General features: G+C 65.0%; 52 protein-coding genes and 1 tRNA gene (1 of these 53 cut by a window edge). 23 read left to right on the top strand and 30 right to left on the bottom strand.

Annotated elements, in window-relative coordinates; translation table 11 throughout:
* The 10 genes from FOY53_RS12930 to FOY53_RS12885 all read right to left on the bottom strand — a co-directional run.
* Positions 1–1044, bottom strand: the 5' portion of a protein-coding gene (locus FOY53_RS12930) for an ABC transporter permease family protein (protein WP_246107384.1). The gene continues 282 nt to the left of window position 1, outside the view; only the first 1044 of its 1326 coding nucleotides appear in the window; its start codon is at positions 1042–1044; its stop codon lies off the left edge, out of view.
* The gene (locus FOY53_RS12925) at positions 1034–1717 is read right to left on the bottom strand and encodes an ABC transporter ATP-binding protein (RefSeq protein WP_146589475.1); all 684 of its coding nucleotides are present in this window, start codon (positions 1715–1717) and stop codon (positions 1034–1036) included. Before FOY53_RS12925 ends, FOY53_RS12930 begins: the two co-directional genes overlap by 11 nt.
* A gap of 4 nt (positions 1718–1721) precedes the next feature.
* Positions 1722–2132, bottom strand: coding sequence for a hypothetical protein (locus tag FOY53_RS12920; RefSeq protein WP_342784263.1), 411 nt, complete (start codon positions 2130–2132; stop codon positions 1722–1724).
* A gap of 123 nt (positions 2133–2255) precedes the next feature.
* On the bottom strand, positions 2256–3758 hold the full coding sequence (locus FOY53_RS12915; RefSeq protein ID WP_146589471.1) for an alkaline phosphatase: 1503 nt from the start codon (positions 3756–3758) through the stop codon (positions 2256–2258).
* A gap of 202 nt (positions 3759–3960) precedes the next feature.
* Positions 3961–5019 carry a TRAP transporter substrate-binding protein gene (locus FOY53_RS12910; protein ID WP_146589469.1) on the bottom strand — a complete coding sequence of 353 codons (1059 nt, stop codon included), beginning with the start codon at positions 5017–5019 and terminating at the stop codon, positions 3961–3963.
* Between the two features lie 51 nt (positions 5020–5070).
* A complete protein-coding gene (locus FOY53_RS12905) occupies positions 5071–6360 on the bottom strand; it encodes a TRAP transporter large permease (RefSeq protein ID WP_146589467.1) in 1290 nt (429 codons plus the stop codon).
* The gene (locus FOY53_RS12900; protein WP_146589465.1) at positions 6361–6945 is read right to left on the bottom strand and encodes a TRAP transporter small permease; all 585 of its coding nucleotides are present in this window, start codon (positions 6943–6945) and stop codon (positions 6361–6363) included.
* A 49-nt stretch (positions 6946–6994) separates the two neighbouring features.
* Entirely contained in the window at positions 6995–7501 is a 507-nt protein-coding gene (locus tag FOY53_RS12895) for a flavin reductase family protein (protein ID WP_146589463.1), read from the bottom strand.
* Positions 7502–8392, bottom strand: coding sequence for an aldo/keto reductase (locus FOY53_RS12890; RefSeq protein ID WP_146589461.1), 891 nt, complete (start codon positions 8390–8392; stop codon positions 7502–7504).
* Entirely contained in the window at positions 8392–9546 is a 1155-nt protein-coding gene (locus tag FOY53_RS12885; RefSeq protein ID WP_146589459.1) for an LLM class flavin-dependent oxidoreductase, read from the bottom strand. The genes FOY53_RS12890 and FOY53_RS12885 overlap by 1 nt, the downstream gene beginning before the upstream one ends.
* An 84-nt stretch (positions 9547–9630) precedes the next feature.
* On the opposite strand from FOY53_RS12885, the gene FOY53_RS12880 reads away from it, so the two are divergent.
* From FOY53_RS12880 to FOY53_RS12830, 11 genes are all read left to right on the top strand, one after another.
* The gene (locus FOY53_RS12880) at positions 9631–10347 is read left to right on the top strand and encodes a GntR family transcriptional regulator (RefSeq protein ID WP_146589621.1); all 717 of its coding nucleotides are present in this window, start codon (positions 9631–9633) and stop codon (positions 10345–10347) included.
* Positions 10348–10357: 10 nt separating this feature from the next.
* A complete protein-coding gene (locus FOY53_RS12875) occupies positions 10358–11458 on the top strand; it encodes a Gfo/Idh/MocA family protein (protein WP_146589457.1) in 1101 nt (366 codons plus the stop codon).
* Between the two features lie 162 nt (positions 11459–11620).
* Entirely contained in the window at positions 11621–16468 is a 4848-nt protein-coding gene (locus FOY53_RS12870) for an Ig-like domain-containing protein (RefSeq protein WP_146589455.1), read from the top strand.
* 81 nt (positions 16469–16549) lie between these two features.
* Positions 16550–17887 (top strand): TolC family protein, encoded by a 1338-nt coding sequence (locus FOY53_RS12865; protein WP_146589453.1) that lies wholly within the window; start codon positions 16550–16552, stop codon positions 17885–17887.
* 56 nt (positions 17888–17943) lie between these two features.
* Entirely contained in the window at positions 17944–20097 is a 2154-nt protein-coding gene (locus FOY53_RS12860) for an ATP-binding cassette domain-containing protein (protein ID WP_439332541.1), read from the top strand.
* Positions 20094–21278 carry a beta-barrel domain-containing protein gene (locus FOY53_RS12855; protein ID WP_146589449.1) on the top strand — a complete coding sequence of 395 codons (1185 nt, stop codon included), beginning with the start codon at positions 20094–20096 and terminating at the stop codon, positions 21276–21278. Before FOY53_RS12860 ends, FOY53_RS12855 begins: the two co-directional genes overlap by 4 nt.
* A gap of 788 nt (positions 21279–22066) precedes the next feature.
* A complete protein-coding gene (locus FOY53_RS12850) occupies positions 22067–22567 on the top strand; it encodes a type III secretion system chaperone family protein (RefSeq protein WP_146589447.1) in 501 nt (166 codons plus the stop codon).
* An 82-nt stretch (positions 22568–22649) separates the two neighbouring features.
* A complete protein-coding gene (proC, locus tag FOY53_RS12845; RefSeq protein WP_146589445.1) occupies positions 22650–23462 on the top strand; it encodes a pyrroline-5-carboxylate reductase in 813 nt (270 codons plus the stop codon).
* Complete coding sequence (locus FOY53_RS12840) at positions 23455–23793, top strand: tRNA-binding protein (RefSeq protein ID WP_146589443.1); 339 nt, start codon at positions 23455–23457, stop codon at positions 23791–23793. Before proC ends, FOY53_RS12840 begins: the two co-directional genes overlap by 8 nt.
* 142 nt (positions 23794–23935) lie before the next feature.
* Positions 23936–25066: a beta-ketoacyl-ACP synthase III gene (locus tag FOY53_RS12835; RefSeq protein WP_146589441.1), complete on the top strand. Its 1131-nt coding sequence runs from the start codon at positions 23936–23938 to the stop codon at positions 25064–25066.
* On the top strand, positions 25063–25455 hold the full coding sequence (locus FOY53_RS12830) for a rhodanese-like domain-containing protein (RefSeq protein WP_146589438.1): 393 nt from the start codon (positions 25063–25065) through the stop codon (positions 25453–25455). Before FOY53_RS12835 ends, FOY53_RS12830 begins: the two co-directional genes overlap by 4 nt.
* A 28-nt stretch (positions 25456–25483) precedes the next feature.
* Here the strand turns inward: FOY53_RS12830 and FOY53_RS12825 are convergent, their stop codons facing one another.
* The gene (locus FOY53_RS12825; protein ID WP_146589436.1) at positions 25484–26080 is read right to left on the bottom strand and encodes a thymidine kinase; all 597 of its coding nucleotides are present in this window, start codon (positions 26078–26080) and stop codon (positions 25484–25486) included.
* A 314-nt stretch (positions 26081–26394) separates the two neighbouring features.
* On the opposite strand from FOY53_RS12825, the gene FOY53_RS12820 reads away from it, so the two are divergent.
* Positions 26395–27162: a helix-turn-helix transcriptional regulator gene (locus FOY53_RS12820; RefSeq protein ID WP_146589434.1), complete on the top strand. Its 768-nt coding sequence runs from the start codon at positions 26395–26397 to the stop codon at positions 27160–27162.
* A 105-nt stretch (positions 27163–27267) separates the two neighbouring features.
* Positions 27268–27825, top strand: a complete 558-nt coding sequence (locus FOY53_RS12815; protein WP_146589433.1) for a hypothetical protein — start codon at positions 27268–27270, stop codon at positions 27823–27825.
* 421 nt (positions 27826–28246) lie between these two features.
* Here FOY53_RS12815 and rimO read toward each other — a convergent pair whose 3' ends face one another.
* From rimO to FOY53_RS12800, 3 genes are all read right to left on the bottom strand, one after another.
* Positions 28247–29608, bottom strand: a complete 1362-nt coding sequence (gene rimO / locus FOY53_RS12810; RefSeq protein ID WP_146589431.1) for a 30S ribosomal protein S12 methylthiotransferase RimO — start codon at positions 29606–29608, stop codon at positions 28247–28249.
* Between the two features lie 134 nt (positions 29609–29742).
* Positions 29743–30507 carry a class I SAM-dependent methyltransferase gene (locus FOY53_RS12805; RefSeq protein WP_186766597.1) on the bottom strand — a complete coding sequence of 255 codons (765 nt, stop codon included), beginning with the start codon at positions 30505–30507 and terminating at the stop codon, positions 29743–29745.
* A gap of 360 nt (positions 30508–30867) precedes the next feature.
* Complete coding sequence (locus FOY53_RS12800) at positions 30868–31488, bottom strand: GcrA family cell cycle regulator (protein ID WP_146589427.1); 621 nt, start codon at positions 31486–31488, stop codon at positions 30868–30870.
* A 121-nt stretch (positions 31489–31609) separates the two neighbouring features.
* On the opposite strand from FOY53_RS12800, the gene FOY53_RS12795 reads away from it, so the two are divergent.
* A complete protein-coding gene (locus FOY53_RS12795) occupies positions 31610–32419 on the top strand; it encodes an ABC transporter permease (protein WP_146589424.1) in 810 nt (269 codons plus the stop codon).
* 45 nt (positions 32420–32464) lie between these two features.
* Here the strand turns inward: FOY53_RS12795 and FOY53_RS12790 are convergent, their stop codons facing one another.
* The 4 genes from FOY53_RS12790 to dapF all read right to left on the bottom strand — a co-directional run bounded on the left by FOY53_RS12790 (position 32465) and on the right by dapF (position 35732).
* Positions 32465–32734 carry a helix-turn-helix domain-containing protein gene (locus FOY53_RS12790; RefSeq protein ID WP_146589422.1) on the bottom strand — a complete coding sequence of 90 codons (270 nt, stop codon included), beginning with the start codon at positions 32732–32734 and terminating at the stop codon, positions 32465–32467.
* Positions 32735–32837: 103 nt separating this feature from the next.
* The gene (locus FOY53_RS12785) at positions 32838–33530 is read right to left on the bottom strand and encodes a CDP-alcohol phosphatidyltransferase family protein (RefSeq protein ID WP_146589420.1); all 693 of its coding nucleotides are present in this window, start codon (positions 33528–33530) and stop codon (positions 32838–32840) included.
* 109 nt (positions 33531–33639) lie between these two features.
* Complete coding sequence (mtaB, locus tag FOY53_RS12780; protein WP_146589417.1) at positions 33640–34893, bottom strand: tRNA (N(6)-L-threonylcarbamoyladenosine(37)-C(2))-methylthiotransferase MtaB; 1254 nt, start codon at positions 34891–34893, stop codon at positions 33640–33642.
* A complete protein-coding gene (gene dapF / locus FOY53_RS12775) occupies positions 34890–35732 on the bottom strand; it encodes a diaminopimelate epimerase (protein WP_146589415.1) in 843 nt (280 codons plus the stop codon). The genes mtaB and dapF overlap by 4 nt, the downstream gene beginning before the upstream one ends.
* A gap of 128 nt (positions 35733–35860) precedes the next feature.
* Here dapF and FOY53_RS12770 point away from each other — a divergent pair.
* The 8 genes from FOY53_RS12770 (at position 35861) to ggt (ending at position 43022) form a co-directional block, all read left to right on the top strand.
* A tRNA-Lys gene (locus FOY53_RS12770) sits at positions 35861–35936 on the top strand.
* A 234-nt stretch (positions 35937–36170) separates the two neighbouring features.
* Positions 36171–36497, top strand: a complete 327-nt coding sequence (locus tag FOY53_RS12765; protein ID WP_146589413.1) for a hypothetical protein — start codon at positions 36171–36173, stop codon at positions 36495–36497.
* Between the two features lie 86 nt (positions 36498–36583).
* Complete coding sequence (locus FOY53_RS12760) at positions 36584–37015, top strand: c-type cytochrome (RefSeq protein ID WP_146589411.1); 432 nt, start codon at positions 36584–36586, stop codon at positions 37013–37015.
* Position 37016: 1 nt separating this feature from the next.
* Entirely contained in the window at positions 37017–38408 is a 1392-nt protein-coding gene (locus tag FOY53_RS12755; protein ID WP_146589409.1) for a multicopper oxidase family protein, read from the top strand.
* A 38-nt stretch (positions 38409–38446) separates the two neighbouring features.
* On the top strand, positions 38447–38866 hold the full coding sequence (locus FOY53_RS12750; protein WP_246107383.1) for a c-type cytochrome: 420 nt from the start codon (positions 38447–38449) through the stop codon (positions 38864–38866).
* A complete protein-coding gene (locus FOY53_RS12745) occupies positions 38863–39312 on the top strand; it encodes a c-type cytochrome (protein WP_146589405.1) in 450 nt (149 codons plus the stop codon). The genes FOY53_RS12750 and FOY53_RS12745 overlap by 4 nt, the downstream gene beginning before the upstream one ends.
* A gap of 280 nt (positions 39313–39592) precedes the next feature.
* Positions 39593–40984, top strand: coding sequence for a phosphomannomutase (locus tag FOY53_RS12740; protein WP_146589403.1), 1392 nt, complete (start codon positions 39593–39595; stop codon positions 40982–40984).
* Between the two features lie 370 nt (positions 40985–41354).
* Positions 41355–43022: a gamma-glutamyltransferase gene (ggt, locus tag FOY53_RS12735; protein ID WP_146589401.1), complete on the top strand. Its 1668-nt coding sequence runs from the start codon at positions 41355–41357 to the stop codon at positions 43020–43022.
* A gap of 16 nt (positions 43023–43038) precedes the next feature.
* Here the strand turns inward: ggt and FOY53_RS12730 are convergent, their stop codons facing one another.
* The gene (locus FOY53_RS12730) at positions 43039–43971 is read right to left on the bottom strand and encodes a 2-hydroxyacid dehydrogenase (protein ID WP_146589399.1); all 933 of its coding nucleotides are present in this window, start codon (positions 43969–43971) and stop codon (positions 43039–43041) included.
* 38 nt (positions 43972–44009) lie between these two features.
* On the opposite strand from FOY53_RS12730, the gene FOY53_RS12725 reads away from it, so the two are divergent.
* Positions 44010–44924 (top strand): LysR family transcriptional regulator, encoded by a 915-nt coding sequence (locus tag FOY53_RS12725; protein ID WP_146589396.1) that lies wholly within the window; start codon positions 44010–44012, stop codon positions 44922–44924.
* Between the two features lie 9 nt (positions 44925–44933).
* Here FOY53_RS12725 and FOY53_RS12720 read toward each other — a convergent pair whose 3' ends face one another.
* The 11 genes from FOY53_RS12720 to FOY53_RS12670 form a co-directional block, all read right to left on the bottom strand.
* The gene (locus FOY53_RS12720) at positions 44934–45611 is read right to left on the bottom strand and encodes an RraA family protein (RefSeq protein WP_146589395.1); all 678 of its coding nucleotides are present in this window, start codon (positions 45609–45611) and stop codon (positions 44934–44936) included.
* A 9-nt stretch (positions 45612–45620) separates the two neighbouring features.
* Complete coding sequence (locus FOY53_RS12715; RefSeq protein WP_146589393.1) at positions 45621–46904, bottom strand: TRAP transporter large permease; 1284 nt, start codon at positions 46902–46904, stop codon at positions 45621–45623.
* Positions 46905–46907: 3 nt separating this feature from the next.
* Complete coding sequence (locus FOY53_RS12710; RefSeq protein WP_146589391.1) at positions 46908–47471, bottom strand: TRAP transporter small permease subunit; 564 nt, start codon at positions 47469–47471, stop codon at positions 46908–46910.
* Positions 47468–48469, bottom strand: coding sequence for a TRAP transporter substrate-binding protein (locus tag FOY53_RS12705; RefSeq protein WP_146589388.1), 1002 nt, complete (start codon positions 48467–48469; stop codon positions 47468–47470). Before FOY53_RS12705 ends, FOY53_RS12710 begins: the two co-directional genes overlap by 4 nt.
* 54 nt (positions 48470–48523) lie before the next feature.
* Positions 48524–49333 (bottom strand): creatininase family protein, encoded by an 810-nt coding sequence (locus tag FOY53_RS12700; protein ID WP_146589386.1) that lies wholly within the window; start codon positions 49331–49333, stop codon positions 48524–48526.
* Positions 49334–49466: 133 nt separating this feature from the next.
* Positions 49467–50804, bottom strand: coding sequence for an NAD(P)/FAD-dependent oxidoreductase (locus FOY53_RS12695; RefSeq protein WP_146589384.1), 1338 nt, complete (start codon positions 50802–50804; stop codon positions 49467–49469).
* Positions 50801–51520, bottom strand: coding sequence for an SDR family NAD(P)-dependent oxidoreductase (locus FOY53_RS12690; protein ID WP_146589382.1), 720 nt, complete (start codon positions 51518–51520; stop codon positions 50801–50803). The genes FOY53_RS12695 and FOY53_RS12690 overlap by 4 nt, the downstream gene beginning before the upstream one ends.
* Positions 51517–52518, bottom strand: a complete 1002-nt coding sequence (locus FOY53_RS12685; protein ID WP_146589381.1) for an ABC transporter ATP-binding protein — start codon at positions 52516–52518, stop codon at positions 51517–51519. Before FOY53_RS12685 ends, FOY53_RS12690 begins: the two co-directional genes overlap by 4 nt.
* The gene (locus FOY53_RS12680) at positions 52518–54392 is read right to left on the bottom strand and encodes a dipeptide/oligopeptide/nickel ABC transporter permease/ATP-binding protein (protein ID WP_146589379.1); all 1875 of its coding nucleotides are present in this window, start codon (positions 54390–54392) and stop codon (positions 52518–52520) included. Before FOY53_RS12680 ends, FOY53_RS12685 begins: the two co-directional genes overlap by 1 nt.
* Positions 54389–55348 (bottom strand): ABC transporter permease, encoded by a 960-nt coding sequence (locus FOY53_RS12675; protein WP_146589377.1) that lies wholly within the window; start codon positions 55346–55348, stop codon positions 54389–54391. The genes FOY53_RS12680 and FOY53_RS12675 overlap by 4 nt, the downstream gene beginning before the upstream one ends.
* 9 nt (positions 55349–55357) lie before the next feature.
* Positions 55358–56890 (bottom strand): ABC transporter substrate-binding protein, encoded by a 1533-nt coding sequence (locus FOY53_RS12670; protein ID WP_146589375.1) that lies wholly within the window; start codon positions 56888–56890, stop codon positions 55358–55360.
* Positions 56891–56916 lie beyond the last annotated feature (26 nt).

Genomic DNA, 56916 nt, shown 5'->3' with positions numbered 1-56916 from the left:
CAGCACGGCCAGGTTGCGGGCAAACAGCCGGGTGATCAGGATCAGCCCGGCCAGGATCGCCACCGCGACAAGGATCTGGCTGACCAATGTGAGCAGCGACATCGCCTGGCGCACGTCACCGGCCAGACCGTGCAGGCGGCTGAGAACGGCACCGGGAAAGAAGGCCATCATGTCGCCGCGCGAGAACTGCGTGCGCAGGGCATAGGCCTGAAACAGCTGTTCCGGCTTGACCAGAATGGCGGGAGTGCCGGGAAAGGCTTCGGGCGCGAACGGCCCCCCGATCTGTTGGGCGGTCTCTGCGGTGTGACCGTTGGCCAGACCATGCAGTTCCCAGACGGTTTCCACCGGAACCAGGATGGCGCGGTCCCAGGGGCTGCCGGTCGCGGGCAGCTTGCCGGTGACCCGGTAGCGCAGATCGTGGTGGTTGTGCGCCGCCTCTTCTGCGTCCGCCAGGTCGGCCATCCCGTGGCCCGGCACGGCCGCGTCACCGATGCCGAGCGGTACAAGTGCGCCGACGACAGCTTCTTCGTGGGCAGCGAACATGCGTCCGGTCATGTTTCCGCCTGCCAGATGGGTGATGAATTCGGCGGTGGTGCCGACCACGGGGTGGCCTTGCCAGCTGTCGCCAAAGGCCAGTGGCGCTGCAAAGTCCACCCCTTCGGCCTGCGCGATTTCGGCATATTGCGCGCCGCCGAGCAGCGGCATGTCATTGGGCTGCAGATAGACCGCCGTCAGCATCGCGGTCACTTCGGAGCCCGGGGCGGTCACGATCAGGTCGAACCGGTCGGCGGCCCGGGCGCTGCCCTGACGCAAGCCGCGCTCTTGTGCGATCAGCCCGACCCCCAGCGCCACCGACAGCGTGACAAGCCCGGTAAAGACCAGATTGACCGGCAGGTAGCGCCGCAGCATCGACCGGGTCAGCGCGCCGGGCGCAATGCCGTGCAGGTTCCAGACCGCGATCAGGACACCGGGCAGCAGCAGCATCGCCAGAACGCCTGCGTCCTGCGCGTCATTGGGCAGGGAAGACCAGAGGTCAGGCAGCATGGGACATCTCCGGTGCGCCGTGAGCCAGACGCAGGGTCCGGTCCAGCCGGGTGGCCAGAGCGGGGTCATGGGTGACGCAGATCAGGCTGAGTCCGGTGCGTTGCGCCGCCGCCAGCAGGTCGTCGGTCAGACGCTCGGCACTGGTGCGGTCGAGACTGGCGGTGGGTTCGTCCGCCAGCAACACATCCGGCCCCTGCGCCAGGGCGCGGGCGACGGCGATGCGCTGGCGTTCGCCGCCGGAATATGTCGTGGCGCGGCGGGTCTCTTGCGGATCCAGACCAAGCGAGGTCAGGCTCTGTACCGCACGTCGCAGGATTTCCGCGCGCTCGGGACCGGGGGCGAACTGGCGGGCGACGGCGGCGTTTTCCAGCGCGCTCATCTCGTCAAACAGCAGGAAGTCCTGAAAGATCTGGCCGATGTGGCGACGGCGAAAGGCGCTCAGCCGGGTTTCGGTCAGTGTGGCAAGGTCCGTAGCGCCCCAGTGCACGCTGCCCGTGGATACGCGCCGCAGGCCGGACAGCACATGCAGCAGGGTGGACTTGCCCGCGCCGGAAGGCCCGAGGATGGCGAGGCTCTGGCCCGCAGGCAATGTGTAGTCCGGGATGTTCAGCAACCCGCGTCCCGACGCGGCGGTGACCGTGACGTTGCGCAGGGCAAGAGGCAGAGCGGCCATCGGATCAGGCCCGCGCATAGGTCGCGGCGCGGATGCGCACGGCCGAGTAGAAGCCCAGTTCGGGATCGGTGTAATCCCCCAGCTCCAATGTGCCGGTGACGTGGATCGACAGGTTGAACGGGATCACATCCACCGTGCGGCGGGCATAGATCGCCAGGATGTCGCGCGGCCAGGTGGTGCCGGGTTCACAGAACGGACAGACCGCCATCGGGCGTTTGGTCAGCACGAAAAACGACGACTCGGCCTTGAGCGGCGGCGCCATGAAGCCGGAAACGGTGATCCGCTGGCCCGCGTGGCCAAGGGCGAGGTCGGAGAAGGAAAAGTCCTTGTTGTAGAGGTCGCGCATTCTGACAACGTCGGATTGCGCCGCCAGCGGTCCATGGGGGAACAGGGTCGTGGCGGCGAGCGTGGTCAAGAGCGTGCGGCGGTGCATGGCAGCGGTCTCCAACGGGGTGGTCCGGGATCGGGACCTGGCAGAGGGGGGCGATAGGTGAAACCGGGCCGACGGGCGGCCCGGTTTGCGGAATGTCCGCCGGGATTATTCGGCGGTGACGGCGTGGTTCATCACGTGAAAGATCACGTTCTGCTCGATCACGCCATTGAACAGATGCGCCCAGGGGCCCTGTGCGAACAGCGCCACGTCTTCGCCCGAGTGGGTTTCGGATGACATCGGGATCAGCGCCTGCTGCAGGTAGTCCGGGTCAACCGCTTCGGCGTCCGTCACATCGGGGCGGGCCCCGGAATAGGTGCCGTCGGCCTGTTCGATCAGCACCGAGCCGGCGCCGTTGAGATAGCCGGCAACCGTATAGGGTTTGCCGTCATCGCCCAGCAAAGGTTCGCCCGTGTGCATCATGCCGTTGTCATTGATGTCCATGCACAGGCCGGTGATCGACGATCCGCGGCCGCAATAGCCGTTGAAGGCGATCGCGTGTTCGTGGTCTGCGGTCACGATGATCAGCGTGTCCTCGCCATCGGTCATCTCGATCGCCTTGCGGATCGCTTCGTTGAAGGCGACGCCGTCCATCAGGACGCGGTGCAGGTTGCCGTCGTGGTTGGCGTGGTCGATACGCCCGGCTTCGATCGAGAGATAGAAGCCTTCGTCATTGGACGACAGCGTGTTGATCGCCGCTTCAGTCATCTGTGCCAGTGACGGCTCGCCGGTGCGGTCGAATTCGTAGAGCATGTGCGACGGCTCGAACAGGCCGAGGATCGGGGCGTTGCTGCCCGCCGTGCTGAGGGCGAGGAACTCTTCTTCGGTCTGGGCGTACTGGGCGCCGAGTTCCTGGGCTTCGGCCACGAGGTTGCGACCATCGGTGCGCTTGCCGGGCTTGCCCTCGGCATCGGTTACGTCCTCACCGATAAAGTGACGGCGTCCGCCACCCATGGCGAAATCAATGGTGCCGGTCTTCATGGCGGCGATCAACTGCGCCGCGATGTCTTCCTGATTGGTGCAGTCCTCGGGGACGGCGGTGTTGTCCTCCCAGTTGCGGTTCACGGTCTTGGCGTAGACGGCGGCCGGGGTGGCATGGGTCAGGCGCGCGGTGGAAATCACGCCGACCGACTTGCCCATGTCCGAGACGATCTCGGCAAAGGTGGTCAGTTCGTGACCCTTCATGTTGGCGCAGTCATTCACCGCGACGGCGTCAGAGACGTTGATCATGGTGTTCTTGGACTTGACGCCGGAGTTCATCGCCGAGGCGGTGGGGGCAGAGTCCGGTGTCTGGCCGTTGGTGGTATAGGTCTTGACCAGCGCCGAGTTGGGAAAGGCTTCGTGCGGCTGGACAAAGTCGTCACCAGTGCCGCCCTGCATCTGCCCTTCGAACAGGCGGATGGCGTAATTGGTGCCCACACCGTTGCCGTCGCCGGTGAACAGGATGACGTTCTTGGCACGCCGGGTGTTGGGCTGGTTGGCCAGATGCGCAGCAATCGTGTCCTGCGCGGCGGTGAACCAGGGATCATCGACCTGGGCAATGGTGGTCTGGGCGAATGCCGGGACGGCGAGGGCGATGCTGGCAACGCCGGCCAAAAGAATGCGTGTCATCTGAGACTCCTGAGGACTTCGGTGTCGCCGGGGTAGTCGGAGTGTGTGACGATTTTGTAGGGGATTTGTGACAGGTCGATGAGGTCTGCCCGACACCCGCATTTTCGGGTGCCGGTTGCGCCCCGCAGCCTCGGGCCGGGCGGACACAGGACAACAGACCGCGGCACGGATGCGGCGGTCTGGGCCAACTGTGTGGGCGGGATCAGTTCAGGTCGCTGGCATAACCTGCGTCAAGCTCTGCTTTGGCCTTGGTGACGGCAGTGGTCAGCGCCTCAAAGATCTCGGGACCGCCTTCGACGTTTTCCTGGAACCAGGCGTAGACCGGTTCAGCCGCCACGCGGAACGCCTCTTTTTCTTCTGGCGAGGGCACATAGAGATCACCGCCGCCGGCGACAAAATCCTCGTAGGCCTGGATCGACTTGCGCTTGGGGCTGGCAAAGGTTGCCTGCTGCAACTCGGCAAAGCCGTCCACCACGACGCGGCGCAGATCCTCGGGCATGCCGAGGAACTTTTCGTTGTTCATCACCCAGATCGCGCCCATGTAGGCATGTCCGTCCAGCGTCAGATACTGCAGCCCGGCTTCGGGGAACTTCATGTTCATGATGTCGGTGATGCCGTTCTTCGACCCCTCGACCACGCCGGTCTGCAACGAGGTGAACAGCTCGGGCCAGGAAATCGGCGTCGGTGAGGCCCCAAGCGCCTTGACCAGTTCCTGCGGCAGGTCGGCGACCACGGTGCGGATTTTCAGACCTTTGAGATCCTCGGGCTTGGTCACGCGGCGCTGGGTGTTGGCAAAATTGCGCCAGCCGCCGGTGTTGCCGATGGTCATGATGCGGATCGCATCCCCCGAGGACGCCAGCGCCATGTCGCGCATGGTGCGGGTGAAATCGCCGGACAGCACGTGTTCGGCGATCCGGTCGCCTGACATGAGATACGGCAGGTCCAGCACCTGAACATACGGGAATATGCCCGCCGCGCCGCCAGAGGTGGTCACGAAAACGTCGATCGACCCGTCTGCCACCCCCTGCAGGCATTCCGCGCCGCCGGAACACAGCTGCGTGCCGATGAACAGTTCCACAGCGATGGCGCCGTTCGAGGCCGCCTCGACGTAGTTCTTGAAGACGACAAGGCCGTCGTAATCCTCGTCATTCTCGTTGGAGTTTGCCGTGGCGCGGATGGTGAAGTCCTGTGCCGCGGCGCTGATCGTCGAACCGCCAAGAAGGGCGGCGGCAAGCGCTGCTTTGGTCAGATTTTTGAACATATCTCTCTCCCAGATGGATGTTGCGCATGGCGGGGTTTGCCCCGCCTGTGGTTATTGGACAAAGCCCGCAAGTCGCGGGATCGTCATCGACAGGGCCGGAACGAAGGTGATGAGGAAAATCACCACCACCTCGACGGCGAGAAAGGGCAGGATGGCGCGGGCAATCGACTCGACCCGTTCGCCCGAGACCGAGCTTGCCACGAACAACACGAGTCCCATTGGCGGTGTGGCCAAGCCCACGGTCAGGTTCACCGACATGATGATGGCAAAATGCACCGGATCAATGCCAAGGCTGACAAAGATCGGCCCCAGGATCGGCCCGAGGATGATGATCGCCGGGCCGGCATCCAGAAACATGCCGACCACAAACAGCAGCAGGTTGATCAGGAACAGCAGCACCAGCGGATTTTCCGACAGCGCCAGAATGAACGCGGCAAGCTGCTCCGGCGCGTGGCTGAGGCTCACCACCGTCTTGAACGCCATCGCCGCCCCGACCAGCAGCAGCACCACCGCCGAGGTCATCGCCGCCCGGCTCAGAACATCCGGCAGATCGCGCAGTCTCAGCGTCTTCAGAACGAACATGCCGATCAGGATCGCATAGGCGACGGCGACGGCGGCGGCCTCGGTCGGGGTGAAGACACCGCCAAGGATACCGCCCAGAATGATCACCGGGGTGAGCAGCGGAAAGAAGGCCCTGAGGCTGGCCTGCCCGCGTTCCGGCCAGCTCGCCTTGGCGCGTGAGGCGGGAAAATCGTAGCGGTCGGCCATCACCTTGACCATCGCCATCAGGCCCAGGCCGACGAGGATGCCGGGCACGATGCCGGCCAGAAACAGTGCGGCCACGGATTCGCCCATGACATAGGCGTAGATGATCATGATGCCCGAAGGCGGGATGATCGGGCCGATGACCGAGGACGCGGCGGTGATCGCGGCGGCAAAGCGGCGGGTATAGCCCTCGCGCTCCATCGCCGGGATCAGCATCGAGCCCAACGCCGAGGTATCGGCCACGGCCGAACCCGACAGCCCGGCGAACAGCATCGAGGACAGCACGTTGACGTGTGCCAGACCGCCGCGGAAATGGCCCATCATTGCCTGCGAAAACTCGACCAGCCGCATGGTGATGCCGCCACGGTTCATCAGTTCTCCGGCCAGCATGAAGAACGGGATGGCCATCAGCGGAAAGCTGTCCATGCCGTTGTAGACATTGCGGTACAGCAGCGACAGGTCCCGTTCCTGCCCGTTCAGCATCAGCAGGATGCCGGGTGCTGCGAGCATGCCGAAGAACACCGGCAGCCCGAGCATCAGGAACAGCAGGAACAGGGGAAGGAACCAGACCAGCATCTATTCGACCCTCAGTTCCGCGTCCATCATCGGACGCAGGCGGTTTTCGTGCCCCAGCATTGCGATCAGCGACCGCAGGACCAGTTCCACATTCACCGCCAGCAGCAGGATCATCCCGGTGTAGAGCGACAGGTACATCCAGGCGAGTTTGATCTTGAAGCCCTTCATGCCAATCCATTCCATCGGCACCCGCAGCGAGGACGACGCGAACAGCCAGCCCGAGGTCACATGTTTGAGGCCCAGTTGCAGCCCGAGCACCAGCACGGCGCCCGACAACAGCAACAGCGCCAGCGACAGCGCGGCGCCGAGGCCACGGGGCAGAAACGCCGCCAGCATGTCAATCGCGACAAACCCGCCGCGCCGGTAGGCCGAAGGGGCGATGAGCCCGGTCATCCAGAGCATGAGAAAGCGCGCCGCTTCTTCCGGCCAGGGCAGGGCATTGTTCAGCACGTAACGCATGAACACCTGCAGCAGGATGCAGGCCACCATCAGTGCAATCGCCACAATCGCCAGCGCGCGCCCCAGCCGGAGCACATGGTCCAGCAGCGCTTGCAGGGGGCGCAGGATCCCCAGCAGTATGGCCATCGGCCTCCTCCTCCCTTGACGCCCCCTGATTGTTTTTTGGTGGGGCGAATTATGACGCTGGTACAAACCCCCCGAAGGCGCCGCCGTAAAACAGCAGTGGGGCGCCGGGCCGCGTGGTCACGCGCGTCACACGCGCCACGATGATGGTGTGGTCGCCGCCGTCATGTTCGGCGGATTTCTCGCATTCAAAGCAGGCCAGGCAGCCGGTGAGCAACGGCACGCCGTGGACGTTTTCGCGCCATTCAAAGGCGTGAAACGCATCGCCGGTGCGGGCAAACCCCTTGCAGTGGTCGACCTGGTCGGCACCGATCACATGGATCGCAAAGTGCTCGGCGGCGGCGTAAAACGGATACCGCGACGAGGATTTGGCCGGCGCCCATAACACCAGTGGCGGGTCGAGCGACACGCTGGCAAAGCTGTTGGCGGTGATGCCCAGAGGTCCGTCGGGGGTGGCGCAGGTCACGATGGTGACACCGGTGCCGAACCGGCCCAGTGCCTCGCGAAAGGCGCGGGTGTCCCCGACCGCCGGGTCAAAACTGAGCGGCTGTGCGGTCACTCAGGGCACTTCTTCGCCAAGGGCGTGGGTGTAAAGTTCAAACCAGGTCTCCCGATCCATGTCGATCTTGGCAGCATCGCCGATGCGGGCGATGCGGTCCAGATTGTTGGTTCCGAGAACCGGCATGATGCGCGCCGGATGCGCCAGCAACCAGGCAATGGCGGCGGCGGTCTCGTCGGTGCCGTGATCGGCGCCGACCGCCTTGAGCGCACTCAGGAGCGCCGCATGCTGGGTGTCGAAGAAAAGCGATCCACCGCCAAGTGGCGACCAGGCCATCGGCGGGATCCGCCGTTCCTGCAGAAAGGCGATGTCGCCATTGGTCAGCGCACCGTGTTCCAGCAGCGAAATCTCGATCTGGTTGGTGGCAAGCGGCGTCTTCATCGCCGATTGCAGCAGGGTCCAATCCCAGGGCCGGAAGTTCGAGACCCCCACGGCGCGGACCTTGCCGGCGGCGACAAGCGCGTCCAGCGCGGCGCCGGTTTCGTCGTGGTTCATCAACGGATCGGGGCGATGGATCAGCAGCACGTCGATGTAGTCGGTTTTCATCAGCCGCAGCGACTGATCGACCGCGCCGAAGATATGTGCGCGGCTGGTGTCATAGTGTTTGACACGGGCGCCGGCGTGGCGGCCGACCGGGGCGATGATGTCACATTTGGTGACGATCTCGATCCGCTCGCGCAGGGCGGGCGTCAGTGCGTTGCCCAGGATCTCTTCGGCCATGTAGCCGCCATAGATGTCGGCCTGGTCCATCGTGGTGATGCCCTGATCAAGGCAGGCGTCGATCTTGGCGCGCACATGCTGCGGGCCGTGGTCGTCGTCATCACCGAGCCGCCACATGCCATAGATCAGGCGGCTGAGGGTGACGTCATTGCTGAGTGCTACGCGGTCCATCAGCGTCTTTCTCCTGCGCCCAGGGGCGTCATCGGCGGCGTCGCGGGCACTCGGCCATAGGCCTGGGGCAGCGAGCAGGTTTTCAACTTGGGCAGCACGCGGGTGCCGAAGTGTCGGCACTCATCAATATGCGGATAGCCCGACAGGATGAAGGCCCGGATGCCCATTTTCTGATAGTTTTCCAGTTCCGACAGCACCTGGTCGGTCGATCCGACCAGCGCGGCACCGCAACCCGACCGTGCCCGGCCGATGCCGGTCCACAAGTGCGGCTCGATAAAGCCTTCCATATCCGCCAGGTCGCGGTTGCGGGCCTGATGCGATACCCCCAGCGACGTGGCATCCAGCGCCCGGTCGCGGATTGTCTTGCCTGTGTCGTCGTCAAGCTGGCTGACCAGGTGCCGGGCGTATTCGCGTGCCTCGGCCTCGGTGTCGCGCACGATGACATGAACCCGCAGACCATAGTCCAGCGTGCGGTCGTACCGGGCGGCAACCGCGTGCACATCCTTCATACGCTGGGCCAGCGCCTCGCGGGTTTCCGGCCACATGAGATAGACATCGCAGTGCTGTCCGCACAGCTCCAGCGCATCCGGGGAATAGCCGCCGAAATACAGCAGCGGACCGCCGGACTGATAGGGTTTAGCCGGGTCGGTGGTCAGGCCCTGAAAGTTGTAGACCTCGCCCTGATAAGTGATCTCGTCCCGGTTCCATGCCTGTTTCAGGATCTCGACCACTTCGCGCGAGCGTTGGTAGCGGAAGGGCGAGGCTTCCTTCTGACCGGGGAAGTCGGACGAGATGATGTTGACGGTGAGACGCCCCTGCAGCATGTGATCCAGCGTCGCAATGGTGCGGGCCAGCATGATCGGCTGCATCTCGCCGCAACGCACCGCTGCCAGCATGTTGATCCTGTCGGTCAGCGGCGCGCAGCCGGCAACAAAGGACAGGGTGTCCTGTCCCACCTGATAGGACGACGGACACAGGATGTTGCGAAACCCCTGCGCCTCGGCCTCTTTCACGATGTCCGAGCAATGTTGCCAACTGGACCGCAGTGCGCCGTCGGGCACCCCCAGATAGGCGTAGTCGTCCGAACAGAGGGCCGCGAACCACGACACTTCGGCAGCGTCTAGATCGGGCGACGTGATGGGCACGATGGACATCGGGGCGTGTCTCCGGCGGCAAGCTTTCTTCTTGCGTAGCACTGCGGAATGTGTAGATCAATAGTGTATCAATTTTCCTTTGGGATGCCCGAGGACGTGACTGCCGACCGCCATGCCCTGCCGCTCTATGTGCAACTGAGCGAGATGCTGATCCGCGAGATCAGCGCCGGAAGGTTGGTCAACGGCGAACGTCTGCCCCCCGAGCGCGAGATGGCGGCGCAGCTTGGCACCTCGGTCGGCACGCTGCGCAAGGCCCTGGCGGATCTGACGGACAAGGGCCTGCTCGAACGTGTGCAGGGGTCGGGCAATTACGTGCGCGCCAAACCTGACGCCAAGTCGGTCTATGCCTTCTTCCGCGTCGAACTGCTCGAGGGGGGCGGACTGCCCCGGGCAGACCTTCTGAGCGTGACGCGCGCCGCCAAGGATGCCGACCTGCCGACATTCGGCGTGTCGGGCGAAGGTCACCGGATCCGTCGCCTGCGCAGCCTGAACAAGGTTCCCGCCGTGCTCGAGGAGATCTGGCTGGACGGCGGTTATGCCGACCGGCTGGATCCGGCCGAGATGTCGGAATCGCTGTACCTCTATTACCGCGAGGCGCTGGGCCTGTGGATCACCCGGGCCGAGGACCGGGTTGGTCTGGGTCAGGTGCCGGACTGGGCACCCCGAAACTTTGGGCCGCGCCCCGGCACGCCCTGCGTGATGGTCGAACGGATCAGCTGGGGACAGGACGGCGCGCGCGCCGAGGTGTCGCGCAACTGGATAGACACAACAGTGGCGCGCTATGTGGCGCGTCTGGCGTAAGGGCTGACAGATGAAGACGATCAACTACGGCATAATCGGCTGCGGCATGATGGGGCAGGAGCATCTGCGCAACATCGCCCTGCTCGACGGCACCCGGGTCGCGGCGATATTTGAGCCGGACGAGGCCATGGCCGCCGCCGCGCTGGCTCTGGCCCCGGCGGCGCGGCGCGTGCCGACGGTTGCGGCGCTGCTGGCAGAGCCGGATCTGGACGCGCTGGTGATCGTGTCACCCAACCATCTGCATGTGGCGCAAATGGAACAGATCGCCGCGACCCGGCCGTTGCCGGTGCTGGTGGAGAAGCCGCTGTACACCACCACGGATGACGCCGCCCGGGTGCGCCACCTGCTGGAAACCTATCCCGCGCCGGTCTGGGTGGCGATGGAATACCGGTACATGCCGCCCATCGCCGCGCTGGTCGAACGGGCGCAGGCGGTGACCGGCGGGGTGCAGATGCTGTCCATCCGCGAACACCGCTTTCCGTTTCTGCACAAGGTCGGCGCCTGGAACCGGTTCAACCGCAACACCGGCGGCACCCTCGTCGAGAAATGCTGCCACTTTTTTGATCTCATGCGGCTGGTGATGCGGTCAGAGCCGGTGCGGGTGACGGCCAGTGCCGACCAGGCGGTCAATCACCGGGATGAAGATTATGACGGCGAGGTGCCGGATGTCTGGGACCACGGCTATGTCATCGTCGATTTTGCCAATGGTGCCCGCGCCATGCTGGAGCTGTGCATGTTCGCCGAGGGCAGCCGCTATCAGGAAGAGGTCAGCGCCGTCGGCCCCCTGGGCAAGATCGAGGCGCTGGTGCCCGGACCGGGCCGGTTCTGGCCTGCAGATCTCGGCGCGCCGCCGGTGCCCCGGCTGATCGTCAGCCCGCGCGTGCCCAAGGGCCCCCAGGTGATCGACATTCCCGTCGATCCGGCGTTGCTGGCTGCCGGCGACCACAATGGTTCGACATTTTACCAGCATCAGCGGTTTCTGGCAGTGGTGCGCGGGGCGGCGCGGCCCGAGGTCACTCTGGCGGACGGCTGCGCCGCGGTCCGCATGGGACTTGCCGCGCAGGAGGCCGCCCTGAAGGGGTGTGCCGTCACCTTCGCAACCGACCTGTAGAAACTGCCAGTTGCACTGTGATTTCAGGGCACAACATACGCGGGAAACGCACTCTGCGGTGCCAAATCTGCTAGCGATTGTGGCCAAATTGAGGTAAGAACGCACCACAACATCAAGGCAGCACGTCGTAAAAAAGCTGTCAGTAGGTAGAGCGGTGGTATCATGATTGCGATTGATTTCGTTGTGCGCACAAGTGCGGGCAAAACGAATTTTGGTTCTGTTGGCGGCGACGATCAGGGATTTGTGATCCCGGCGGGTTCCGGTAACGAAATTTCCCTCAACCTGAGTCCTGCGGACCTGCGTGGTTACGACAGGGCAGGCGACGATCTTTTGATCACGCTGGCGGATGGCCGGGTGATCGTCATCGAGGATTATTTCGGTGGCGCAGAGGACAACCGTCTGTTCCTGAGCACGAACAGCAATATCAGCGAGGTCAGCTTTGTCGCCGCCGAAGGTGGGGTGCTGTTTGCCCAGTACGGCCCGGCGGAAGCCTGGGGCAAGTGGAGCCCTTCCGACGCGCTGATCTTTGTGGATCGCCCCGAGGTGATCGCAGCGGCTGGCGAAGAAGAGGAAGATGTGAGCATGCTGGCCGCCGGTCTTCTCGGGCCGGGCCTGTTGGGCACCGCCGGAGTCGGCGGCGCGGCGGTTGGCGCCGCGCTGATCGGAACATCCCTGCTGGGCGACAGCGGTTCGGACGGCGGCAATGGCGAAGAGCATGCGGTTGACGGCGGCTCTGCCACGGGCGAGGGCGGCGGTGACGGCAATGCACCCAGCGGCAACGGCAACGGCGGCGAAAGCCAGCCGGACCAGTCGGGTGAAGGCGTTGACCTGCCGGATGGCCCCACGGGCGAAACCGATGGGACTGACCAGTCTCCCGACGAGACCGACGGAACGCCGGACGAAACCGACGGGACACCGGACGAGACCCCGACCGGTGTCGTTCCGACGATCGAAATTCCCGGCGACGGGCTGGTGATCACCGGCGCCGACACACCGGAAATCGTGGTTTCTGGCACTGCCGGGCCGGGCACGGGCGTCGAAATCAGCATCGGCGAGCAGACCGAGACCACCACAACTTCGGACGACGGCACCTGGGAAGTGATCTTTGACGGTGACGCATTCCCGCCGGACGGCACCCATGTCATCGAAGGCACCGTGAGCGATCCGGACGGCACCGCAACCGACCTCTTCGGGCCCGAAGTGTTGATCGACACCGCCCCGCCGGATCTGACGATCGACAGCGGTACCGTGGCCAACGGCGATGTTTTCAACGCCCTGGACCATTCCGACGGTGTCGAGGTGAGCGGCACCGTCGAACCCGGAGCCTCGGTTCAGGTCACAATCGGCAGCCAGAGTGTCGAAGCCACGGTCGACGCGACCGGCCACTGGTCGGTGATACTGGATGACAGCGTGCTTCCCGGGGGCGAATATACTCAGGAGATCATCGTGTCCGCGACCGATGGTGTTGGCAACGGCACCATCATTGCCGATGCCGTCGAGATCGACACCATTCCCAACCCGCTGACCATTGATGCGGTGACCGGCGACGATCTGATCAGCGGTGCCGAGGCCGACGCCGGGTTCGCGATCACCGGCACCTGCGTTGCCGGGGCCACGGTGACAGTGACCGTTGGCGATTTCTCTCAGGATGTGGTGACCGCCGCTGACGGGACCTGGACACTCGCCATCGCGGCCGGGGCGATCGCAGGTGGCGAATATGCCGCCACGATCACCGCCAGCAGCGTGGACACCGTCGGGAACCCCAGCAGCATCAGCCATGACGTTCGCGTCGACACGGTCAGCAATGTCGAAATCACCAATCTGCCGCTGGGCGGCGACGATCTGATCAATGCGGCCGAACACCAGTCCGGCACCACGCTGACCGGCACCGCGCAGGTCGGCTCCAGCGTTGTGGTGACCATTGGCGATGTGTCGCAAACGGTTGTCGTCGGCCAGGGTGGCACCTGGGCCGCGGTCTTTACCAGCAGCGACCTGGCGCCCGGCACCTACACCACCACGGCGCAGGTCACGGCCACCGATACCGCCGGCAACGTGAGCACGACCAGCCACACATTTGCCGTGGATACCGAAATCTCGGCAACCATCGATACCGGGCTGGCCGGTGGCGATGGCCTGCTCAACGCAGGTGAGGCTGTGACCGGTCTGATCCTGACCGGCACCGCCGATGCGGGCGCGGCTCTGGTTGTGACCTTTCAGGGCAACACCTATACCACCAGTGCCACCGCCGAAGGCACCTGGTCGCTCAGCGTGCCCGCAGGCGATATCGCCGCCGGCACCTATGACGCCGCAGTCAGCGTCACCGCCACCGACGCGGCGGGCAACACCGTCACCACCGAAGGCACAGTTTCTGTGGATACCGAGTCCGCCGTGACCTTTGACGCCGCTGCGGTGGGCGGCGATGGCACCGTCAACGCGGCAGAGCGCAGCGCGGGCGTGACCCTCACCGGCACCGCGCATTCCGGCTCTGCCGTGACGGTCACCATTGCCGGGGTCAGCTACAGCGCCGCCGTGGCCGACAACGGCGACTGGAGCCTCGCACTGAGCGCGGCGGATCTGCCCGAGGGCACCAGCGACATCACCGCCGATGTCACGGCCGTATCGGCAGCGGGCAATATCGCGACCACCAGCGGCACCTTCCATGTGGATACGGAAACATTCGTCACCGTTGACACCTCTGCCGCTGGCGGAGACGGCACGGTCAACGCCGCCGAACGGGCGGACGGGGTGGTCCTGACCGGCCAGGCCGAGGCCGGAGCTCTGGTGATGGTTGATGTGGCCGGGGTGGCCCATGCCGCCATCGTCGCCGCCGACGGCCACTGGAGTGTCAGCATCGCCGCCGCCGATCTGCCCGAAGGCACCCGGGCCGTCGATGTCACCGTCACTGCCACGGATGCTGCGGGCAACGAGGCCAGCGTCACCGACAGTTTTGCCCTCGACACCGAAACGGCGATCAGCCTGAACACCGCCGACGCCGGTGGCGACGGGGTGGTCAACGCCGCCGAACGCGCCGAAGGCGTGGCACTGGCCGGGCAGGCGGAACCGGGGGCTGCGGTCATGGTCACCATGGGCAGCACGACGCAGCCAGCCACGGTGGCTGCCGACGGCAGCTGGACCGTGACTTTCAGCGCCGATCAGGTGCCGACCGGCGAAACCACGGTGCCGGTCAGCGCGACCTCGACCGATGCCGCAGGCAACGTGGCGACCGCCTCGGGTGAGGTGGCGATCGACACGCTGGTGCGCGACTTTGCCATCACCGGCACCCCCGGCGGTGCCGATGGGGTGATCAACGCAGCCGAGGCGGCACAGGGCCTGACCCTGACCGGCACGACAGAGCCCGGGGCCACGGTCACCCTGGTCCTGGACGGCGTGTCGCTCCCGGCCACGGTGGCGGCTGACGGCAGCTGGACGGCGACCTTTGCCGCCGCTGACCTGCCATCGGGGGAACGCACGGTCGATCTGGTGGCCCGCAGCACCGATGCCGCGGGCAACACCGACACCCTCACGCAGGCCGTGGTGATCGACACCGATGCCGGAGTGCTGACGATCAGCGATGCGCCGGTCGAGGGGGACGACGTGATCAACGCGGTCGAGGCGTCGGACGGCGTGGTGCTGACCGGCACCTCGAACCCCGGCCAGATGGTCGAGGTGACGCTGGACGGGATCACCCACACGGTCCCGACCGATGACGCGGGCATCTGGCGCGCCGAATTTGCGGCGGGCGAAATCACGCCCGGCACCCACGAGGCGCAGATCACCGCCACCATCACCGATGCGGCGGGCAACACCCTGACACGGACAGATTCCGTGCGGGTGGATACCGAAGTCACGAACTTTGCCATCACCAGCATCCCCGTCGAAGGCGACGATGTGGTGAACGGGGCGGAAGCCGCCGATGGGATCCTGCTGGGCGGCACGACCGAGCCGGGCGGCTCGGTGACGGTGACCTTTCAGGGCACCACACGCGTCGCGACCGTGGATGCCGAGGGGAACTGGAGCGCGGCCTTTTCCGGATCCGAGGTGCCCGCCGGGCAATACGACGCCGTTGCGCAGGTCTCGACCACGGATGCCGCGGGCAACACCGCCACCGCCTCGGCAGGTTTCCGGGTCGACACGCTGGTCGACAGGTTGACCCTGGCCGATGATTTGGTGACCGCCGACAACGTGATCAACGCCGCCGAGGCGGCACAGGGCGTCACCCTGAGCGGCATGGTCGAACGCGGGTCCAGCGTCAGTGTCACCTTCGGCGGCATGGTCCACGCCGCGATGGTCGACCCGAGCGGCAACTGGAGCGTCGACATTCCGCCAAGCGCGATCCCGCCGGGCGAACTGGACGCGCCGGTGCTGATCGAGGCGACCGATGCGGCCGGCAACACCCGCGACCTGACGGCCTCGGTCCGTGTCGACACCTTCGCGCCGGACGCGGTCAATGTGGAATCCTACACCCGCGATCACACCGGGCTGCGCGGTATCTCGACCGACTTGACCGACGACACGGTCAGCATCGGCCATGTTGTCGGCAGCGGTAGCGGCACCGAAGTGCGGGCAGTGGATTTCGCGGCCTTCGACATCCCCAGTCTGGGCGAGACGAGTTACGCCTTTGCGCGCAACGTGCCCGACGGGTCGCACCTGGTGATCACCGCCACCGATGCGGCGGGCAACAGTTCCGGCACCTATCTGGTGGTCGACGACACCACGACCTCGGTTGTGGACATGTCGGCGGCCAGCACTCTCGGGCAATTCCAGATCGGCTCCATCGACCTGCAATTCGCCGAAGACAGCCAGCTCACGATCACCGAGGCCCAGCTTCTGGCGCTGTCCTCGAATTCCGACACGGTCACGGTCAGCGGCGGGGCAGATGACACCGTGACCATTCTGGGGGCGCAGTTCACCGGCACGTCGACCAACGCAGCGGGGCAGAACTACAACATCTTCTCGCTGGGTGACGGCGCGGTTCTGATCGAGGACGATATCACCAACGTGGTCATCTGAGCAGAGTGTCCCGCCGGGGCGCGGTGATTCCGCGGCCCGGCCAGGGTCACTCCGGATTGTACCGGCCACGGGAAAGAGAACATGAACCAGATCCACAGACCGATCCTGAGCATGGTTGCAGGTGTTGCAATGCTCGGGGGCTGTGCCGAACAGCGTGCGGGCATGGTGTCCCGCTTTCTGTCAGACGACAGCGCACGCACCGCGTATTCGGCTGCTCCTGCCGCTCTGGCAGCGGGCAGGCCTGCGGATTCAGGGTTCGGGGCCGGGTCTGACATCATCGCACGCCTGCAGGCACGCCGGTCCGTCCTGACGCCCGCAAGCCCCTATGACCAGGTGGCCGAAGCGGTGCTGGCTGCGGATGCCCGCGTCGCGGAATCCGAGCTTCGTGCCGCGCAGCTGCGCGCCGAGGCGGCGTCCCGCAACTGGCTGCCGACGATCGGGCCGCGGATCTCGCTCACATCGCTGGGAGAGCTGGTGGCGGATCTGGTGATCAATCAGGTGTTGTTCGACAATGGCCGCAAGCAGGCGGAACGCGATCTGGCCCAGGCCGAGGTCGAGCTTGCCGCCGTGGCGCTGGCCGAAGACGGCAACACGCGCGTCAACGCGGCGCTGACGCTGTACCTGCGAATGGAGGAGGGGCGCGAGACGGCCGCGCTTCTGGATCATTCCCTCGGAGACATGGCGCAGTTCGAATGGGTCATGGACCAGCGGGTCCGCGGCGGGGTGTCGGACATGTCCGACCTGAACGTGGTGCGGCAAAAGCTGGCTGACATCCGCGCCCGGAGCATGGCAGCCCGGGAACAGGTGACGACGGCACAGGCCGAACTGGCCGCCATGGCGACGCGGCCTCTTGGCGATCTGCACGGCCAGACCGGGCTTGGCGCCGCCCCCGGCGGGCTGGAGGCCACCGCCGTGCTGCGTGCCCGGGCGGAAATGGCGCGGGCGCTGGCGCAGGCGCAGATCGAACGGGCGGCGCATCTGCCCGGCCTGTCCGCCGGCGGCAGCACCGGCGGCAGTGGCCAGAACCTTGGCCTTCAGGTGCAGACCGATCAGCTGTTCGGGCTGGGCACCGTCGCCTCCCTCAACGCCCTCAAGGTGACCGCCGAAACGGCCGCCCGCCGTGTCGTGCAGGCGCGCGAAGAGTCAGACCGCAAGTTGCAAAGCCAGCAGCGTCAGCTGGAGGCGCTGCGGCGTCAGGGTGCCGAGGCGCAGACGCTGAGGGCACAGGCGCGGGCCAACCTTGACCTGTTCCAACGGCAGTATGACGGTGGCCAGCGGCAGGTGATGGATGTTGTCGGGGTCTATGAAACCTATGCCCGCGCCGCAGACAGGGCGCTGGAGCTGAGGTTTGCCGCCGCGCGGGCGGAGCTCGAGATCGCGCGCATCCGGGGCGTTCTGGCGGACGGGACACTGATGTGAGCGGACCGGACCTCTCTGTCCTTGCCGGACGGGCCCGGGATGCGGTCCTGCGGGCGGTGCCGCAGGTTCCGGCCAACCTGCCCGGACGGGCGCCGCGCCATTCGGAACGCGCCTGCGCCCGCGCCGACCTGATCCGCTTGCTGGCCCGGCGGCTTGGAGTCGAACCGCGCACGCCCGACATCCTGGATGCGCTGACACGGCACAGCGGCCCGCAGGACAGCTATCCGGCAGAGGCGCTTCTGGCCGGTCTGCGCGCGGCGGGGCTGGAGGCGGAACAGGCTGTGCAACCGCTGAACCAGTCCTCGTGGCCGGCGCTGGCGCTGATGACCAGTGGGCAGGCGGTGCTGATCCTGGGGCGGGACGCAGAGGTTCTCACGATCTACGACGCCACCGCGCCGGACAATCGCGCCGAAGTGCCGCTGAGCGAATTCGCCGGGGTCTACAGCGGTGCGATGCTGCATGCCGAAGCGCCGCTGCAATCCCTGTCCACTGCCCACGCTGCCGCCACGCGCGAGCCGCACTGGTTCTGGGGGCAGTTCCGCCGCTTCGCGCGTCACTTCGGCGAGGTCGCGCTGGGCTCGTTCGTGGCCAATCTGCTGGCGGTGGCGGTGGCGCTGTTTTCGCTTCAGGTCTACGACCGGGTGATCCCGCATCAGTCCGAGGCCACGCTTTGGGTGCTGGCCGCCGGGGCCGCGATGGCCCTGCTGATGGAGGCGTTTCTCAAGATCGCCCGGGGTCAGCTGCTGGACGGGGCCGGGCGGCAGATCGAAATGGGCGTTCAGTCGCTGTTGATGGACCGCCTGCTGGGCATGCGCTCGGACATCGCGGGACGATCGCCCAGCCAGCTGTTTTCGTCGATGCGGGAATTCGGGTCGGTGCGCGAGTTCTTCACAGCCTCGACAGCCGGGGCGCTGGCCGACATTCCGTTCATCTTTGTCTTTCTCGCGCTGGTCTGGTCGATTGCGGGCAGTGTAGTCTGGGTTCTGGTCGCGGGCGGCATTCTCATGGTGCTGCCGGGGTTTGCGATGCAGCGGAAGATGATCCGGCTGACCCGTGAAATGCAGGGCGCCTCGGCCAGGCTGTCGCGCCTGCTGCAGGAAACCGTGGTCGAGATCGACACGATCAAGACGCAGCGCGCCGAGGACCGGTTCCGCCGTCTGTGGACCGAGCTGACAGCGGTGCAGGCGCTGAAGTCGTCCGAACAACGCCGTTTGGGCGCGTTGCTGACCTTCTGGAGCCAGGGAGTGCAGCAGGCAACCTATGTGGTGGCGGTGATCTCCGGCACCTACCTTGTGTTTGCAGGCGAATTTACCGTGGGCTCGATCATCGCGACCGGTATCCTCACGTCGCGCACGCTGGCACCGCTGACCCAGCTGTCGGGAATCATGGCGCGCTGGGGCAACGTGCGCGCCGCGCTGGACGGGCTGGACGGCATTGTCGACGCCGCGCAGGACCGCAGCGCCGCGCGCACCTATCTGCGCCGCGAGCGGTTGCAGGGCCGGTACGAACTGTCGGGCGTCGGCTTTCGTTATCAGGAGGATGGCCCGCCGGTGCTGGATCTGGCGCAGCTGGTGATCCAGCCGGGTCAGACCCTCGCGGTCCTTGGGGCCAACGGTTCGGGCAAGTCGACCCTGCTGAAGCTGCTGTCGGGGCTCTACGCGCCGCAATCGGGACGGGTGCTGGCCGACGGCGTCGAGATCGGCCAGATCGACACCCGTGATCTGCGCCGCTGTATCGGATACCTGGGACAGGACGTGCGCTTGTTCCACGGCTCGTTGCGCGACAACCTGAACCTGAACATGCTGGAACGCGACGATGACCGGTTGTTCGAGGCGCTGGATTTCGCCGGTCTGGGGCAGTTCGTCAAGGCGCATGCCAAGGGTCTGGATCTCGAGATCAGCGATGGCGGCGAAGGGTTGTCGGTGGGCCAGCGTCAAAGCATCGGCTGGGCCCGGCTGTGGTTGCAGGATCCGGATATATGCCTGCTCGACGAGCCGACGGCGGCGCTGGACCAGACGCTTGAAAAGACACTCATCTCGCGGCTGCAGGGCTGGCTTTCGGGCCGCACCGCGGTGATTGCCACCCACCGGGTGCCGATTCTGGCGCTGGCGTCGCGGACGATGATTCTCGCCCATGGGCGGATGGCGGTGGACGGTCCGCGCGATCAGGTGCTTGAACACCTGCGCGGATCGGGACAAGGCGGCGCATGATGGCCATTTCGTCGACCGACCTTTCGGCACAACTGGGCCGCCGGATGCGGGGGCCGTCTCTGACCGTCTGGCTGTGTGCCGCGACGGTCTGGCTGTTCATCATCTGGGCGTCCTATGCCTGGGTCGACGAAATCGTCCGCGGCGACGGCCAGTTCATCAGCGCCTCGCGGCCGCAGATCATTCAGAACCTCGAAGGCGGCATTCTGGCAGAGTTGCTGGTGAAAGAGGGCGACGAGGTGGGGCAGGGCGACGTGCTGGCACGGCTTCAGGGCACGATGTTCCGTTCGTCCGTCGATGACCTGCACGACCAGATCACCGCGCTGGAAATCCGTCGTCTGCGGCTTGAGGCGGAACTGGCCGGGCGGACGGATTTTGCCGTGCCGCAGGCGATGGCCGAGCGCAGCCCGACGATCGTTTCCTCGGAGCAGGCGCTGCTCGTGGCCCGGGTGTCCGATTTCAGCAGCCGCCGCGACGGCGCGCGCCGCGTGCTGGAGCAATCGGCGCAGGAGCTCAAGTTGCTTGAAGATCTTCTCACCAACAAGGTGGTGGCGCTGATCGAGGTGACCCGCGCCCGCAAAGCCCATGCTGATGCCCGTATCCGGTATGACGAGACGGTGACACAGGCCGAACTGGGCCGGGCGCAGGATTACTCCGACACGCTCAAGGAACTGGCGACGCTGAAGCAGAACCTCAAGGCCAGCACCGACCAGCTGAGCCGTACCGTTCTGGTCAGTCCGATGCACGGCGTGGTCAACAACCTGTTGGTCACCACCATCGGCGGCGTGGTGCGCCCGGGCGAAGAGATCCTGCAGATCATCCCGATGGACGAAGAGCTGTTTGTCGAGGCGCAGGTCGCCCCCGAAAACATTGCCAACATCCGCCCGGGTCAGGAAGCGACGGTCAAGCTGTCGGCCTATGACTATACGATCTACGGCACGCTGAAGGGGCAGGTAGACGTGATCTCGGCGGATACCTTTCAGGACGAACGACGCGCCGATGCCGCGCCGCATTACAAGGTGACGTTGCGGGTGGATCTCGGGTCGTTGACCGAACGCCAGTCGCAGATCCGAATCCGTCCGGGCATGCAGGCCCAGGTCGAGCTGCACACCGGTGAAAAGACCATCCTGCAATACCTTCTGAAGCCGCTCTACAAGTCGCGCGAAGCTTTCCGCGAACCCTGAAGCACAGTGCACCGACTGCCGGACAACGGGCACAACCTGCCGCCCTGACCCGGACGCCGGTGCGCCGCATGTCTGCCGAGGTCATGCCCGGTGTCATTCAGGCTGTGCGTCCGAGCGGAGCAGAATGGCTCGGCGGCCGCCCGCATCGGGCGATGAAGATCCGAGCCACAGCCAAATCACCTGCGTGCAAGCCGCCCGGTTTCGCAGAATGCGAGGCAAACGCCAGCCCGGGCTGAGCCTCGGCGGTCCCGCCGGGGCGGTTCGGGGTCAAGGGCGACGGCGATCAGGTCGCCACACTCCTCTGCGGCCTCCCCGAGGTTTCGGCCACGGTCTGCACAGGGGATTGGCCAGGCATCCACGCGATGACCGCGCCCGGCCTTGGTGACGTCGGCCTCGGGACGGTCGGGACCGGCTGGGCGCTGGCCCCGGGCAGGACGGAAATCACCGGCGGCGATGCAGGCGCACAGGGCGCGGCCAGCGGCACCGGCTGGGATGGCACTGCCGCTGACAATGCGGGTCGGCGCTCCCTGCGCGACGCATCGCCCGTGCCTTCGGGGCAGGCAGCCTCACCAATGAGCCCGCGACAAAATGCCCTGCATATTGATCGGAATCTAGTTTCATCCACAACTTATTGCGGATTTCGGGAAAATATAGCTTTACAGGAGCACCCCAGGACAGGCACCATATGTGGTAAGGGATGCGGATAGCCCCGCAGTTCCTTGAGCAGGCACCTAGCGCTTGGGACGCTGCCAGGCCCCAGCGCTACACAAAACAAAAGAGGTGGCGCCATGGCATTGTCCGAGCAGTATCTGGAAGACGACATTCACCCCATCGACATCGTCGAACATCTGGCCGAGCACCACGACTGGGACTTTGACCGTGTGGGGGACGACCAGATCGCCATGGCAGTTCAGGGACAGTGGCGCACCTATTCGATCACTCTTGCATGGTCGGGTTACGACGAAACCCTGCGCCTGATCTGCACCTTCGAGATGGAGCCGCCGGATGAACGGCTGGGTGATCTGTACGAGGGCCTGAATTCCGTGAATGATCAGTGTTGGACGGGCGCCTTCACCTTCTGGGCGGAACAGAAGCTGATGGTATACCGTTATGGTCTGGTACTGGCAGGCGGGCAGGTTGCCGCGCCGGAGCAGATCGACACGCTGATCAGCGCTGCTGTAATGAGCGCAGAACGCTACTACCCGGCGTTCCAGTTGATGGTCTATTCCGACCAGACGCCGCAACAGGCGCTTCAGGTCGCCATTGCAGAAGCATACGGGCGCGCGTAGCTTTCCTCCCGAACGCGCGTGGAAAAGGATCGGGCGACCGGTCCTTTTCCTTTTGACTCGAGCAGGGACAGAGGACACCGAGATGCAGAACTCAGAGAGTGCCAAGCGGGGGCTGGTGTTGCTTGGCTGCGGCAAGATGGGGTCGGCGATGCTTGAAGGCTGGCTTGGCCGGGGGCTGCCGGCCACGTCGGTCTGGGTCAGCGATCCGTACCCATCGGACTGGCTGAGGCAACAGGGGGTTCATCTGAACCAGGATTTGCCCGCCAGTCCGGCGGTGGTTCTGATTGCCGTGAAGCCGCAGATGATGTCGGATGCCCTGCCGTCCTTGCAGGCGCTGGGCAATGGCAACACCGTGTTCCTGTCGGTGGCCGCCGGGATTCCGATCGCCACCTACGAGCGGATGCTGGGTGAGAAGACACCGATCATCCGGGCGATGCCGAACACCCCTGCCGCGGTGGGGCGCGGCATCACCGCGATCATCGGCAACCGCTATGCAGGCGCCGCCGACCTGGATGCTGCCGAGTCACTGCTGAGCGCCGTGGGCGAGGTTGTGCGCCTTGAGGACGAAGGGCAGATGGATGCCGTGACCGGGGTGAGCGGGTCCGGTCCGGCCTATGTGTTCCACCTGATCGAATGTCTGGCCGCGGCGGGCGTGGCCGAGGGGCTGTCCGCGGATCTGGCGCTGCAACTGGCCCGGGCAACGGTGGCAGGCGCCGGCGCGCTGGCAATGGCGGGCGACGACCCCGGTCAGCTTCGGCGGAACGTGACCAGCCCCAACGGCACCACACAGGCCGGGCTGGAGGTGCTGATGGACGACACCGAAGGGCTGCCCCGGCTGATCCGGGAAACGGTGCGGGCGGCAACAGCGCGGTCGCGGGAACTCGCCAATGGCTGAGATCAGCTTTGATGATTTCCTGAAGGTCGATATCCGGGTGGGCCAGGTGGTGCGCGCCGAAGCCTTTCCCGAGGCACGCAAGCCCGCAATCAAGATGTGGATCGACTTTGGCCCCGAGATCGGTGAACGCAAGACTTCGGCGCAGGTCACGGTGCACTACACCCCCGAGACGCTGATCGGCAGGCGGGTGATGGCGGTGGTGAACTTTCCTCCGCGCCAGATCGGGCCGGTCCGCTCCGAAGTTCTGGTGCTGGGGGTCGCGGACGCGGATGGCGCGGTGGTGCTGCTGAGCCCGGACCGGGATGTGCCCCTGGGCGGGCGCATGCACTAGATCCGTCGGCTGCGCACCCGGTGGTCGGCCATCGGCGCCTGATTGACCGGGCAGGATTGCAGAGGCGCGGCGCAGGTTGCGCGAGGTCGGGCTTGACCGAAGCCGCCCGCTGCGTTGAGGTTGGCGCAACGGAGGAAAATCCATGTACCAGCCAGCCATCACCGGATCCGGGGTGTTCACGCCCGAACAGGTGATCACCAATGATGAACTCGTGGCCGCGTTCAATGCCTATGTCAGTCGCTACAATGCCGAAAATGCCGCCGCCATAGAGGCCGGCGACATCGAGGCCAAGGCGCCGTCCAGTTCCGATTTCATCTATTCCGCCAGCGGAATCGAACAACGCTATGTGATGGACAAGACAGGTGTGCTGGATCCGGGGCGCATGTTCCCGAAATTGCGCCAGCGGAACGACGACGAACCCGGGATCATGGCGGAAATGGCGCTGGACGCCTGCCGCACGGCACTGAAAGCTGCGCAACGGCAGGGCAGTGACGTGGATCTGGTGATCTGTGCCGCTTCGAACCACGAACGTGCCTATCCCGCCATCGCCATCGAAATTCAACAGCTTCTGGGCGCCGGCGGTTTTGCCTTCGACATGAACGTCGCCTGTTCTTCGGCAACTTTCGGAATACAGGCGGCGGCCGATATGGTGCGGGCCGGATCGGTTCGCTGCGCGATCGTCGTGTGCCCGGAAATTTGTTCGGGCCATCTGGAATGGCGTGACCGCGACTGCCATTTCATATTCGGCGATGTCTGCACGGCCCTGGTGATCGAACGGGCCGAAGACGCGCAGGGGGCGTATTTCACCATCCGCTCGACGCGCTGTGCCACACAATTTTCCAACAATATCCGCAACAACAACGGCTTTCTGCGCCGCACCCGGCCGGACGGGACGAGTGACCGGCGCGACATGCAGTTCATGCAGAACGGACGCAAGGTGTTCAAGGAGGTGCTGCCCATGGTTTCCGCCCACATCGGCGATCACCTCGGCGAGGCGGGGGTACGTGCGGATCAGCTCCGCCGCCTCTGGCTGCATCAGGCGAACAAGACGATGAACGACTTCATCGGTCGCAAGGTGCTGGGCCGCGAGCCCGAGCCGGGCGAACAGCCCAACATCCTGCAAGACTACGCCAACACTTCGTCGGCCGGGTCCATCATCGCCTTTTCGAAACACTCGGACGACCTTGGCGACGGCGACCTGGGCCTGATCTGTTCGTTCGGGGCGGGGTATTCGGTCGGGTCCGTGCTGGTCGAGCGAAAGGACAGTGCATGAAGGTTCGGGTCAGGGATATGGTCGCGGCGGCGGAGACCGAGATCGTGACGCTGTACGCTGCCGAAGCCGCGGATCTGCACGGGGCCGCGGACGTGCGCTTCGTCGATCTGAGGGACCGGCGCGAGCTGGAGCGCGAAGGGCGCATTCCCGGGGCGTTTCACTGTCCGCGCGGGATGCTGGAATTCTGGATTGATCCTGCATCCCCGTACCACAAGCCGATCTTTGCCGAAGACGTGCAGTTTGTCTTTTACTGCGCCAGCGGCTGGCGCTCGGCTCTGTCCGCCAAGACGGCACAGGACATGGGGCTGGACAGGGTCTCGCACCTGGGGGGCGGGTTCAGCAGTTGGCGCGACGCCGATCTGCCGGTCGAGCCGGTCGCCGCCAGATAAGCTGCGCTGCCAGTACCCGGATACCCGTTCAGCCGCTGGACTGCACGCCGTCACCGACCATCGCGCGCCAGTGCCGCCGACACAGCGATACGTAAATCTCGTTGCCGCCGATCTGGACCTGCGCCCCCGAGGTCTCGGCCCGCCCTGATCCGTCCTGCCGCACCACCATCGTCGCCTTGCGTCCGCAATGGCAGATGGTGCGCACCTCGCGCAGGTCATCCGCCAAGGCCAGCAAGGTGGCTGATCCCGGGAACAACGCCCCCCTGAAGTCCACACGCAATCCGTAGCACATCACCGGGACCCCCAGATCATCGGCGACGCGCGCCAGCTGCCAGACCTGATCCGGGGTCAGAAATTGCGCTTCGTCGACAAAGACGCAGGCAATGGCCTTGTTGGCGTGCTCTCCGGACAGAAGCAGGAAAAGATCGGTATCGGGCGCAAAGGTTGCGGCCTCGCGCCCCAGCCCGATGCGCGATCCGATTCGTCCCGGGCCTGCACGACGGTCGACCGCAGCGGTCAGAAGAAACGTCGCCATGCCGCGCTCTTCATAATTGTGCGCGGCCTGCAAAAGCAGAGTCGATTTTCCAGCATTCATCGTGGAGTAGTGAAAGTATAGTTTTGCCATGCCCCGTCATGCCGGGCAGGCGGCCGATTGGCAAGCCCTGCAAAGAATGTGGAATTACGCGCTGACAGCCACGCCCGATTGGCGTACAATAAAACCAATTGAGAAGAAATTGAGATTTGAACATGCCGCGTTGCCGCAGCGTATAAAGGCAGCAAGGCAGAACGTTCCGGAACTTCACTGAACGTATCAGGAGATAGAAGCTGTCTGATTCACATCCCCCCGAACGTCGGCCGCTCGTTGATGCCGAATGTTATGTCCCCGACCTGCTGCAAGGTTTCCTGCAGGACCTTGAGAATACGTGTCATTCCAGCGACGTGTGGCGGCTGATCGTCGCTCTGGGCCGTCAGGTGCAGTTGCCTTTTGTCGATTTCATCTCGGCATCGTCGTACCGGGACTGGAAAAAAACCCTGTTTGTCCGCACGTCATATGACTCCTCGTGGTTGCATACAATTAATATGGATCCAGAGCTTCAGAGGTGGTCCTATTTCCGCGACCACGCGATGAATTACCTGACGCCGGTAATGATCGGCATAGAGTTTATTGAAGAATACCGCCATGTTCCGCAAAAACGCGTCGAGGTGCTTAAATTAGCGGCAGAACACGGTATCCGCGCCGGGTTCTCTATTCCATTGCGGCTGAATGCTCCGCCACAGGCTGCGCTTATTACTTTTGCCGGTGATCATTCCCGCCGCGAAATGCAGGCCATTATCCGCGCCCACGGCTGGACGTTAAATACCGCGGCCCTGATGGGACACCAGCGCTACCTCTATCATTTCAATCAGGAGTTCAGTGAACGCAACCGGATCACCGACAAACAGCAGGATCTTCTGGAATTGATTGGATCTGGCCTGCAGGACAAGGCAATCGCCGCCAAACTGGACATCTCGATATCGGCTGTCCGCCAACGGATGAATGCGCTGATGCAGAATACCCAGGCCAAATCACGTGCGGAACTCGCCGCGCTTGCGATGTCGTTGGGCGTATTGCCCGACCCGTTCAATCGTCCGGGATTGAACGGGCCGGAAATTCTGATCGAAATGGACAATGCAGGGACAAGGATAAAGTCACAGGCGCTAACTTGATCAGACTGGCCGCGATCCCGGGCGGCACACGAATGAACGTTGATTTCACGATGCGACATTTGGGGGACCTGGCCCCAGCTGCCATAAGAAATTTAGGGTGTAGAGATGACAATTGCCAATCAGGCTCTGGAACCGATTGAGAAAACATCCCGCTTGCCGTTCCAGTTGACCACGGCGACCGTGCTCAAGAGCAGCGCTGTGGCCGCGCACAACGCCCGGAGGGCGGCGGGCGGAGAGGGCAAGGACGACGCCGTCCCGGATGAGGATGGGCAAAGCTATATCGAACGGGTGCGCAACTACATCCCGCTCGAAGTGATCGCATTTTTCATCTTTGCCAACAGCATGGTCGCGGCAGGTGATGGCGGGGTCGCAAGCCTGCGCGCCGGTGCCATCGGCGCGAACGAGTTTGTTGCGCTTGCCTCGTTCTGCGTCGCCCTGATCGGCACGGTGTTTTACGTGAAGATGGCCGCCGATGCGGCAAAGACCGGAACCTGGGGGCTGCACGCGGTGCTGAGCTGCGTGGCGTTCGCGATCTGGGCCTATGCCATGAAAGCCGAAGTCTGGGACGTTCTGGGCATTCCGATCTCGCCGGTGATCTCGGGATTCCTGTTGGGGACGTTCACTCTGTTCAGCGGGCTTTTTGTACCGGTCAAATCCGGGTGACCGTCGTGTGTTGGGTCAGGGCGACGGATCCTGCGTAAAAAAAAGAATGCCGCCCGAAAGCGGCATTCTATCATGCTGAAAAGGTTGTGCAAAATGTTTGTCGGCGCCAGATGGCACCAAAAAGTTTGATAGCTGAACAAAAAAGCTTCGCTATTCAGACGGTTGTACGGCGCTTGTTTTGTTGCAGCTCTGTCGGTTTATGTTTGGGCTTCCCCCCGAAAACTGACCGACCCAATACAGAGATACTACCCGGAAAGATCTGTTCTGTCAGCGTCTGGCTTGCGCCGCCTATCCTGACGGACAGGGTAATACTTACAGGTTTGCGGTATAAACCTGTAAGTTCTTGCAGGTCTCGGCCATTTGAGCGCCAGACCTAGCGTCAACTTGGCGAGTCACCAGAATCGAGTCGCCATAGCGCCGGTCAGACCAGTCGGCCCCAGAGATCGTATTCACCGGCCTCGTCGACTTCGACAGTGACGATGTCACCGGGGCTGAGCTGATCGAAATCGTCGTCGATGAACAGATTGCCGTCGATTTCGGGAGCATCGGCCATGGTGCGACAGGTCGCGGCGTCTTCTTCGACCAGATCGACGATCACCTGCAGGCGCGTGCCAACCTTGGCGGCCAGTTTCGCTTCGGAAATTGCCTGCGCCTTTTCCATGAACCGGTCCCAGCGCTCTTGCTTGACCTCGGCGGGCACATGATCGGGCAGGGCATTGGACCGCGCACCCGCGACGTTTTCGTACTGGAAACAGCCGACGCGATCCAGTTGCGCCTCGTCCATCCAGTCCAGCAGCGTCTGGAACTCGGCCTCTGTCTCGCCGGGATAGCCGACGATGAAGGTCGAGCGCAGGGTGATGTCGGGGCAGATCTCGCGCCAGGCGGCGATTTCGTCCAGCGTGCGGGCAGCGGCCGCGGGGCGCGCCATGCGTTTCAGCGTTTCGGGGTGGGCATGTTGGAAGGGGATGTCGAGATAGGGCAACACCAACCCGTCCGCCATCAGCGGAATCAGCTCGCGGACGTGGGGGTAGGGATAGACGTAGTGCATGCGCACCCAGGCGCCGAACTGGCCCAGGTCGCGCGCCAGTTCGAGGATCGGCGCCTTGGCGTCACGGTCCTTCCAGTCGGTGCCATAGGCCGAGGTGTCCTGGCTGATCACCAGCAACTCCTTCACACCCGACTCGACCAGCTTTTCCGCCTCGCGCAGAACGGCACGGGCCGGGCGCGACTGCAGTTTGCCGCGCATGTCGGGGATGATGCAGAACTTGCATTTGTGATTGCAGCCCTCGGAAATCTTCAGATAGCTGTAATGCCGCGGGGTCAGTTTGACACCGGCCGCAGGCATCAGGTCTATGAACGGATCCGGGTCCGGCGGCACCGCCAGATGCACGGCGTCCAGCACCTGTTCGTACTGGTGCGGGCCGGTCACGGCCAGGATGCGGGGATGATGCTCGCGGATGTAGTCCGGTTCGGCGCCCAGGCAGCCGGTGACAATCACCCGACCATTTTCGGCAAGCGCCTCACCGATCGCCTCAAGGCTTTCGGCCTTGGCGCTGTCCAGAAAGCCGCAGGTGTTCACGATCACCGCATCGGCGCCGGCATAATCGGCCGAGATGCCGTAACCTTCGGCGCGCAGGCGGGTCAGAATGCGTTCGCTGTCGACCAGCGCCTTGGGGCACCCGAGCGAAACCATGCCAAGGGTGGGCTGGCCGGCGCGCCGGTCAGAGGGCAGGGTGGCTTTGGGCGCAAGGTCGGGGCGGAGATTCGGCGGGTTCTGGGACATTGCCCCTCATACAAGCGCTGCCGGGCGAGGCAAAGGGTTTGTTCAGCCGACCGGAGAATTGGCGGGAAAACTGCCGATGGCCGCCCCGTGGGCTGGGTCCGCCACGCGATGCGACGCGCAGGGCCTGTGCCGGATCAGCCGAGACGATAGTATTTGTCGCCAAGAAAGTCCGTGCCGTAGAAATCCGGCAGACCGGGCCGGTTCTTGGGGTAGAGCGAGAACGCGCGGTACACCGGATGGTTATCGGACCGGGCCAACATGCAGTCGAACTCTGCCGAATTGATGTCAGAGAGCAGTTTCTCAATGATGAACCGGCTGTAAAAATCGAAATCCTCCTTGTGGCAGAGGTAGGCCTTGTTGTTCGAATAGGGCAGGAACTCCAGCCCGGAGCTTCTGGTCGCCAGGTAATTGAAGCTGGCAGCAACCACCTGCATGTAGGCCGGGTTCAGAAAATCGTCGAGGATCACGATCCCCCGTGGCGCCAATCGGGTTTCCATGAATGTCATTTCGGCAATGACATTGTTGAAACGGTGACTGCCGTCGTGGTGCGACAATCTGAAAGAAGCCGGAACCGATTTGGCAAAGGCGTCGGAAACGGAAAACGTGTTGCCCTTGCCCTTGATGAATTCATACTGCCCGGAAATTGCATCCGGCCTGGCAAAGTCCGGGCAGCCAACGACATCGACAAGATACGCGGTTTCACCGGAATTGAGATTCCGCAACAGGACCGAGGCCGATTTTCCGCGAAACACACCGAACTCGATCAGGTCGCCGGTAACGTCGTTCGCCTTGTGAAAGGCAAACAGGGATTGAAAGATCGCAATGCTCAGCGGCGAAATCATGCCTTCGAACTTGGACGCCGTCGTTTTGGCCTCAGAGTAGGATTCCAGAAAACTCACGCGCACACTCCACTCGTCAGAATGGGAAATTTCAGAAATGGTGTGCCGATTCCGCAGCCCGCCCATTCAGTGTGCTATCGGTCTCTTGCGCAGGATCGGCGCCTTTCCAGATGATTTCCACTGATGAAATGCCGCCGATGGCGATCCTCGGCGGTTCGCGTAGGCATGGTGCGGGCACTAGCGTCAAGCGCGAGATGCGGCCTTGCCGGCGGCGGAATTCTTCACGCCGCCCGAGTTTTCAGGGCAGTTTGTCTTGATAGAACCGCCGGAGGCTGCCCGTCGGACGGGCATCACCGGGACCATCAACGCCTCGGGGAACGCTCAGGAGCGTTCCCGGTAGGGTTATCCAGGGGGCGGTGATCAGCGGCGGCGGTCGCGGCGGGCCGACATCGGTTGGAACGCGACGCCGACATGGGCCTCGCAATAGGGTTTGCCCTGCTGTACCGGCAGCCCGCAGAACCAGAAGTGTTCGGTGGCGGGGTCACCGACCGGCCATTTGCAGGTGCGTTCGGTCAACTCCATGAGCGACAGCTTCTTGGCCTTCTTCTCGACCTCGTTGACCTTGGCCAGTGCCTCAGGGCTGATCTCGTTGGCCGAAGGCTGCGGCGGCAGGGGCTGACCTGCCGGGATGATCGCGCGGCGCGCCGGGGGTTGGGCGGACTGGGTCTGCAACTCGGGTTCGGGACTCACGGGGCGGGCGCTTTCGGTCTTGGGTTGGGGAATCTTCGGCTTGGTGTCGGGGCGCGGCGCGGCGGGTTTGGGGCGTGCGTCGGTTGCGGCATCGGCAGCCGCCGGAGCGGCACCGGGGGACGGTTCGGCGGCACCCGGCGCGCCGACGCGGTTCGACAGGCCCAGACGGTGCACCTTGCCGATCACCGCATTGCGGGTCACGCCGCCCAGCTCTTTTGCGATCTGGCTGGCGGACTGGCCTTCGCCCCACATCTTCTTGAGCTGCTCTACGCGTTCGTCGGTCCAGGACATGGGTGTTCCTTACTGAAAAAGCGGCCACGCTGGCGGGCCGCCTGAAAATTCCGTATCAGCCCCCTATTCTAATCACTCCACCCCGAGTTACAAGCGGCTGCCGCCAGCAGGAGAGCCCGATATGCACGATTCCGCCCCCTATCCGCAGGGTACACGTCGCTTTGGCCGGGTGAACTGGCTGGGCCTGTACACATTGGCCCGACGGGAAGTGATGCGCTTCAGCGCGGTCTGGACCCAGACTCTGCTGGCGCCGCTGGTGACGGCGGGGCTGTTCCTGCTGATCTTTACCATCGCCATCGGCCCGCAGCGCGGCGATGTCATGGGCGTGCCGTTCACCACCTTCATCGCTCCCGGCATCCTGATGATGACGGTGATCCAGAACGCCTTTGCCAACACGTCGTCGTCGATTGTCATCTCGAAGGTGCAGGGCAACATCGTCGACACGCTGATGCCGCCCCTCAGCGGCGGCGAACTGGTGCTGGGCTATCTGGCCGGCGGGATCGCGCGGGGGCTGTTCGTGGCCGTGGCGCTGGCGGCGGTGCTGGCACTCGTGCTGGGCATCGTGCCAAGTCATCCGCTGGTGGCGCTGGTGTTTGTCATCCTTGGCGCCGCCTTCATGTCGGCGTTGGGATTGCTGGCGGGGATCTTTGCCAACAAGTTTGACCAGATGGCGGCGATCACGAACTTTGTGGTAACCCCCCTGGCCTTTCTGTCGGGCACTTTCTATTCGGTTGAGGCGCTGCCCGCCGTCCTGCGCGAGATCACCCATTTCAACCCGATCTTCTACCTTATCGACGGGGTGCGCTTCGGGCTGATCGGGGTCTCGGATTCCCCGCCGCTTCTGGGCTTTGCCGTCGCACTGTCGGCGACGCTGGCGCTGCTGGCACTGGCCTGGCAAATGTTCCGCACCGGCTACCGGCTCAAGGCGTGATCGACGACCAAAGACCAGACCTTCCGTCGGCGCTGTCGGGATCTTTCAAAGGTGTTTCCGGAGTTCCTCGGAAACATCTTTGGGTAGACCTGCCCATTTCCCTCGGTAAATCCAATCAAGTGTCAGGCTGAACTGCTCGCAAAATCTGTCGGCGGCTTCCAGTGGTATCCGACGGGTTCCATTTTCCCAGTTGTTATACTGACTGACCTTGAAGCCCTGAGCCGTGGCCCAGTCTTTCCGCGACAGCGTCGAAAACACCGCCCTCACGGCACCAAGGCGCTGCGCGATTTCCGGGTATGTTTGTCGATCAGTCATGTGCTGTATGTCTTGGAATTTTCTACGGTCTGCGAACGAACAAGAATTCTAACCTGCCACAACCAAATGGATTTGTAATTTCGCATGGGCACTGGAAATTTTTTTATTGCCGCGCCGGAATCAGCTGCTGCAGGATTCCGACCGAGATCAGATAGACCGACGTCACCACCAGCCCCCAGTGCGCCCAGCTTTGCGGGTGGAAGTCCACCCAGGCCGCCCAGCCGGCGAAAAAGGTCCAGGCCAGGGCGACGGGCAGTGACACCGAGCGCCAGCGTTCGGTGCGCACCGGGTGGATGAACTTGAGCGGCAGGAACATCGTCACCGCAAGACTGCCCACCAGCCCGAGGATGATCCAGAAATTCGGGCTCAGCGCGAACATCACCAGCACCAGCATGTTCCAGCAACCGGGGAAGCCATGGAACGAATTGTCTTCTGTTTTCATGCGGTTGTCGGCAAAATACATTGCGCTGGCAAAGGTGATCAGGATGATCGCCACCCAGCCGGTCCAGCCCGGCAGCAAACCCGACTGAAACAGCGCGAAGGCAGGGATGAAGACGTAGGTCAGATAGTCGATGATCAGGTCCAGCAGCACGCCATCAAAGCGCGGGGCATTGGATTTCACGTCGTATTTGCGCGCCAGCGGGCCGTCGATGCCGTCCACGAAAAAGGCGATCACCAGCCACAGGAACATGATCGACCATTTCTCTTGCGCCGCCGCCAGCAGGGCGAGCATGGCAAAGACAGCCCCGGTTGCGGTCAGAAGATGGACGGTCAGGGCTTTGGTGTGGGCTGTCATTGAACTGTCATGGCCAATTTTGGGGTATCTTGCAAACCAGATGTAGAGCGCCGCACGCCACGATCACGGCGCAGCGGGCTTTTTTCGCCTGCGCCTGGCTGCGCGCAGGTCAGGCCAGCAGATGTGAGTCCGTCGCGCCGGTGATCCGCGCCGTCACGATCGCGCCCTCGGTCCGGGGTGTGGCAAAGCGCACTTCGGTGAACTGTTCGGTCCGGCCCATGTCGGGCGATTCCATCAGAATGCGGTGCCGCCGCCCGATCTGTGCGGCGAGGTGGCGCGCCACCTGGCGATCACCAGCCGCCCGCAGACGTGCCGCGCGCTGCCGGATCACCGCGCCGTTCACGGCGGGCATCCGCGCTGCCGGCGTGCCCTGACGGGCGCTGTAGGGGAACACATGCAGCCAGGTGAGGTCACATTCCTCGACAAGGCGCAGGGAATTTTCGAAATGCGCCTCGGTCTCGGTCGGGAATCCGGCGATGATATCGGCGCCAAAGGTCATTTCCGGGCGCAACTTGCGCGCCTCTGTGGCAAAGGCAATGGCATCGTCGCGCAGATGCCGCCGTTTCATCCGCTTGAGAATGAGATCATCGCCGTGCTGCAGGGACAGGTGCAGGTGCGGCATCAGACGCGGCTCGGTCGCGATGGCGGCCAGCAGGTTCTCGTCGACCTCGATCGAATCGATCGACGAGATCCGCAGCCGCGGCAGATCCGGCACCAGTCTCAGGATCCGCATGACCAGATCGCCGAGCTTGGGCGTCATCGGCAGATCGGCCCCCCAGGAGGTCAGATCCACCCCGGTCAGCACCACTTCGTTATAGCCCTTGTCCACCAGCCGCCGGATCTGTTCGACCACGACGCCGGCGGGAACCGACCGCGAATTGCCGCGCCCGAAGGGGATGATGCAAAAGGTGCAGCGGTGGTCACAGCCGTTCTGCACCTGCACATAAGCACGCGAGCGGGTGCCGAAGCCGTCGATCAGGTGGCCCGCGGTCTCGGTCACCGACATGATGTCGTCGACCATGAGCTTTTCGGTCTCGCCGATGAAATCCGCCGCCAGAGTGGCCCAGGTGCCGGGCATCATCTTTTCGGTATTGCCGATCACCGCGTCGACTTCGGCCATCGCGGTAAAGGTGGCCGGCTCGGTCTGGGCCGCGCAGCCGGTCACGATCAGCCGCGCATCGGGGTTTTCCCGGCGCAGACGGCGGATTTCCTGACGCGCCTTGCGCACCGCCTCGGCCGTGACGGCACAGGTGTTGACGACCACGGCGTTGGTCATGCCCGATTCGGCCGCCAGCGCCTTCATCGCCTCGGTTTCATATGCATTGAGGCGACAGCCCAGCGTGGTGAACTTGGGCGCGCTCACAGCGATGCCAGCCAGTCTGCGGTCAGCACGCCGCTGGCCACATGCATGGTCGCCCCGGTCATCCAGACGCCATCGTCGCGCCAGTCCACGTCCAGTGTGCCGCCGTCCAGGTCGATGCGCACCCGCCGCCCGGTCAGGCCGCGCCGCGCGGCCGCGACGGCAGTGGCGCAGGACGAGGAACCCGAGGCCAGTGTGATTCCGACACCGCGTTCCCAGACCCGCATCCGCAGGTGATCCGGCCCGACGAGCGAGGCGAATTGGACGTTTGTGCGCTGTGGAAACAGCGCATGATGCTCAAAGCGCGGCCCCAGCGTGGCCAGATCCACCGCTGTCGCGTCGGGCACAAAAAAGGTGCAATGTGGATTGCCCATGCCGGTCGCCACCGGATTGCCGTCAATCGGCAGGTCCAGCGTGTCCATCGCCTCCGCCAGCGGAATGTCGGCCCAGTCCAGCTGCGGCGGTCCCATATTGACCGAGGTCAGCCCGCCGCCTGCATCCACCGCGTGCAAGGTGCCGCGGTCGGTGGTCAGGGTCAGAGCCGTCTTTCCGGTTTCCGCCATCAGGTGGCGCGCGATGCAGCGCGTGGCGTTGCCGCATGCCGCCGAGGTCGATCCGTCGGCATTGTAGAACGTCAGATGCGCATCCCCCGCACCGGTCGGCGTGATCAGCGCCAGCTGGTCGAATCCCACTCCGCAGTGCCGGTCTGCCAGGGCCACGGCCAGCGCCGGGGTCACCGCAATGTCATGCGCACGAGCGTCCAGCACGACAAAGTCGTTGCCAAGCCCGTGCATCTTCATAAAGGGCAGCCCCTGGGAATCGCGCATGTTCATCGCGCGCATATACGCCAGCGCCGGACCCGTTTCCAGTGGCTGCGGTGCGGCGAAATCCGGGGCCGTTACAAGATGGTCATAAAATGCACTTTTTGGGGTTGACCCCCCGCGGGCTAATTTCTAGATAGCCGCCTAGTGGGCCTGTAGCTCAGCTGGTAGAGCAACTGACTTTTAATCAGTAGGTCTCGGGTTCGGATCCCGACGGGCTCACCATAATTTCAGGCAACATGTGACACATCGGTGTCACATGTTCCTTGAATTTGGTGAATCTGAAACCCCCACACTCCTGTCATACCCTCCCTGCGGACCGCCCGAGCAAGGGCCGGAACGGCACCCCTGTCACGGGCAGGGCCGTCCGCGCGGCAACCGGGACTGTCACACAGATAATGTGTTGTTAATTTTGATTTGCGGCTGTTCTCGGCTATATGCTGCAAAGGCAGTACAGCAATGATGAAAGTGACCGTGCGACAATTCCTGCTGATCCTCTGTACCGGCCTGCTGGTTCTGACCCTGACGGGGATGGCTGGCATGGCGCATGTCACGCCTGCCTACAACTGCACGCACTGCCCGGAAAACGCGCCTCTGCATGACCGCTCTGGCGGACCCGCGTCTGCAATGTGTTCCCAGGGGGCGTTTTGCGTCTCCGCTGCCGTTCCCGCCGGGTCCGGCGACCTCGGCGGCGCCAGCCGGGGCGCAATTCGCTACACGCTGCCCGCCAGCCCTCCGATGTATGCCAGGACGGTGCCTTTCGACCTGCCGCCACCGCGTGGCTGACCGAAGTTCGAAACAGTCACCGGCGGATCGGATCCGCCTGCACGACACCGCACGGCCAGACGCCGTGCGCGATTGAGGAACTCGGTATGAACAAGATCACAATCGCCGCAGTTGCCGCGCTGGCCCTTGGCGGCGCCGCATATCTGTATTTTGGACAGCCACAGTCAGAACCGGTGGCCGCCCCGCCGGGCGAGGGGGAGCCGATGGTGGCGGTCACCCTGCCAGAGACACTTTCTCAGGATGCCACAATCGGCAAACGGGCATTTGACGCGACCTGCGCCGCCTGCCACGGCGCAAATGCCGCAGGCAAGCTTGGGTCCGGCCCGCCGCTGGTTCACAAGATTTACGAACCGTCGCATCACGGGGACATGGCGTTTGTTCTGGCCGCGCAGCAGGGAGTCCGGTCGCACCACTGGAAGTTCGGCGACATGCCGCCGCAACCCGGGCTGACGCCGGCCGATGTCCTGATGATTGCGGGCTACGTCCGCGAGTTGCAGCGCGCCAACGGGATCAACTGAGATGCGCGGCCCCCGAATCACCCGCCGCGATTTCTGCGCCGGCCTGGCCGTCGGCGCGGCTCTGGGGCGGCCCGGCATGGCTGCCGGATCCGCGCCGCTGACCGCGCGTCCCGCGGTTGTCCAGCTGGCGCCCGAAGGCTATGCCGCCACCGAAGTCTGGAGCTATGACGGCACGGTGCCCGGCACCACGCTGCGCGCGAAACAGGGCGCGCGGCTGACGCGGCAGCTGGTCAACGACCTGCCGGAGCCGACGTCGGTACACTGGCACGGCATCCGCATCGACAACGCCATGGATGGCGTGTCGGGTCTGACGCAGGATCCGGTCCCGCCGGGCGGCACCTTTGAGTACGACTTTGTCGTGCCGGATGCCGGCACCTACTGGTATCATTCCCACACCAATTCGATGGAACAGGTGGCGCGCGGGTTGGCCGGGCCGCTGATCGTCGAAGAGCCCGACGCCCCGGATGTGGACCGGGACGAAGTGCTGATGCTGGACGACTGGCTTCTGGACCCTGACACCGGGGCCTTTGCCGGGGACTTTGGCAACCCGATGATGCAAAGCCATGCGGGCCGGATGGGCAACCTGATCGGCACCAACGGTCGGTACGATCTCAGCTTGCCGGTACAGCGCCACGCGCGGCTGCGTCTGCGGCTGATCAACGCCGCGAACGCCCGGATCTTTGTGCTGCGGCTCGACGGGCTGGAGGGGTGGACCGTTGCGCTGGACGGCATGCCTCTGCCCGCGCCCGAACCGGTAACCGGAGACCTGATCCTGGCGCCCGCCCAGCGGATCGATCTGATGGTCGATGTCACCGCTGCCGAGGGCGCGATTGCCGGACTGGTGCGCCAGGCCAATGACGACACATGGCAGGCGCTGGTGGACATGCCGGTCAGCGGTGCCGCATCGCTCGCGCGACGCGGTGTTCCGGCGCCGCTGGCACCCAATCCGAACATGGCGCTTCCCGACCTGAAGGCGGCGCGCCAACTGGAAATGGTGATGGAAGGCGGTGCCATGAGCGGCCTGCGCAATGCCCGCTTCAATGGCCGTGAACTCGGGTTCCGCGAACTGGTGCAGGAAGGGCAGTTCTGGGCCCTGGCCGGGCAGGTGGGCATGGATGACACCCCTTTCGCCAGCCTGTCGCGCGGAGAGGCCGTGCGCCTGCGGCTGTCGAACCGCACCGTCTTTGCGCATGCCATGCATTTGCATGGAATGCATTTCCGGACCATCGCCGCTGACGGCAGTCTTGGTCCGATGCGCGACACCATCCTCAGCCTGCCGGATGAACCGATCGACATCGCCTTTGTCGCGGACAATCCGGGCAAGTGGCTGCTGCATTGTCATATGCTGGGCCATGCGGCCTCGGGCATGACAAACTGGATCGACGTAAGTTGAAACTGAAAAGGAAATCCAAAGTGAGAACTCTTGTCCGGATGGCTGTGGCATTGGCCGTTGCAGGAACTGCCGCACTGGCGCATGGCGGGGTCAAGGACGTGCATGTGATGGCCCGGATGCAGGGCATGTCGACCCTTGCGGCAGAGATGAAGGTCATCGGCAGGATGGCAAAGGGAGAGGCGGCCTTCAATCCGGATGCCATCGACTCCGCCCTTGCCCGCATGGCGGACGAGGCTGCCAGGATCCCCGCGCTGTTCACGCCCGAAGCAAGCGACCCGAAATCCGAAGCCAGACCTGTCATCTGGCAGGATTTCGGCACCTTCACGACCCGGGCCGACGCGCTGCAGGCCGTCAGCCTCGCATCCGTGGGGACGGTGGAAAGCCCGGTCGACCTGGGGAAGACAATGCAGAAACTTGGCGGGGCCTGCAAAGCCTGCCACGCCACGTTCAAGCAATGAACCGCGCGCAGCTGACACTTGCGGCGGCGGTGCTGAGCCTTGTCCCTGCGGCGCTTCCGGCCGGGGACCGGTTCGAGGGGCGGGATCTGGACAACGGTGCCCGGCTTTATGCGCAGACCTGCGCGGTCTGTCACGGCGCCGATCTGGAGGGACAGGCGGACTGGCGGTCGCCGGGGCCCGGGGGAGTTCTGCCTGCTCCGCCACATGACGAAACCGGTCATACCTGGCACCACGATACCCAATTGTTGCTGGACTACACGCAGATGGGCGGGCAGGCGGCGCTGGCGGCGCGCGGGGTAACGGGGGTGACCAGCGGCATGCCGGCCTTTGGCGAGGTTCTGTCCACGGAGGACATACTGGATGTTCTCGCGTTCATCCGCTCGACATGGCCCGCAGAGGCACAACAGGTGCAGGCGCAGCGCACCCATGGTGTGGCGATCGAATAACCGCGATCCGTCGCAAGGCCTGCGCCGCCGGTTCGGGTGCTGCGCCGCCGGGGAAACCGCCGGAGCACCTGCATCTTTTCAAGGCAGAGATCAGCTCCAGGCGCGTGAAGCCGGAAAATGCGGTCAGGGCCGAATGCCAAACGGTGCCACAACTTGTGGCCCGTCAGAGCCCGGTCTATGGTCCGCGCGATCTCAGGCCCCCGGGGCGTCGCGGCGCTGCACGGCCCGCCGGCCCGGCTCTGCCACAAACACTTTCAGTACAGGCCAGGAGGCCAGCCCCATGCCCCCCAAATTCGGAACCAGCGGTCTGCGAGGCCTTGTCGTTGAACTGACCGACCAGATTGTGACCGACCATGTTCGCGCCTTCCTGTCGGTCTGCGACGTCGGTGGCACGCTGTTTGTCGGCCATGACCTGCGGGACAGTTCACCTGCCCTGGCAGAGGTGGTGGCGGACACGGCGCGTGACCTGGGTGTCAACGTCGTCTCCTGCGGCGCGCTGCCGACGCCGGCACTGGCGCTGGCAGCCCAGGAGGCCGGTGCCGGCGCGCTGATGGTCACCGGCAGCCACATCCCCGCCGACAGGAACGGACTGAAGTTCTACACCCGCACCGGCGAAATCGCCAAGTCCGACGAGACGGCGATACTCGGTGCGCTCGGCCTGTCCGCGCGGGGGCTGACCGCCGCCCTCACCCGGGACACACAGGCCTGCTCACGCTATCGCGACCGGTTTGTCTCGGCGTTCGGGGCGCTGGCGCTGCGCGGCACGCGGATCGGAATCTACTGCCATTCCGCCGTGGGCCGCGACGTGATGAGCGACATCCTGCGCGGTGTCGGGGCAGAAGTGCTCGAATTGGGCCGTTCGGAAACCTTCATCCCCGTCGATACCGAAGCGGTGGACGCCGCCACCCGCGCCCAGCTGCGCAGCTGGGCTTCGGAGCACCGCGTTGACGCCATCGTCTCGACCGACGGCGATTCCGACCGTCCGCTGGTCACCGATGCCGGCGGCACCGTGGTCCCGGGGGATGTTCTGGGCCAGATCACGGCGGCGCTTGTGGGGGCCGAAGTGGTCGTCACCCCGGTGTCCTCGAACACCGGAGTCGACAGCGGTGACAGCTTTGGCGCCGTGGTTCGCACCCGCATCGGTTCGCCCTACGTGATCGCCGCGATGGAGGCCCGAGCCGGCGAAAAGGTGGTCGGGTACGAGGCCAATGGCGGTTTCCTGCTGGGCTTTGACGCCACCGGTCCCGGCGGGACGCTGCCGGCGCTGATGACCCGCGACGCCATGTTGCCGATCCTGGGTGCGCTTTGTGCGTCACGCAGCGGCGACGGGATGGATCTTGCGGCCCGTGTAGCCCGGGAACCGGCCCGCTTCACTGCCGCTGACCGGCTGGAAAATGTGCCGACCGAGCGCTCGCAGGCACTGGTGTCAAAGCTTTCGGCGGACAGCACTGTTCAGGATGACCTGCTTGGCCGACTGGGTCTTGGCGCCGCGGTGGCGCTGGACCAGACCGACGGGCTGCGCCTGACATCGGATACCGGCACAATCATTCATATCCGACCCTCGGGAAATGCGCCGGAACTGCGGCTTTATGTCGAAGCCGATGACCCGGCTGCGGCCTTCGCAACCCTTGAAACCGGGCTGGGTGTGCTGCGCGATATCCTGAGCCGCTGACGGCCTGAGCCTGCGGTCTCTGCCATGGCCTGACGGCCTTGAAATGCAGTGCCTGCCCTGCGGCTGCGCATGCTGCCGGAGCGGGGGTATCAATCTGCGGACGCCGCGAATACGGCAGGCAAGGGCGGCCGCGCCACCCTGTTGACACCTGCGCCTGGCCCCGGGTCTCGGGGAGCGGTTTCAGATGGCCCGGTCTCGTGCCCCGGGAAGCGCAAGGGCTTGGAATCCAAGCCCTTATGCTGAAAATCAGGTCAGTGTCGCCAGTTTTTCACCGGACAGGGCCGGGTGTCCTTCACACCGGCGATCAGAAAGTTACAGTGGCGCCAAGAACCGGCGCTTGCGTGCCGGGCACATCAGAAAAGTGACCAGCATGCCCGCCAAAAATCTGCCGTTGCCCTTTGTCTGCAAGAAACATCCGGCGTCTGGCGCCGGTGGGGTGGTGGTCACCAACCATCCGCTCGGATCGGCGGCGGGACACGAAATGCTCGCCATGGGCGGGAATGCAGTCGACGCAGCTGTCGCGGCGCTTCTGGCGCTGACGGTGGTCGAGCCGATGATGGTCGGCATTGCCGGCGGCGGGGTGTCCCATCTGCGTTTGCCGGACGGAACCCACGTGGTCTTTGACTGTCTGTCCCAGGCGGCGGGATCGGCCCGGGCGGATATGTACCAGCCGGTTTCAGACCACCTGCCGGACTACATGGACACCGCCGTTCGGCTCAATCTGGTCGGCCCGGCGGCGGTGGCGGTGCCGGGCAATCTGGCGGGGTGGTGTGCGATGCATGCGCAGCACGGGCGCCTGCCCTTTGGCGATGTCATCGCGCCGGCGATACGGCTGGCGGCCGGTGGATTCCGCGTCACCAGCTATCTCAGCGGCAACATCCTGCGCCACGCCGAGGACATGCTGGCCGATCCGGAAATAGCGGGCGTCTTTCTGCCCGGCGGCGATCCGCTGGCGGTGGGGACACATCTGGTGATGCCGGACTACGCCGAAAGCCTGAAACTGATCCGCGATGAAGGTGCGGCGGCGCTGCACGGTGGCGCCCTGGGGCGGGCGCTGGTTGACCGCCTGAACACCGGCGGCGCCGATGCCGGGTCGGTGTCACTGGCCGATCTTGCAGGTTACGTGCCGCGCCAGCGCGAGGCGATTTTCTCTGGCTATCGCGGATTCGAGATCGCCGGGCCGCCGCCGCCCGCGTCTTCGGGTGTGCATGTGGCGCAGATGCTGAACATTCTCGAAGGCTACGATCTGGCGGCGATGGGTTATGATTCCGCCGAGCGGCTGCATCTGCTGATGGAGGTGATCCGCGTGGGGTTCGAGGACCGGCGCGCTGCTTCGGGGGATCCGGATTTTGTGGATATTCCGGTCGAGCACTACATCTCGAAGGAATATGCCGCCGACTGCCGCGCGCGGCTGCGCGATGTCGGCGGGTCCGGGCCGGTGCCGCCGGGGTACGAGAGCAACTCCACCACACATATCACCGTGGCGGACCGGGACGGGATGATCGTTTCGGCGACGCATACGATCAACGGGCTGTTCGGCGCACGGTTCATGGTGCCCGGCACCGGCATCATTCCCAACAACTACATGTATAATTTCGACCCGCATCCCGGCAAGGCGCTGTCGATCGCGCCGGGCAAGCGGGTGCCGACCTCGATGGCACCGATGATCGTGCTGAAGGACGGTCGGCCGGCCTTTGCGCTCGGGTTGCCGGGGGCCCTGCGGATCTTTCCCTCGGCGTTGCAGGCCATCGTCAACATGATTGATCACGGCATGACGCCGCAGCAGGCGGTCGAGGCGCCGCGTGTCTGGACCGAAGGCGGCCATGTCGAGGTCGAGCCGGGCTTTGCCCATCATGTCCAGGCGTTGACGGCGCGGGGCCACGATGTGCGTGTGGTGCCGCATATCGGCGGTGGGATGAATGCCATCGCCTTTGGCCCGGACGGCGCGATGACCGGTGCCGCCTGCTGGCGCGCAGACGGCACGGTGTCAGCGCTGGGCGGGGGGCTGGCGGAAGAGGGCGTGGCCTTTCACATCTGACCCGCCCGGTCCCGCCTCAGTACCCCCGGACCGCGTCGGCCAGATCGGCGCAGGTGCCGGTCTCGGCAAAGGTTTTCAGATTGGCCGCGATGATCCTTCCGCCGGTGCCCGCGTCGATCTGCGACGCGACATGCGGCGTCACGGTGATCGCGGGATGGCCCCAGAAGGCATGATCGGCAGGCAGGGGTTCGACATGAAACACATCAAGGGTCGCCTGTTTGATCGTCCCGTTGTCCAGCGCTGCCAGCAGGTCGTCATCCACCAGATGCCCGCCACGGGCACAGTTGATGATGCAGGCGTCGCTGGCAAGCTTGGCAAACAGCCCGGCGTTCAGGATGCCGCTGGTCTGGTTGGTCATCGGCAGCAGGTTCACCAGGATCTCGCAGCCCGACAGGAACCTGTCGAACTGGTCCGGCCCGGCATAGGTTTCGACCCCGTCGATGGTCTTTGCGGATTTCGACCAGCCCCGGGTGGCAAAGCCCAGGTCGGCCAGCGTCCGCGCCGCCGCCGCCCCCAGGTTGCCCAGACCCATCACACCGACGGTGCGCTGCGGCGCGACCGGCACCACGATGGCATGCCAGTCGCGTTCGGCCTGCGCGCGCAGCTGGCGCGGCATGTCGCGGTGATGGCGCAACACGTGCAGGGCCACGTATTCCCGCATCCGCTGGGTCAGGTCATCGCCGACGGTGCGGATGATCGGCACCCCGGCGGGCAGCTTTTCGTCGGCGAGCACATGGTCGATGCCGGCGCCGATGGACACAATCGCCTTGAGATTCGGAAATCGCGCCATGTCGCCGGAACGCGGGCGCCAGACCACGGCGTATTCCACCGCGGCGGGGTCGGTCACGGCATCCAGCGCGGCGACCGTCCACCCCGGCAACAGGGATTGCAACATATCAACCCACCATTGGGTCTTGTCGTCCAGGGGAAGGTATACGGCAACAGTCATGCGGGGTCCTTTGGCTTTGATAAAGGTATGGAAAGACGATGAACTTCAAGCAGCTTGAAGCGTTCTACTGGTTGAGCCAGATCGGCAACTACCGACTGACGGCCGAACATCTCGGGCTGACCCAGCCCGCCGTATCGGCGCGCATCCAGTCGCTTGAGAGCGATCTCGGGAAAACTCTGATCGACCGCGAGGCATCGGGGTTCCGGCTGACCGATCAGGGCATGGAGGTGGCGGAATTCGCTTTGCAGTTCCTGAACCTGCGCGAAACCATGAATGCGCGGCTGCTGGACAAGAAAATGACCCGCCTGTCGCTGGGACTGGCCGGGATGCTGGCCTTCAGCTGGGGGCCGCGGCTGCGTGACAGGTTGCAATCGGAATTTCCTGAAACACATTTCGACATCTACGCGGGGTCCGACGTGCAGCTGCGCCGCTTTGTCGAGGCGGGCACCCTGGATCTTGCCTTTACCGCCAGCGGCGACCGCGTGGCGGGGCCGAACTTTGTGACCGAGTTCGAGGTCGGCTGGGCCGCCCACCCCGATGTGATCGCCGGACAGGCGCTGCCCCTGACCCCCGAGGCGCTGCGCCGCCTGCCGCTGGTGCTGTATCCGCGCACCTCGCCGCTGTTCAATCCGGTGGCGGATTACATTGATGAAATGCGATCGCACCCCGCCCCCCGGCATTACGGCAATTCCCTGGCCACCATCTGCGAAATGGTACGGCAGGGCTATGGTGCCTCGGCGCTGGCGCTGGCGCCGCTGGAACAGGATATTGCCGCCGGCCGGCTGGTGCACATTCCGGTGACCGAAACCATCGCCCCGCTGTGCGTCGCCTGCACCCATGTCAACCGCGCCCGCAAGAAGCAGGTCGGCGCGGTGCTTGCGCTTGCCCGCGACACGGCGCGCGACTGGTGTGCAGCCCATCCGACCTACAGCTCCTTTTCCGACGGCGTCTGAGGCGGTGCCTCAGCCGTCCAGTTTGGCCTGCACCATCTTGCTGGCCCCCGACATGGCCCCGAGATGGGTGCCTTGGGTGATCTTTGCCTCGTTCACCAGTCCGCGCGCGGTCTTGATTTCGCCCTGATCGAGCACCTCGTCCAGATCCTCGGGGGCGATGAACAGCACGCCGGAGTCATCGGCCAGCACCGCATAGCCCGGCAGAACCGCCGCGCCGCCGATGCAGACGGGCACGTTGAAGCCGCCGCCGGAATCATAGAGCCGCGTGGTGACCGGGGACGCACCGCGCGACCACATCGCAAACCCCTGTTCGGCGATCTCGGCGGTGTCGGTATGGGGGCCGTCGACGCAGCCGCCCTCGAGCCCGATCATCGCTGCCATCCGGGTGACGCCGCCGCCCCAGCAGGCGTATTTGCTGTCGCCCAGACGGTCGACGGCAAGAAAGTAGCCCGGTCCGCACTGGCTCAGACAGTGATGCAGCAGGGTGGAATCGAGGCCGGGGATGGCAAGGGTGGCGACGGTGGCGGCGATGACCTTGCCCGGCAGAACGGGCTGGATCGCGGGAGCGGCAAAGCCGAAGTGGTAGAAATGGCCGATGGTGGCGGTTTCCAGCTTTGCCAGCCGGTCGAGTTTGTCCTGCGGAATCGGCGCGGGCATCGGGTTCAGTTTGTAGACGAGGTTTGACATGGATGGTCCTTATTGTTTTCCGAGGATGAGATCGGGCAGGAAGGTCACGGTAAGCGGCACGTAAGTCAGGATGATCAGCACCGCGAACAGCGGCAGCAGCATCGGCAGCACCGCCAGCGTCACCTTTTCAAAACGCACCCGCCCGACTTCGGCGACGATATAGAGGCCGATTCCCATCGGCGGAGTGGCGATGCCGATCAACAGGCCGAGCTGGATGATGATGCCGAAATGCACCCGGTCGATGCCATAGGCGTCAATCAGCGGCAGCAGGGTGGGCACCAGGATCAGCTTGGCCGGGACACCCTCGACCACGCAGCCGACGAGGATGATGAACACCAGCAGCAGCGCCAGGAAGGTGTTCTTGTCTTCGGTCAGGGCAAAGGTCCATTCTGCCAGCTTCTGCGGGGTCTGGTCGATGGCCAGCAGCCAGCCCATGGCGATGGAAAAGGCGATGATGATCATGATGACCGACGTCATCATGGCGGTGTCGCTGAGCGCTGCGAAAAAGCTTTTCAGCGTCAGTTCCCGGTACCAGATGCCCAGAAGGATGCAGTAGAGGCAGGCCAGCACTCCGGCTTCGGTCGCGGTGACGATGCCCCACATGATCGAGCCGAGGATGATGGCCGGTGCCATGAGCGCGGCAAATCCGTGGCGCGCGGTGCCCGCGACTTCGCGCACCGTCGCGCGGCGCTGGGTCGGGAAGTCCTCGAAACTGGCGCGGATACGGACATAGACCATCAGCGCAAGTCCGACGAGGATGCCGGGGATCAGCCCCGCGAGGAACATCCGCTCGATTGATTGCTGTGCGAGGAAGGCATAGATCACCAACCCGATCGACGGCGGGATCAGCGGTCCGATGACGGACGAGGCGACGGTGATCGCAGCGGCGAAATCGGCCTTGTAGCCGCTTTCGCGCATCGCCTTGATCTCGATCGCGCCCAGGCCCGCACAGTCTGCCACCGCCGCGCCGGAAATGCCGGCGAAGATCATCGAGGAGAGCACGTTGACCTGCGCCAGACCGCCCTTGAGGTGGCCGACCAGCGCATTGGCAAAGGCAAAGATCCTGTGGGTGACACCGGTCACGTTCATCAGGTTGCCGGCCATGATGAAAAACGGCACGGCGGTCAGCGACGCCTTGTTCACCCCCTCGAGCATCTGCTGCGGGATGATCTGCAGGGCGTTCGAGAAATCCGAGGTCAGAAAGGTCAGTACGGTCGCGGTGCCGATGGCAATCGCGATGGGCACCCGCAGCAGGATCAATGCGATGAAGGTGCCGAAAAGGATCCATGCCACGTGTCAGATCTCCGGGTAATGGTCGGTGACGTTCTCGGGCATCCCGGTGACCATCTTGGCCAGATCCAGAAGCGCGGCGAGCGCGACAAGCAGCGTCGAGACAAACAGCGGCACGGACAGGGCAATACGCGGCAGTTCATACCCGGCGGGCAGGATGGCGCCGTCATAGACCCCGCGCGAGGTGGCGAGAACAGTCGGCAGTTCCCAGAGCAGCACGCCGGTCACCAGCAGCGCCGCCGCATCGGCCAGCAGCCGGGTGAAGGCCATGCCGCCCGGCCCCATCAGCCCGGCGATGAAATCGACGCGCACGTCCTTGAGCCGGGCATAGAGCGCGAAAAACCCGAAGAACGACAGCCAGATGAAGAACACCATGGTCCAGGGCCACATCCAATAGGGCGCGAACCCCAGAGGGCGCAGGATAAAGGTCGCCGCCGTCAGGCCCAGCATGATCAGCAGGCAGATATTGGACAGCCACAGGAACACGCCGCCGAGCGACCAGTTCAGCCGGTCGACCCGGTTGAGAGCCCGCTGCAGCGGGCCCTCGGGTGTGTATTGGTATGGCGTCATTGCGCGGGCGTCCGCGCGGCTTCGATGGCTTCCATGAACCCTGCGGGCAGTTCGCCGGACTCGGCCATGGCGGCGTAATAGGCCTGCATCTTGGCAACCAGCGGTGCGGTGTCGATCACCGTAAAGGTGGTGCCTGCCGCTTCCATCCGGGCGATGCTTTCGTCGGCGACGGCAAACATCACCTCCTGCGAATAGGCCCCGGCCTCTTCATAGGCCTTCATCAGTCCGGCGCGGGTGTCCTCGGGCAAATCTGCCAGCGCCTGTTCGTTGACCATGAACCCGATGGACTGCCAGTATTCGTCGTGCCGTGCGATATAGGGCGCCACTTCGTTGAAGCGCATGGATTCGACCAGCGCGATGGGCGAATTCACCGCCTGGACGATGCCCTTGGAAATGCCCTGGTAGACTTCGGTCCAGGGCAGGGTCACGACTTCGGCGCCCAGCGTGTCCCAGGTTTCGATGGCGACCTTGTTCTCGTGCATCCGCAGCTTGACCCCCTCCACGTCGGCGGCGGAGTTGATCGGTACGTTCGACACCATCACCCGGTAGGGCCCGCGCAGGATCAGCGTCGGATCGCCCAGCGGGCGCACACCCGACTGTTCGGCGGCCGTGTCAAACCAGCCGGTCACGGTGTCCGACACCATGAAGCGCTGCCAGTGGTCATAGTCGTCAAAGGCAAAGGCCGCCGCAACCCAGGCCAGCGCCGGTTCCCACTTTTTCAGATATCCGAAGCCTTCGGCGTAGATCTGCACGATATTCGCCTGAAGCTGTTCCAGAACCGCGTCTTCCTTGCCCAGCTGTTCGTTGGGATAGACGTCGATCTTCAGTGCGCCGCCGGTGTATTCCTCGGTCAGCTCCGAGAATTTCTCGAACACTTTGCCCTCGGGGCTGTCGACCGGCATTTTTGTGGCCATGCGCCAGGTGGTTTCCGCCTGTGCCATGCCGCCAAGGGCCAGCGCGAGGGCGGTGCCCAGGGTCAGGGATTTCAGTAGTGTCATCATAGTCTCCTTGTCGGTTGGGTTTGGCCGGTTTTCCCGGCTTTGGTTATGGGTTCAGTCGTGCAGGCCCTTGGCGACATGGTCGCGCACAAGGCCAGCGCCGATGGCGGCAAGACGCGCCGTGAGGGCAGCCCCGGTCTGCGCCGTGCACAGGGTGGGATCACAGCCGAAGGCGCCGGTTTCCGTGGCTTCCAGAGCTTCGATCGGGACCTGGATCCTGGCGCCGTCATAGGTGATTGTCGAAAAGCCCGAGATATCGAGCCCCTTGACCCTGCTGCCTTGCGGGGCAGGGCGGACAAGGTCGGGGCGCAGCAGGTCGGGATAGAAGTGCAGGCCGACGGAGGTCAGTGGATCGCCGCCATGGCCCGAGGATTTCGCCGCCGTATCGGCGCCGATCAGGCCGGGCAACTCGCCGTAAGCCACCTGCCAGAGGTACATCGACGGCACGAACAGCCCGGCCTTCTGACGCCAGCGCAGCGCAACTTCGGTGATGGCGGGGACGTTGCCGCCGTGGCCATTGACGATCATCAGCTTGCGGATGCCGTGGCGGTGCAGGCAGCCGAACATGTCGTCCAGAATGCCGCACAGCGTGGCATGGCTGACCGAAATGCCGCCGTGGCTCGACTCGAAATAATCCTTGCCGCCAAAGGGGATCACGGGCGCGACAAAGGTGGGCACACCCTCGGCGCGGGCGGCTTTGGCAATCTCGACCGCCATCAGGTCCGCCGCAATATAATCGCCCATGGGCGCATGGATGCCCTGATCTTCGAGCGAGCCCATCGGCAACAGCACGACGGCGCTGTCGTCGAGGTTCTGGCGCGCCTCTTGCGAGGTGAGTTCTGCCATGCGGATCTTGTCAATCATGTGCTCTTTTCCGTGTCCGGGGTTCGGTGAAGGTGGGTGCAGTGAACCGGCCCGGCGCGGGCGCTGTCCAATTCAAACGATTTGTCGCGTGATAGACGAAGTTTTGGTCGCCGCCCTGTTCCGGAAACCGTGGTCATGGCGTCACCGGCTGTGTGGCAGGGCGGAGCGACGCGGCCCCGAACCGCCCGAGGCGAAACGGCGCGGGGTCGACCAGCGGGGCCGATCCGGTGGCGATTTCCGCGGCAAGTTGCCCGGCCGCCGGTCCGATCCCGAAACCGTGCCCGGAAAAGCCGGTTGCGATCACCAGACCGGGCAGGTGTGGTGCGGTGTCGATGATCGGCACCCCGTCGGGGGTCACGTCGATGATACCGCCCCAGCTTTCGGCCACCTGCGCACCGACAAAGGCGGGAAAGGCACGCCGTACATCGCGCAGGGCCCGTCGCAGTGCGCCCGCCTGCGGTGGGGGATCCAGCACCCGGCACGATTCGAACGGGGTCACGGCGTCGTCGGCCCAGCGGCGCGGGGTCACCATCCCGTCCCAGGCCGACTGATCCAGCGTCAGGCTCAGTTCCGACAGGTTGCGGCGCAGACCCGGCAGAAACCGCGGCAGCAGGCGGAACGCATCGGGCGTGACCTGCACCGCGGCGCGGCCGCGGCGGGCGATGGTATAGCCGCCGTCAAGACGCGGCCGCAAGCCGAACTGGCCGTTGCCCAGAGCCACATCCGGTCCGCCCCGTACCGGCGTGGTCCGCATCACCGAACTGCGGACCCTTAGTTGCGGCAGGTCGATGCCGAGGTTGCCCGCGAACAGCCGTGACCAGGCGCCGCCGGCCAGAATGACCGCGGCACAGCCGATGCGCCCCCGTTCCGTCAGCACGCCGGAAACCCGCCCGCCCGAGGTCTCGAGGCTGCGCACCGCACAGGAGGTCAGGATGCCCGCCCCGGCGGCCCGCGCCGCTTCGGCGATTGCCGGGGTGGCCATGAACGGCTCGGCCCGGCCATCGTCCTCGGTCAGCAGCGCCGATGTCGCGCGCAGGTCGGACCCCGGCAACCGTTCGGCAAGCTGGGCCCGGCTCAGCCGAGAGACAGCGAGACCGAAGGTTTGCGCTTCGCGCGCGACAGTGTCCAGCCATGCGAGCTCGCGGTCGGAGTTGGCGGAATAGATGATTCCGGCCCGGCGGAAACCGGTGTCGCGGGCGATGCGCTGGTTCAACCCGCTCCAGAGACGCAGACTTTCGATCCCCAGCGGGTATTCCGCCGGGGCCCGCCCCATGCGCCGCACCCAGCCCCAGTTGCGACTCGATTGTTCGCCCGCAATCCGGCCCTTTTCGAGCAGCGCGACCCTGTATCCCTGCTCGGCCGCCCAGAGGGTCGCGCTACAGCCGACGATGCCGCCACCAATCACCGCGATATCGACCTGATCCGGCAGATCCCTGTCACCGCGGACGGCATTGATCCCCGGGCGGATCATAGCCCGGGCTCGTAGCGCCAGTTGACCGCCAGTTCCGAGATGCTGGCCGAATTCGGCAGCGTCACCACCTCGGCGACAATGCGGGCAAGGTCATTGGGCTGGGTGATCTCGTGACGTGGCAGATCGTGGCGCAGGGTCATGTCGGTGGCGACAAAGCTGGGGCAGATGGCGCAGGCGCGCACGCCCGCGTCCCATCCGGCGCGGCGCGCGGCGTGTGACAGCGCCACGGCGGCGTGTTTCGTCATCTGGTAGCCCGCGTTCAGCCCCAGCACCCGTTTGCCCGACAGCGAGGCCAGAACCACAACCCGCCCGCGCCCGCTCTGGCACAGCGCGGGCAGCGCGGCGCGGGTCAGACGAAACGGCGCCTTCACGTTGATCGACAGCAGCGCGTCAAGGGACGCTTCCATTTCCGCATCGCTCTGCGGTGTCTGCGGCATCAGTTCCAGGGGTCCGCCGATTCCCGCGTTGTTCACCAGCGCGTCGATCTGCCCGAACCGTTCAAGCGAGGCGTCGACGAAGCGGCGCGCCGCTGCGGGACAGGCGGCGTCGTAGGGCACCACAAGGGGATCCAGTGCCAGAAGGTCAGCGGGCAGCGCAGAAGGGTCGCGCAGCCCCAGCGCCAGCCGGTAACCGCGTTCGGCCAGAGCCGCTGCGATCGCGGCACCGATGCCCCGGTTTGCCCCGGTGATCATCGCGACGGGGGCGTCGGTGCTCATCGCGGGCCTCCTGCGGCCGGCCCGGGTTTGATGCAGGCGCTGCGCCAGCCCGGCGCCATGTCGCGATACGCCGGAACTGACGCGGCGCAGGCGTCTTCGGCGATCGGGCAGCGGGTGCGGAACGGGCAGCCCGAGGGCGGATTGGCGGGGCTGGGCAGCTCTCCGGGCAGGATGCGGTCGGCGGCAGCCTGCTGGCGTGGGTGCAGCGACGGGGTCGCGGCCAGCAGGGCGCGGGTATAGGGATGCGCCGGCGTGCCAAAAACCTGATCGGCCGGGCCTTCTTCGACAATCCGACCCAGGTACATCACCGCGATGCGGGTGCAGAGGTGACGCACCACGTGCAGATCGTGGCTGATGAACAGCATTGCGAGGTCGAGATCGCGGCGCAGATCCATCAGCAGGTTCACCACCTGCGCCTGAATCGACACATCCAGTGCCGAGACCGGTTCATCGGCCACGATGAAGTCCGGGCGGGTGGCGAGCGCACGGGCCACCGCGATGCGCTGCCGCTGACCGCCGGAAAATTCATGCGGGCGGCGCTGCGCGGCGGCGGCGGGCAGGTCGACCTGTTCGATCAGCCGGGTGACTTCGGCCTGAACGGCTTCGGGCGGCACGATGCTGTGGGTCTTCAAACCGTCGGCAATCTGCGCCCCGACGCTGCGGCGCGGGTCCAGCGAGCCGAAGGGATCCTGAAACACCATCTGCATCCGGCGGGCGAGCTTGCGCCGCGCGGCGCCGCTGTAGTCGGACAGGTCGCGCCCGTCAAAACGGACAGTTCCGGTTGTCGGGGCCTCCAGGCCCAGCATCATCCGGCCCAAAGTGGACTTGCCGCAGCCGGATTCACCGACGATGCCCACCGTCTCGCCCCTGGCCAGGCTGAGCGAGACGTCGCGCACCGCCCAGACATCGCGCCGCTGGCCAAAAAGGCCATGACGGGTCTCGAAGTTGCGCCCGAGGCCGACAGCCTCGATCAGCGGCGGGGGTGATGTGTCAAACATCAGGTGACCTCTTTCCAGCGGATACAGCGGCTGCGGCGGCCCGGCGCAGGGGTGTCCACCGGCGGGGGCGCCAGGGTACATTCCGGCCGGGCATGGCCGCAGCGCGGTGCAAAACGGCAGCCGGGCGGCATGGCGTTGGGCGTCGGCACGGTTCCGGGGATGGCCACCAGACGTTCGGCACCGCCTTCGGGCACCGAGGCGATCAGCGCCGCGGTGTAGGGGTGGCGGGGCCGGGCAAATACTTCGGACACCGGTCCGTCCTCGACCACCTGACCGGCATACATGACCGTCACCCGGTCCGCGATCTCGGCCACGACGGCCAGGTCGTGGGTGACAAAAATCATGCCCATCTCGGGAGTGTCGTCCTTGAGCTTACGGAACAGTTGCAGGATCTGCGCCTGGATGGTCGGATCCAGAGCCGTGGTCGGTTCGTCCGCGATCAGCAGGCGGGGGTTGTTGGCGATGGCCACGGCGATCATCGCACGTTGCCGCTGACCGCCGGACAACTCGTGTGGATAGGCCCGCATTCTGCGTTCCGGATCCGGGATGCCGACATGGCGCAGCAGATCGACAACCGCCGCGTCACAGTCCGCGTCCGACGGGCTGTGGTGCGCGCGGATCGCCTCGGCCACCTGGTCGCCGATGCGCAGCACCGGGTTCAGCGCCGCCGAGGCATCCTGAAACACCATCGAGATTTCGTTGCCGCGCAGGGCGCGAAACCCCTGTTCGTCCAACTGGCACAGGTCGATCGGGGCGCCATCCCGGGGCGCAAAGTCAGCCGTGCCGCCGGTGATCGACAGGCTGTCCGGCAGCAGCCCGGTCATGGCCAGTCCGGTCAGGGTCTTGCCCGACCCGGATTCGCCGACCAGCGCCAGTGTTTCGCCGGGTTGCAGCGACAGGCTGACGTTCTCGACAAGGCCCATCGACTGGCGTCCGCCATCGACGGAAATCGCAAGCCCGCGAATGTCCAGCAGGGGCGCCGGTGCCTGCTCCTGCCTGGGCACCGGTGTTGCGGCCCGGCGGGTGCGCGGGCGCGGGTTGCGCAGCCAGAGCGCGCCGCCGGCCGTGGTGGCGCGCGGGTCCAGCACCGACTGCAACCGGTCGCACAGCAGGTTGAAGGTCAGGATCGTGCCCGCCAGCGCCAGAGACGGCCAGACCAGCAGCATCGGCGCCAGTTCCATCGCGCCCCGGGCGGCGCGGATCATCAGCCCCCAGGACGGGGTCGGTGGCACCACTCCGAGACCCAGAAAGCTGAGCCCGCTTTCGATCACCATGGCCGAGGCCACCACCAGCGACATCTGCACCAGCAGCGGCGGCATCACGTTGGGCAGGATGGTGCGCCACAGGATCAGCAAGGGATGGGTGCCCATGGCGCGCTGCGCGGTGACAAAGTCCAGCGACCGCACCTGCAGCGTTGCGGCATAGATCACCCGGGCATAGTTCGGCGTGTAAAGGATGGTCAGCGCCAGGATCAGCGGCCAGGTGCCGGCGCCGAGAATGGTCACCACCAGCAATGCCAGCAGCAGCGGCGGCAGACAGAGGACGATCTCGGAGGCACGCACTGTCACGATTTCCACCGCGCCGCGGAAATAGCCGCCCAGCAGGCCAAGGGTGGTGCCGATCACCGCCGCCGCCAGCGCCGAGCCGACGGCGATGAACAGCGAGGCGCGGCCGCCCCAGATCAGCCGGGCCAGCACGTCGCGGCCGAATTCGTCCTGTCCCAGCCAATGCGCCCCCGAGGGCGGCGCAAAGCGGTGCGGGATGTCCATGCCGCGCACATCCGCCAGCGGCAGCACCGGCGCCAGCAGCACCAGCAGCACGATGGTGGCGACGATGCTGCCGGGCACGATCAGCTTGCGCACCGCACGGTTCATGACTGCACCAGCGAGATGCGCGGGTCGAGCGCGGCGTTGACCACATCGACCAGCAGGTTGAGAAAGACGAAGAGGATCGAGATCGTCATGACGATGCCGACCACCTCGGGGTAGTCGCGTGCATCCACGGCGGCGACCAGATAGCCCGACAGGCCCGGCCAGTTGAACACGAATTCGACCAGAACCGTGCCGCCGATCAGTGTGCCCATTTCCAGCCCCAGCACGGTCAGCACCGGGATCAGCGCGTTGCGCACCACATGGCGGCGCAGAATGCGGCGGTGGCTCAGGCCCTTGGCGCGGGCGGTGCGCACGTGGTCGCGCTGCAACACCTCGAGCACCGTGGCGCGGCTCATCCGGGTGATCACCGCCCAGAGGCTGAGCGCGACCGTCCCGGCCGGCAGCATCAGCAGCTTGAGGTGCTGCACCGGGTCCTCGGAAAAGGGCACAAAGCCACCCGCCGGCAGGATGCGCAGCTGCTGGGCAAAGATCAGGATCACCACCGAGCCGACCACGAAAACCGGTGTCGACAGCGCCGCCGAGGACAGCAGCGATATCGCCCCGTCCCATTTTCCATCGGCGCGGATGGCGGCAAAAGTGCCCATCGGCACGCCAAGCGTGGTGGCGATCAGGGCGGCGGCGAAAATCACTTCCAGTGTGCGGGGCAGGCGCAGGGCGATCTGCTCCACCACCGGCGCGCCGTCGCGAAACGACGCGCCGAGATCGCCGGTCAGGACACCGGCCAGATGCGACAGATACTGCTGCCAGAGTGGTGCGTTGAGTCCCATCTTCTCGCGCAGGGCGGCCACTGCGGCAGGGTCCGCCGCGATGGATCCCTGGCTGAGCAACAATTCCGCCGGATCGCCGGGGATCATGTGCAGCAGCAGGAAAACGGCGGTGACCACGATCCAGACAAGGAACAGGGCCACCAGGCTCCGGTAGGCGATGTATCTGAGCATCTGTGCGCTTTAGCCGAACATCGTCTCTTCCAGCGTCAGGCCGGAATAAAAGATCAGCTGTCCCGGCATGCTGGTGAACCCGGTGACACCGGATTTCATTGCATAGCCCTGCGAGCGCCACGCCAGACCGACCAGCGGCGTGGTGTCGATGGCAATCTGCTCCATCTCCTTGTAGATCGCCCGGCGCGCGTCCGGGTCAAAGGTGGCGCGGCCCTTGGCGAACAGCGCACTGATTTCCGGAGTTTCCAGATCAAAGCTGCGCACAAAGCTGGGCGGCAGCGAGCCGTCCAGAACGTTGCTCAGCCCGTCGGGGTCGTTGTTGGACGCGGCGGTGCCCATCACGGCCAGATCATAGGTGCCCTCGTTGCCCTTTTGCACCCGGGTCGACCATTCCGGCAGGTCCAGCTGCACATTGATGCCGACCATCGACAGATAGGCCTGACAGACCTCGGCGGTGGACTGGTGCATGCCGTATTGCGCCGTCGACAGCATCACGCAGTCAAAGCCGTCGGGATACCCGGCTTCGGCCAGCAGGGCCTTGGCCTTGTCGGGGTCGTAGTTCCAGGCGTCCTTGAACTCGGGGTTGTAGAATTCCGAACCTTCCGGGATCGGCAGGTGTTCCAGCGCGCCGCCGCGGTCGTAAAACGCCGCTGCGGCGATGTCCTCGCGCTTGATCGCATGGGCCACGGCACGGCGGACAACCGGGTTGTCGAACGGCGGGCGCGAGCCGTTGAAGGTCAGATACATGAACGGACCGTTGGTGGTCTGCAGGGTCAGCTCGGCGTTGTCCTCGATCTTGGTCATGGACTGCCAGGGCACATATTCGATCAGGTCGACGTCGCCGGCCTCAAGAGCTGCGACGCGCAGGTTTTCGTCGGCGTAGACGATGGCCTCGATCCCGGCGAGTCTGGGCAGACCTTCCTTGTAATAGCCATCCCAGGCCTTGAGGCTGAGCGATACACCGCGATCCGACTCCTCGAGCGTGAAGGGGCCGGAGCCCACCATGGTGTCGCGCGGTTCGCCCTTCTTGATCATCGGCATGTTGAAATCCGCGAACCAGCCCGGCAGCACCGCCAGCGGCTCCTTGGTGATCATGCGCACTGTCTTGTCGTCCGGTGTTTCGACGGCGGTGATGGTCGCAAGCTGGCCCTGAAAATGCGCCGCCGAGTCGGGTTTCTGCGCCTCGGTCACGTTCCAGGCGATGTCCGCGGCGGTGACCGGCGATCCGTCGTGCCAGGTGGCATCGCGCAGTTTGAACGTCCAGGCGCCGGCATCGTCCACCTCCCAGCTTTCCGCGAGCTCGCCCCGCATGGTGCCATCGGGCGCATAGCTCAGCAGGCCCCGGTGCATCAGCAGCTTGATGGTGCCGGCGGCGGTGCCGCTGGACGCCCAGACGTCAAAGCTGGGCGGATATGTCGACAGGGCAAAGCGCAGGGTGCCGCCCTCCTGGGCCAGCAGGTCGCGCGGGCCGAGAAAGGCAAGGCCTCCGGCCAGCGCGCCGGTCGAGGCGAGAAATCCGCGGCGGTTCAAACGTGTTGTCATCGTTCTGGTCTCCTTGTTGGGGTGTG

Source organism: Puniceibacterium confluentis, assembly GCF_007923445.1.
Taxonomy (GTDB): Bacteria; Pseudomonadota; Alphaproteobacteria; order Rhodobacterales; family Rhodobacteraceae; genus Puniceibacterium; species Puniceibacterium confluentis.
Note: the sequence above shows the minus strand (reverse complement) of the source record. Positions and strands in the feature narration are given on the sequence as shown.

What these genes read in the sequence shown, in the direction of transcription:
- FOY53_RS12925 (WP_146589475.1), bottom strand. Translation starts at nt 1,717, where the DNA reads ATGGCCGCTCTGCCTCTTGCCCTGCGCAACGTCACGGTCACCGCCGCG.
- FOY53_RS12915 (WP_146589471.1), bottom strand. Translation starts at nt 3,758, where the DNA reads ATGACACGCATTCTTTTGGCCGGCGTTGCCAGCATCGCCCTCGCCGTC.
- FOY53_RS12910 (WP_146589469.1), bottom strand. Translation starts at nt 5,019, where the DNA reads ATGTTCAAAAATCTGACCAAAGCAGCGCTTGCCGCCGCCCTTCTTGGC.
- FOY53_RS12905 (WP_146589467.1), bottom strand. Translation starts at nt 6,360, where the DNA reads ATGCTGGTCTGGTTCCTTCCCCTGTTCCTGCTGTTCCTGATGCTCGGG.
- FOY53_RS12900 (WP_146589465.1), bottom strand. Translation starts at nt 6,945, where the DNA reads ATGGCCATACTGCTGGGGATCCTGCGCCCCCTGCAAGCGCTGCTGGAC.
- FOY53_RS12890 (WP_146589461.1), bottom strand. Translation starts at nt 8,392, where the DNA reads ATGGACCGCGTAGCACTCAGCAATGACGTCACCCTCAGCCGCCTGATC.
- FOY53_RS12885 (WP_146589459.1), bottom strand. Translation starts at nt 9,546, where the DNA reads ATGTCCATCGTGCCCATCACGTCGCCCGATCTAGACGCTGCCGAAGTG.
- FOY53_RS12880 (WP_146589621.1), top strand. Translation starts at nt 9,631, where the DNA reads ATGCCCGAGGACGTGACTGCCGACCGCCATGCCCTGCCGCTCTATGTG.
- FOY53_RS12875 (WP_146589457.1), top strand. Translation starts at nt 10,358, where the DNA reads ATGAAGACGATCAACTACGGCATAATCGGCTGCGGCATGATGGGGCAG.
- FOY53_RS12870 (WP_146589455.1), top strand. Translation starts at nt 11,621, where the DNA reads ATGATTGCGATTGATTTCGTTGTGCGCACAAGTGCGGGCAAAACGAAT.
- FOY53_RS12865 (WP_146589453.1), top strand. Translation starts at nt 16,550, where the DNA reads ATGAACCAGATCCACAGACCGATCCTGAGCATGGTTGCAGGTGTTGCA.
- FOY53_RS12855 (WP_146589449.1), top strand. Translation starts at nt 20,094, where the DNA reads ATGATGGCCATTTCGTCGACCGACCTTTCGGCACAACTGGGCCGCCGG.
- FOY53_RS12850 (WP_146589447.1), top strand. Translation starts at nt 22,067, where the DNA reads ATGGCATTGTCCGAGCAGTATCTGGAAGACGACATTCACCCCATCGAC.
- proC (WP_146589445.1), top strand. Translation starts at nt 22,650, where the DNA reads ATGCAGAACTCAGAGAGTGCCAAGCGGGGGCTGGTGTTGCTTGGCTGC.
- FOY53_RS12840 (WP_146589443.1), top strand. Translation starts at nt 23,455, where the DNA reads ATGGCTGAGATCAGCTTTGATGATTTCCTGAAGGTCGATATCCGGGTG.
- FOY53_RS12835 (WP_146589441.1), top strand. Translation starts at nt 23,936, where the DNA reads ATGTACCAGCCAGCCATCACCGGATCCGGGGTGTTCACGCCCGAACAG.
- FOY53_RS12830 (WP_146589438.1), top strand. Translation starts at nt 25,063, where the DNA reads ATGAAGGTTCGGGTCAGGGATATGGTCGCGGCGGCGGAGACCGAGATC.
- FOY53_RS12825 (WP_146589436.1), bottom strand. Translation starts at nt 26,080, where the DNA reads ATGGCAAAACTATACTTTCACTACTCCACGATGAATGCTGGAAAATCG.
- FOY53_RS12815 (WP_146589433.1), top strand. Translation starts at nt 27,268, where the DNA reads ATGACAATTGCCAATCAGGCTCTGGAACCGATTGAGAAAACATCCCGC.
- rimO (WP_146589431.1), bottom strand. Translation starts at nt 29,608, where the DNA reads ATGTCCCAGAACCCGCCGAATCTCCGCCCCGACCTTGCGCCCAAAGCC.
- FOY53_RS12800 (WP_146589427.1), bottom strand. Translation starts at nt 31,488, where the DNA reads ATGTCCTGGACCGACGAACGCGTAGAGCAGCTCAAGAAGATGTGGGGC.
- FOY53_RS12795 (WP_146589424.1), top strand. Translation starts at nt 31,610, where the DNA reads ATGCACGATTCCGCCCCCTATCCGCAGGGTACACGTCGCTTTGGCCGG.
- FOY53_RS12790 (WP_146589422.1), bottom strand. Translation starts at nt 32,734, where the DNA reads ATGACTGATCGACAAACATACCCGGAAATCGCGCAGCGCCTTGGTGCC.
- FOY53_RS12785 (WP_146589420.1), bottom strand. Translation starts at nt 33,530, where the DNA reads ATGACAGCCCACACCAAAGCCCTGACCGTCCATCTTCTGACCGCAACC.
- dapF (WP_146589415.1), bottom strand. Translation starts at nt 35,732, where the DNA reads ATGCGCGCGATGAACATGCGCGATTCCCAGGGGCTGCCCTTTATGAAG.
- FOY53_RS12765 (WP_146589413.1), top strand. Translation starts at nt 36,171, where the DNA reads ATGATGAAAGTGACCGTGCGACAATTCCTGCTGATCCTCTGTACCGGC.
- FOY53_RS12760 (WP_146589411.1), top strand. Translation starts at nt 36,584, where the DNA reads ATGAACAAGATCACAATCGCCGCAGTTGCCGCGCTGGCCCTTGGCGGC.
- FOY53_RS12755 (WP_146589409.1), top strand. Translation starts at nt 37,017, where the DNA reads ATGCGCGGCCCCCGAATCACCCGCCGCGATTTCTGCGCCGGCCTGGCC.
- FOY53_RS12750 (WP_246107383.1), top strand. Translation starts at nt 38,447, where the DNA reads ATGGCTGTGGCATTGGCCGTTGCAGGAACTGCCGCACTGGCGCATGGC.
- FOY53_RS12745 (WP_146589405.1), top strand. Translation starts at nt 38,863, where the DNA reads ATGAACCGCGCGCAGCTGACACTTGCGGCGGCGGTGCTGAGCCTTGTC.
- FOY53_RS12740 (WP_146589403.1), top strand. Translation starts at nt 39,593, where the DNA reads ATGCCCCCCAAATTCGGAACCAGCGGTCTGCGAGGCCTTGTCGTTGAA.
- ggt (WP_146589401.1), top strand. Translation starts at nt 41,355, where the DNA reads ATGCCCGCCAAAAATCTGCCGTTGCCCTTTGTCTGCAAGAAACATCCG.
- FOY53_RS12730 (WP_146589399.1), bottom strand. Translation starts at nt 43,971, where the DNA reads ATGACTGTTGCCGTATACCTTCCCCTGGACGACAAGACCCAATGGTGG.
- FOY53_RS12725 (WP_146589396.1), top strand. Translation starts at nt 44,010, where the DNA reads ATGAACTTCAAGCAGCTTGAAGCGTTCTACTGGTTGAGCCAGATCGGC.
- FOY53_RS12720 (WP_146589395.1), bottom strand. Translation starts at nt 45,611, where the DNA reads ATGTCAAACCTCGTCTACAAACTGAACCCGATGCCCGCGCCGATTCCG.
- FOY53_RS12710 (WP_146589391.1), bottom strand. Translation starts at nt 47,471, where the DNA reads ATGACGCCATACCAATACACACCCGAGGGCCCGCTGCAGCGGGCTCTC.
- FOY53_RS12705 (WP_146589388.1), bottom strand. Translation starts at nt 48,469, where the DNA reads ATGACACTACTGAAATCCCTGACCCTGGGCACCGCCCTCGCGCTGGCC.
- FOY53_RS12700 (WP_146589386.1), bottom strand. Translation starts at nt 49,333, where the DNA reads ATGATTGACAAGATCCGCATGGCAGAACTCACCTCGCAAGAGGCGCGC.
- FOY53_RS12695 (WP_146589384.1), bottom strand. Translation starts at nt 50,804, where the DNA reads ATGATCCGCCCGGGGATCAATGCCGTCCGCGGTGACAGGGATCTGCCG.
- FOY53_RS12690 (WP_146589382.1), bottom strand. Translation starts at nt 51,520, where the DNA reads ATGAGCACCGACGCCCCCGTCGCGATGATCACCGGGGCAAACCGGGGC.
- FOY53_RS12685 (WP_146589381.1), bottom strand. Translation starts at nt 52,518, where the DNA reads ATGTTTGACACATCACCCCCGCCGCTGATCGAGGCTGTCGGCCTCGGG.
- FOY53_RS12680 (WP_146589379.1), bottom strand. Translation starts at nt 54,392, where the DNA reads ATGAACCGTGCGGTGCGCAAGCTGATCGTGCCCGGCAGCATCGTCGCC.
- FOY53_RS12675 (WP_146589377.1), bottom strand. Translation starts at nt 55,348, where the DNA reads ATGCTCAGATACATCGCCTACCGGAGCCTGGTGGCCCTGTTCCTTGTC.
- FOY53_RS12670 (WP_146589375.1), bottom strand. Translation starts at nt 56,890, where the DNA reads ATGACAACACGTTTGAACCGCCGCGGATTTCTCGCCTCGACCGGCGCG.